The organism is Mycolicibacterium houstonense, assembly GCF_900078665.2.
Lineage (GTDB): Bacteria > Actinomycetota > Actinomycetes > Mycobacteriales > Mycobacteriaceae > Mycobacterium > Mycobacterium houstonense.
Genome location: NZ_LT546208.1, coordinates 464,446 through 520,081 on the forward strand (window position 1 = coordinate 464,446; position 55,636 = coordinate 520,081).

57 protein-coding genes and 4 pseudogenes (1 of these 61 cut by a window edge) are annotated in these 55,636 nt (G+C 67.2%); 33 read left to right on the forward strand and 28 right to left on the reverse strand.

All coding sequences use genetic code 11. The features are described 5' to 3' along the window. Positions 1 to 138: 138 nt before the first annotated feature. Together BN4332_RS30305 and BN4332_RS30310 are read right to left on the reverse strand one after the other, a co-directional pair. Positions 139 to 1,362, reverse strand: a complete 1,224-nt coding sequence (locus BN4332_RS30305; RefSeq protein ID WP_066903929.1) for a glycosyltransferase — start codon at positions 1,360 to 1,362, stop codon at positions 139 to 141. A gap of 19 nt (positions 1,363 to 1,381) precedes the next feature. Further along, positions 1,382 to 2,353: a glycosyltransferase gene (locus BN4332_RS30310; protein ID WP_066903630.1), complete on the reverse strand. Its 972-nt coding sequence runs from the start codon at positions 2,351 to 2,353 to the stop codon at positions 1,382 to 1,384. Between the two features lie 79 nt (positions 2,354 to 2,432). On the opposite strand from BN4332_RS30310, the gene BN4332_RS30315 reads away from it, so the two are divergent. The 8 genes from BN4332_RS30315 to BN4332_RS30350 all read left to right on the forward strand — a co-directional run bounded on the left by BN4332_RS30315 (position 2,433) and on the right by BN4332_RS30350 (position 7,718). After that, the gene (locus tag BN4332_RS30315) at positions 2,433 to 2,648 is read left to right on the forward strand and encodes a hypothetical protein (protein ID WP_066903632.1); all 216 of its coding nucleotides are present in this window, start codon (positions 2,433 to 2,435) and stop codon (positions 2,646 to 2,648) included. 8 nt (positions 2,649 to 2,656) lie between these two features. Continuing rightward, on the forward strand, positions 2,657 to 3,505 hold the full coding sequence (locus tag BN4332_RS30320) for an SDR family oxidoreductase (RefSeq protein ID WP_066903634.1): 849 nt from the start codon (positions 2,657 to 2,659) through the stop codon (positions 3,503 to 3,505). A 10-nt stretch (positions 3,506 to 3,515) separates the two neighbouring features. Beyond that, complete coding sequence (locus tag BN4332_RS30325; protein WP_066903636.1) at positions 3,516 to 3,980, forward strand: hypothetical protein; 465 nt, start codon at positions 3,516 to 3,518, stop codon at positions 3,978 to 3,980. Further along, positions 3,980 to 5,209, forward strand: a complete 1,230-nt coding sequence (locus tag BN4332_RS30330) for an Nramp family divalent metal transporter (RefSeq protein WP_066903638.1) — start codon at positions 3,980 to 3,982, stop codon at positions 5,207 to 5,209. Before BN4332_RS30325 ends, BN4332_RS30330 begins: the two co-directional genes overlap by 1 nt. Next, complete coding sequence (locus BN4332_RS30335; RefSeq protein WP_066903640.1) at positions 5,206 to 5,571, forward strand: hypothetical protein; 366 nt, start codon at positions 5,206 to 5,208, stop codon at positions 5,569 to 5,571. The genes BN4332_RS30330 and BN4332_RS30335 overlap by 4 nt, the downstream gene beginning before the upstream one ends. Continuing rightward, complete coding sequence (locus tag BN4332_RS30340) at positions 5,558 to 5,896, forward strand: hypothetical protein (protein ID WP_066903931.1); 339 nt, start codon at positions 5,558 to 5,560, stop codon at positions 5,894 to 5,896. Before BN4332_RS30335 ends, BN4332_RS30340 begins: the two co-directional genes overlap by 14 nt. Before the next feature lie 240 nt (positions 5,897 to 6,136). Continuing rightward, the gene (locus tag BN4332_RS30345) at positions 6,137 to 6,628 is read left to right on the forward strand and encodes a DUF4383 domain-containing protein (protein ID WP_066903642.1); all 492 of its coding nucleotides are present in this window, start codon (positions 6,137 to 6,139) and stop codon (positions 6,626 to 6,628) included. Positions 6,629 to 6,698: 70 nt separating this feature from the next. Continuing rightward, a complete protein-coding gene (locus tag BN4332_RS30350; protein WP_066903644.1) occupies positions 6,699 to 7,718 on the forward strand; it encodes an iron-containing redox enzyme family protein in 1,020 nt (339 codons plus the stop codon). Here the strand turns inward: BN4332_RS30350 and BN4332_RS30355 are convergent. Both BN4332_RS30355 and BN4332_RS30360 read right to left on the reverse strand, forming a co-directional pair. After that, a complete protein-coding gene (locus tag BN4332_RS30355) occupies positions 7,698 to 7,892 on the reverse strand; it encodes a CDGSH iron-sulfur domain-containing protein (protein WP_066903646.1) in 195 nt (64 codons plus the stop codon). The genes BN4332_RS30350 and BN4332_RS30355 overlap by 21 nt on opposite strands. After that, positions 7,889 to 8,566, reverse strand: coding sequence for a HemK2/MTQ2 family protein methyltransferase (locus tag BN4332_RS30360; RefSeq protein ID WP_066903648.1), 678 nt, complete (start codon positions 8,564 to 8,566; stop codon positions 7,889 to 7,891). The genes BN4332_RS30355 and BN4332_RS30360 overlap by 4 nt, the downstream gene beginning before the upstream one ends. A gap of 182 nt (positions 8,567 to 8,748) precedes the next feature. Between BN4332_RS30360 and mbp1 the strand changes: the two genes are divergently transcribed. Further along, the gene (mbp1, locus tag BN4332_RS30365) at positions 8,749 to 8,991 is read left to right on the forward strand and encodes a microaggregate-binding protein 1 (protein WP_029107199.1); all 243 of its coding nucleotides are present in this window, start codon (positions 8,749 to 8,751) and stop codon (positions 8,989 to 8,991) included. 72 nt (positions 8,992 to 9,063) lie between these two features. On the opposite strand, the gene usfY is transcribed toward mbp1, so the two are convergent. From usfY to BN4332_RS30385, 4 genes are read right to left on the reverse strand one after another with little or no spacing between them, the layout of a single operon-like run. Continuing rightward, positions 9,064 to 9,372, reverse strand: coding sequence for a protein UsfY (gene usfY / locus BN4332_RS30370; RefSeq protein WP_066903650.1), 309 nt, complete (start codon positions 9,370 to 9,372; stop codon positions 9,064 to 9,066). 11 nt (positions 9,373 to 9,383) lie between these two features. Further along, positions 9,384 to 10,001, reverse strand: a complete 618-nt coding sequence (locus tag BN4332_RS30375; RefSeq protein ID WP_066903652.1) for a flavodoxin family protein — start codon at positions 9,999 to 10,001, stop codon at positions 9,384 to 9,386. Continuing rightward, positions 9,998 to 10,231 carry a metallothionein gene (locus BN4332_RS30380; RefSeq protein ID WP_066903654.1) on the reverse strand — a complete coding sequence of 78 codons (234 nt, stop codon included), beginning with the start codon at positions 10,229 to 10,231 and terminating at the stop codon, positions 9,998 to 10,000. Before BN4332_RS30380 ends, BN4332_RS30375 begins: the two co-directional genes overlap by 4 nt. Positions 10,232 to 10,287: 56 nt before the next feature. Continuing rightward, positions 10,288 to 10,974: a PAS and ANTAR domain-containing protein gene (locus BN4332_RS30385; RefSeq protein WP_066903656.1), complete on the reverse strand. Its 687-nt coding sequence runs from the start codon at positions 10,972 to 10,974 to the stop codon at positions 10,288 to 10,290. A 287-nt stretch (positions 10,975 to 11,261) separates the two neighbouring features. On the opposite strand from BN4332_RS30385, the pseudogene BN4332_RS30390 reads away from it, so the two are divergent. After that, positions 11,262 to 11,564, forward strand: a pseudogene (locus BN4332_RS30390) (restriction endonuclease); the annotation flags it as partial. A gap of 48 nt (positions 11,565 to 11,612) precedes the next feature. On the opposite strand, the pseudogene BN4332_RS30395 reads toward BN4332_RS30390, so the two are convergent. Then, positions 11,613 to 11,741, reverse strand: a pseudogene (locus BN4332_RS30395) (AsnC family transcriptional regulator); the annotation flags it as partial. Between the two features lie 33 nt (positions 11,742 to 11,774). Here BN4332_RS30395 and amaB point away from each other — a divergent pair. Both amaB and BN4332_RS30405 read left to right on the forward strand, forming a co-directional pair. Next, positions 11,775 to 13,325, forward strand: a complete 1,551-nt coding sequence (gene amaB, locus BN4332_RS30400) for an L-piperidine-6-carboxylate dehydrogenase (protein ID WP_066903933.1) — start codon at positions 11,775 to 11,777, stop codon at positions 13,323 to 13,325. 35 nt (positions 13,326 to 13,360) lie between these two features. Further along, a complete protein-coding gene (locus BN4332_RS30405; RefSeq protein ID WP_066903658.1) occupies positions 13,361 to 14,164 on the forward strand; it encodes an SDR family oxidoreductase in 804 nt (267 codons plus the stop codon). Here BN4332_RS30405 and BN4332_RS30410 read toward each other — a convergent pair. Together BN4332_RS30410 and BN4332_RS30415 are read right to left on the reverse strand one after the other, a co-directional pair. Beyond that, positions 14,144 to 15,595: a lipase maturation factor family protein gene (locus tag BN4332_RS30410; protein ID WP_066903660.1), complete on the reverse strand. Its 1,452-nt coding sequence runs from the start codon at positions 15,593 to 15,595 to the stop codon at positions 14,144 to 14,146. The two genes, BN4332_RS30405 and BN4332_RS30410, sit on opposite strands and share 21 nt — an antisense overlap. Positions 15,596 to 15,674: 79 nt before the next feature. After that, positions 15,675 to 17,063: a cytochrome P450 gene (locus BN4332_RS30415; RefSeq protein ID WP_066903662.1), complete on the reverse strand. Its 1,389-nt coding sequence runs from the start codon at positions 17,061 to 17,063 to the stop codon at positions 15,675 to 15,677. Positions 17,064 to 17,165: 102 nt separating this feature from the next. On the opposite strand from BN4332_RS30415, the gene BN4332_RS30420 reads away from it, so the two are divergent. Together BN4332_RS30420 and BN4332_RS30425 are read left to right on the forward strand one after the other, a co-directional pair. Next, entirely contained in the window at positions 17,166 to 17,819 is a 654-nt protein-coding gene (locus BN4332_RS30420; protein WP_066903664.1) for a TetR/AcrR family transcriptional regulator, read from the forward strand. A gap of 43 nt (positions 17,820 to 17,862) precedes the next feature. Next, the gene (locus BN4332_RS30425) at positions 17,863 to 22,359 is read left to right on the forward strand and encodes an ATP-dependent helicase (protein WP_066903666.1); all 4,497 of its coding nucleotides are present in this window, start codon (positions 17,863 to 17,865) and stop codon (positions 22,357 to 22,359) included. 6 nt (positions 22,360 to 22,365) lie between these two features. On the opposite strand, the gene BN4332_RS30430 is transcribed toward BN4332_RS30425, so the two are convergent. Next, positions 22,366 to 22,905, reverse strand: coding sequence for a TrmH family RNA methyltransferase (locus BN4332_RS30430; protein WP_066903668.1), 540 nt, complete (start codon positions 22,903 to 22,905; stop codon positions 22,366 to 22,368). 103 nt (positions 22,906 to 23,008) lie between these two features. Here BN4332_RS30430 and nei2 point away from each other — a divergent pair, with 103 nt between their 5' ends. The 3 genes from nei2 (at position 23,009) to BN4332_RS30445 (ending at position 26,027) form a co-directional block, all read left to right on the forward strand. Continuing rightward, positions 23,009 to 23,761 (forward strand): endonuclease VIII Nei2, encoded by a 753-nt coding sequence (gene nei2, locus BN4332_RS30435; RefSeq protein ID WP_066903670.1) that lies wholly within the window; start codon positions 23,009 to 23,011, stop codon positions 23,759 to 23,761. A gap of 135 nt (positions 23,762 to 23,896) precedes the next feature. Further along, on the forward strand, positions 23,897 to 25,414 hold the full coding sequence (locus BN4332_RS30440) for an HNH endonuclease signature motif containing protein (protein WP_066903672.1): 1,518 nt from the start codon (positions 23,897 to 23,899) through the stop codon (positions 25,412 to 25,414). 97 nt (positions 25,415 to 25,511) lie between these two features. Next, positions 25,512 to 26,027: a GNAT family N-acetyltransferase gene (locus BN4332_RS30445; RefSeq protein WP_066903674.1), complete on the forward strand. Its 516-nt coding sequence runs from the start codon at positions 25,512 to 25,514 to the stop codon at positions 26,025 to 26,027. On the opposite strand, the gene BN4332_RS30450 is transcribed toward BN4332_RS30445, so the two are convergent. Further along, positions 26,017 to 27,174 (reverse strand): fatty acid desaturase family protein, encoded by a 1,158-nt coding sequence (locus tag BN4332_RS30450; protein ID WP_066903676.1) that lies wholly within the window; start codon positions 27,172 to 27,174, stop codon positions 26,017 to 26,019. The genes BN4332_RS30445 and BN4332_RS30450 overlap by 11 nt on opposite strands. Before the next feature lie 23 nt (positions 27,175 to 27,197). After that, on the reverse strand, positions 27,198 to 28,271 hold the full coding sequence (locus BN4332_RS30455; protein WP_066903678.1) for a ferredoxin reductase: 1,074 nt from the start codon (positions 28,269 to 28,271) through the stop codon (positions 27,198 to 27,200). 71 nt (positions 28,272 to 28,342) lie between these two features. Here BN4332_RS30455 and BN4332_RS30460 point away from each other — a divergent pair, with 71 nt between their 5' ends. Together BN4332_RS30460 and BN4332_RS30465 are read left to right on the forward strand one after the other, a co-directional pair. Beyond that, positions 28,343 to 29,035, forward strand: coding sequence for a TetR family transcriptional regulator (locus BN4332_RS30460; RefSeq protein WP_066903680.1), 693 nt, complete (start codon positions 28,343 to 28,345; stop codon positions 29,033 to 29,035). A 9-nt stretch (positions 29,036 to 29,044) separates the two neighbouring features. Further along, the gene (locus BN4332_RS30465; protein WP_066903682.1) at positions 29,045 to 29,836 is read left to right on the forward strand and encodes an enoyl-CoA hydratase/isomerase family protein; all 792 of its coding nucleotides are present in this window, start codon (positions 29,045 to 29,047) and stop codon (positions 29,834 to 29,836) included. A gap of 3 nt (positions 29,837 to 29,839) precedes the next feature. Here the strand turns inward: BN4332_RS30465 and BN4332_RS30470 are convergent, their stop codons facing one another. Both BN4332_RS30470 and BN4332_RS30475 read right to left on the reverse strand, forming a co-directional pair. Then, a complete protein-coding gene (locus BN4332_RS30470; protein ID WP_066903684.1) occupies positions 29,840 to 30,448 on the reverse strand; it encodes a hypothetical protein in 609 nt (202 codons plus the stop codon). Beyond that, entirely contained in the window at positions 30,445 to 31,215 is a 771-nt protein-coding gene (locus tag BN4332_RS30475) for an SDR family NAD(P)-dependent oxidoreductase (protein ID WP_066903686.1), read from the reverse strand. The genes BN4332_RS30470 and BN4332_RS30475 overlap by 4 nt, the downstream gene beginning before the upstream one ends. A gap of 130 nt (positions 31,216 to 31,345) precedes the next feature. Here BN4332_RS30475 and BN4332_RS30480 point away from each other — a divergent pair, with 130 nt between their 5' ends. Continuing rightward, positions 31,346 to 31,933, forward strand: coding sequence for an Rv1733c family protein (locus BN4332_RS30480; RefSeq protein WP_066903688.1), 588 nt, complete (start codon positions 31,346 to 31,348; stop codon positions 31,931 to 31,933). A gap of 1 nt (position 31,934) precedes the next feature. Here the strand turns inward: BN4332_RS30480 and BN4332_RS30485 are convergent, their stop codons facing one another. Genes BN4332_RS30485 through BN4332_RS30495 form a run of 3 tightly spaced genes read right to left on the reverse strand, consistent with a single transcriptional unit; the run spans position 31,935 to position 35,988 of the window. After that, positions 31,935 to 32,789, reverse strand: coding sequence for a pseudouridine synthase (locus BN4332_RS30485; protein WP_074133239.1), 855 nt, complete (start codon positions 32,787 to 32,789; stop codon positions 31,935 to 31,937). Then, a complete protein-coding gene (locus BN4332_RS30490; RefSeq protein WP_066903692.1) occupies positions 32,786 to 34,531 on the reverse strand; it encodes a glycerol-3-phosphate dehydrogenase/oxidase in 1,746 nt (581 codons plus the stop codon). Before BN4332_RS30490 ends, BN4332_RS30485 begins: the two co-directional genes overlap by 4 nt. 41 nt (positions 34,532 to 34,572) lie before the next feature. Continuing rightward, the gene (locus tag BN4332_RS30495) at positions 34,573 to 35,988 is read right to left on the reverse strand and encodes an NAD(P)H-quinone dehydrogenase (RefSeq protein WP_066903694.1); all 1,416 of its coding nucleotides are present in this window, start codon (positions 35,986 to 35,988) and stop codon (positions 34,573 to 34,575) included. A gap of 41 nt (positions 35,989 to 36,029) precedes the next feature. Between BN4332_RS30495 and BN4332_RS30500 the strand changes: the two genes are divergently transcribed. From BN4332_RS30500 to BN4332_RS30515, 4 genes are all read left to right on the forward strand, one after another. Continuing rightward, positions 36,030 to 36,497: a gamma-glutamylcyclotransferase family protein gene (locus BN4332_RS30500; protein WP_066903696.1), complete on the forward strand. Its 468-nt coding sequence runs from the start codon at positions 36,030 to 36,032 to the stop codon at positions 36,495 to 36,497. 9 nt (positions 36,498 to 36,506) lie between these two features. Further along, positions 36,507 to 37,349: a hypothetical protein gene (locus BN4332_RS30505; protein WP_066903698.1), complete on the forward strand. Its 843-nt coding sequence runs from the start codon at positions 36,507 to 36,509 to the stop codon at positions 37,347 to 37,349. Further along, positions 37,342 to 37,803, forward strand: a complete 462-nt coding sequence (locus tag BN4332_RS30510) for a hypothetical protein (RefSeq protein WP_160110959.1) — start codon at positions 37,342 to 37,344, stop codon at positions 37,801 to 37,803. The genes BN4332_RS30505 and BN4332_RS30510 overlap by 8 nt, the downstream gene beginning before the upstream one ends. A 145-nt stretch (positions 37,804 to 37,948) precedes the next feature. Further along, on the forward strand, positions 37,949 to 39,337 hold the full coding sequence (locus BN4332_RS30515; protein WP_160110960.1) for a 9-bladed beta-propeller domain-containing protein: 1,389 nt from the start codon (positions 37,949 to 37,951) through the stop codon (positions 39,335 to 39,337). Positions 39,338 to 39,342: 5 nt separating this feature from the next. On the opposite strand, the gene BN4332_RS33425 is transcribed toward BN4332_RS30515, so the two are convergent. The 4 genes from BN4332_RS33425 to BN4332_RS30530 form a co-directional block, all read right to left on the reverse strand. Next, entirely contained in the window at positions 39,343 to 39,504 is a 162-nt protein-coding gene (locus tag BN4332_RS33425; RefSeq protein WP_160110961.1) for a hypothetical protein, read from the reverse strand. 166 nt (positions 39,505 to 39,670) lie between these two features. Next, positions 39,671 to 39,907, reverse strand: a complete 237-nt coding sequence (locus tag BN4332_RS33430; protein ID WP_160110962.1) for a hypothetical protein — start codon at positions 39,905 to 39,907, stop codon at positions 39,671 to 39,673. A 162-nt stretch (positions 39,908 to 40,069) separates the two neighbouring features. Beyond that, the gene (locus BN4332_RS30525; protein ID WP_066903706.1) at positions 40,070 to 41,236 is read right to left on the reverse strand and encodes a M20 family metallopeptidase; all 1,167 of its coding nucleotides are present in this window, start codon (positions 41,234 to 41,236) and stop codon (positions 40,070 to 40,072) included. Further along, positions 41,233 to 42,417, reverse strand: a complete 1,185-nt coding sequence (locus BN4332_RS30530) for a M20 family metallopeptidase (protein ID WP_066903708.1) — start codon at positions 42,415 to 42,417, stop codon at positions 41,233 to 41,235. The genes BN4332_RS30525 and BN4332_RS30530 overlap by 4 nt, the downstream gene beginning before the upstream one ends. 47 nt (positions 42,418 to 42,464) lie before the next feature. Between BN4332_RS30530 and BN4332_RS30535 the strand changes: the two genes are divergently transcribed. After that, on the forward strand, positions 42,465 to 43,247 hold the full coding sequence (locus BN4332_RS30535; RefSeq protein ID WP_066903710.1) for a purine-nucleoside phosphorylase: 783 nt from the start codon (positions 42,465 to 42,467) through the stop codon (positions 43,245 to 43,247). Here the strand turns inward: BN4332_RS30535 and BN4332_RS30540 are convergent. Beyond that, positions 43,244 to 43,789, reverse strand: coding sequence for a TetR/AcrR family transcriptional regulator (locus tag BN4332_RS30540; protein WP_066903712.1), 546 nt, complete (start codon positions 43,787 to 43,789; stop codon positions 43,244 to 43,246). The genes BN4332_RS30535 and BN4332_RS30540 overlap by 4 nt on opposite strands. A gap of 99 nt (positions 43,790 to 43,888) precedes the next feature. Between BN4332_RS30540 and BN4332_RS30545 the strand changes: the two are divergent. Together BN4332_RS30545 and BN4332_RS30550 are read left to right on the forward strand one after the other, a co-directional pair. After that, positions 43,889 to 44,563, forward strand: a pseudogene (locus BN4332_RS30545) (FAD-dependent oxidoreductase); the annotation flags it as partial. Between the two features lie 164 nt (positions 44,564 to 44,727). Further along, positions 44,728 to 45,213, forward strand: a complete 486-nt coding sequence (locus BN4332_RS30550; RefSeq protein WP_235654336.1) for a hypothetical protein — start codon at positions 44,728 to 44,730, stop codon at positions 45,211 to 45,213. On the opposite strand, the gene BN4332_RS30555 is transcribed toward BN4332_RS30550, so the two are convergent. Then, positions 45,165 to 46,268 (reverse strand): AbrB family protein, encoded by a 1,104-nt coding sequence (locus tag BN4332_RS30555; RefSeq protein ID WP_066903714.1) that lies wholly within the window; start codon positions 46,266 to 46,268, stop codon positions 45,165 to 45,167. The two genes, BN4332_RS30550 and BN4332_RS30555, sit on opposite strands and share 49 nt — an antisense overlap. A 108-nt stretch (positions 46,269 to 46,376) precedes the next feature. Between BN4332_RS30555 and BN4332_RS30560 the strand changes: the two genes are divergently transcribed. From BN4332_RS30560 to BN4332_RS30575, 4 genes and pseudogenes are all read left to right on the forward strand, one after another. Continuing rightward, on the forward strand, positions 46,377 to 46,823 hold the full coding sequence (locus BN4332_RS30560) for a MarR family winged helix-turn-helix transcriptional regulator (RefSeq protein ID WP_235654337.1): 447 nt from the start codon (positions 46,377 to 46,379) through the stop codon (positions 46,821 to 46,823). Continuing rightward, positions 46,820 to 48,436, forward strand: coding sequence for a phospho-sugar mutase (locus tag BN4332_RS30565; RefSeq protein ID WP_066903718.1), 1,617 nt, complete (start codon positions 46,820 to 46,822; stop codon positions 48,434 to 48,436). Before BN4332_RS30560 ends, BN4332_RS30565 begins: the two co-directional genes overlap by 4 nt. 10 nt (positions 48,437 to 48,446) lie before the next feature. Continuing rightward, a pseudogene (locus BN4332_RS30570) lies at positions 48,447 to 48,725 on the forward strand (hypothetical protein); the annotation flags it as partial. Between the two features lie 562 nt (positions 48,726 to 49,287). Then, a complete protein-coding gene (locus BN4332_RS30575) occupies positions 49,288 to 50,259 on the forward strand; it encodes an IS481 family transposase (RefSeq protein WP_066903722.1) in 972 nt (323 codons plus the stop codon). Positions 50,260 to 50,495: 236 nt separating this feature from the next. Here the strand turns inward: BN4332_RS30575 and BN4332_RS30580 are convergent, their stop codons facing one another. Continuing rightward, the gene (locus BN4332_RS30580) at positions 50,496 to 51,587 is read right to left on the reverse strand and encodes a DUF6670 family protein (RefSeq protein ID WP_160110963.1); all 1,092 of its coding nucleotides are present in this window, start codon (positions 51,585 to 51,587) and stop codon (positions 50,496 to 50,498) included. A 205-nt stretch (positions 51,588 to 51,792) separates the two neighbouring features. Between BN4332_RS30580 and BN4332_RS30585 the strand changes: the two genes are divergently transcribed. Together BN4332_RS30585 and BN4332_RS30590 are read left to right on the forward strand one after the other, a co-directional pair. Then, positions 51,793 to 52,680 (forward strand): metal-dependent hydrolase, encoded by an 888-nt coding sequence (locus tag BN4332_RS30585; protein ID WP_066903726.1) that lies wholly within the window; start codon positions 51,793 to 51,795, stop codon positions 52,678 to 52,680. Next, the gene (locus tag BN4332_RS30590) at positions 52,677 to 53,819 is read left to right on the forward strand and encodes a PDR/VanB family oxidoreductase (protein WP_066903728.1); all 1,143 of its coding nucleotides are present in this window, start codon (positions 52,677 to 52,679) and stop codon (positions 53,817 to 53,819) included. The genes BN4332_RS30585 and BN4332_RS30590 overlap by 4 nt, the downstream gene beginning before the upstream one ends. A 39-nt stretch (positions 53,820 to 53,858) precedes the next feature. Here the strand turns inward: BN4332_RS30590 and BN4332_RS30595 are convergent, their stop codons facing one another. Both BN4332_RS30595 and BN4332_RS30600 read right to left on the reverse strand, forming a co-directional pair. Then, on the reverse strand, positions 53,859 to 54,509 hold the full coding sequence (locus BN4332_RS30595) for a TetR/AcrR family transcriptional regulator (protein WP_160110964.1): 651 nt from the start codon (positions 54,507 to 54,509) through the stop codon (positions 53,859 to 53,861). A 756-nt stretch (positions 54,510 to 55,265) separates the two neighbouring features. Further along, on the reverse strand, positions 55,266 to 55,636 hold the final stretch of the coding sequence (locus BN4332_RS30600; RefSeq protein WP_160110965.1) for an efflux RND transporter periplasmic adaptor subunit. It continues 5,311 nt past the right edge of the window; only the last 371 of its 5,682 coding nucleotides appear in the window; its start codon lies beyond the right edge, outside the window; its stop codon occupies positions 55,266 to 55,268.

The following is a 55,636-nucleotide window of genomic DNA, read 5'->3' on the forward strand; positions in this document are numbered from 1 at the left end:
GCGGGCCGCCGCCGAAGCCGCCGTGCGGCTGCCATCGGTGCTGGCCAATCGTCGGCGGCTGCCCGCCGCGGTGGAGCAGGACCTGGCGATCCTGGAGCGCGGTGAGCGGTACCTGGCGGATGGTCATCGCTGAGTCCTTCAGCCCGACGACGCGGTGGTCGTCTGCGGCGGCAGGTATGCCGACGGTTCGAGGCGGTCGTAGACGCGCAGCGTGTCCGCCGCGATGCGGTCCCATGAATAACGCGACCGGGCCCGGTCGCGTCCGGCGGCGCCGAGGCTCTGCCGGTGAAAGTCATCGCGCAGCAGGGCGTTGAGGGCGTCGGCCAGCAGGTCGGGCCGCTTCGGCGGAACCAGCCGTCCGGTGACGTCGTCCACCACGGTGTCCAACATTCCGCCGACGGCCGAGGCCACCACCGGGATCCCGCAGGCCATCGCCTCCAGCGGCACGATGCCGAACGGTTCGTACCACGGTGTGCACGCCACCACGTCCGCTGAGCGCAGCACGGCGGGCATGTCCGCACGATCCACGGAACCGCACAGGCGTACCCGGTCCGCGACGCCGATCTCCTCCGCCAGCCGGCGTAGTCGGCAGGCCTCACTGTCACGTGCCAGCTCAGCCCTCGGCGGCCCGCCCACGATCACCAGCTCGGTGTCGGGGATCGTGGCCAGTGCCTGGATCGCCAGATCGAAACCCTTGCGCGGGACGAACCTTCCCACGCTCACGATGCGATGCGGGGCCCGGCGGCGCCTGCGGGGGCCGTCCGGGGTGAACAGGTCCAGGTCGACGCCGCATGGCACCACCGAGGTCCGTGATCGCGACCGTCCCAGCCGCATCAGCTCGAAGACCTCGTCGGTGCAGGTGGCGGCGACCCAGGTGGCGCCCCGGGCCACCATGGTTTCCAGCTTGAGCCGCTCGGGCGGGCTGGTGTCATCGGCCCCCTGATGCCGGCGCTTGACCACCCCCAGCGCGTGAAAGGTCTGCACGGCAGGCAGATTGAGGTGCCGGGCCGCCAACTGGGTGGCCACGCCGGACATCCAGAAATGGGCGTGCACGACGTCGGGACGGTCCGCGGTCCAGCTGGCGTCCAAGAAGCGGGCGAACTCGCCCATGTGCTGCAGCAGTTCGTCTTTCGGGATGCGTTCGGGCGGTCCGGCCGGCACGTGCACCACCGTGTAGCCGTCGGGCGTCTCGACCCGGGCAGGCAGGTCCGGGTCGTCGCGGCGGGTATAGACGGTGATCTGGTGACCTCGCCGGCTCAGTGCCGCAGACAGGGCGGCCACGTGGACGTTCTGTCCGCCCGCGTCGGCGCCGCCGAGCGCTGCCAGTGGGCTGGCATGCTCGGAAACCATCGCGATCTTCATACAGTCCTCCTCGGCGAACTCACGCACACCAGTCGGCGATGGCTCGGTCCCAGTCGCGCAGGAACCGGTCCAGGCCGAAGTGAGCGAGTGCGTACTCCCGCGCGGCCTTGCCCGCCACGGTGGCGGCCGACAAGTCGGCCATGAATCCCTCCAGCGCATACGCCAGCGTCTTGACGTCCGCGCTGACCACGCCGGCGTCGGCGTGGACCACCAGGGGAGCTTCGGTCGATCCCACCGCGACGATCGGCATTCCCAGAAACATCGCCTCGATGAGCGACAGGCCCAGCGAGGTCCAGCGAGCGGTGTGCAGGTACACGCGCCGCCGGGCGATCTGGTGCATCAGCCGGGCATGTGACACGTCGCCCTTGCCGCGCACGCTGCCCCGGTACTCATGACCGTTGAGCTCGAGGGTGTCGATACCCCAGACGTCGATCGGCACCTCTCGGCTCAGTTCGGTCAGCAGATCGGCACCGACGGTTCGCCACCGCCGCAGTGGTTCGTTGATCATCGTGGCCGCCGCCGCGACATCGCCGGTGTACAGATAGCCCGGGTCGGCGATCCCGTGGCCGATGACGCGAGTGGGCGCGGCACCGTTGTCCCACATCAACCGGTTGAAGTCGGTGACGTGGATCAAGAGGATGTCGCTGCGGTTCGCCAGCGGGTGTGCGCTGTCGGCCGCATAGGGCCGTGGAGCGTTGTGCTCGACGTAGATCGCGGGGACGTCGGCGCCCGGGCGTCTGCCGAGCCATTGTTCGGTGAGGTCGATCTCCTCGGGCCGTTGCAGCACGACGAGGTCGACATCCTGCTCGCGTAGTTTGGAAACTGGAACCTCTTGCACCCCAGGCCAATTGCGCCCGCAACGGCCGCGCCCGTCGGCATCCCGACCCTCGTTGACCGGCGTCAGATAGCGATGCCGGCCGGACACGAACGACTCCATCCAGGAGCCGTGCACATGCCACGCCAGGACCGATCGGGGTGAAGCGTGATTCATGGGGGCGGAAGTACCCGGGCAACGGTCACTTAAACACTCGAAGAGTTTGATCAAAGGGGCACCGGGTACCCCCGGCGATATGACCCGCGAAGACGTGCCCGACGAGGTGCCCGAAGCCGATGCCCTCGAGCAGCAACGTGAGCACAGCGAACCGGTTCCTGATGCCGAGGTGGCCGTCACAGATGTCGACGGCCCGCCGTTGGAGGCCACCGATCCGGACTGGCAGGAACAACGTGAGGTGGTCACCGACGACTCCGGGTTCGACGAATTCGATCGCGAAGACCGGGAAGATTAGGGGCAACCATGCAGCCTGGTGAGGACACCGTCATCAGCTATCCCGGCCACACATCGGACATGCCGGGGAAACCGCGCGACGAGATGGCCGACTATGTGGGCCGGGGTCTCCTCGACGGCAAGCGGGCGTTGGTCACCGGCGGCGATTCCGGGATCGGCCGAGCGGTGGCGATCGCGTTCGCCAAAGAGGGCGCCGACGTCGCCATCGCCTACCTGGAAGAACACGACGACGCCATGCACACCGCGTCGCTGGTGGAGCAGACTGGCCGGCGCTGCCTGCGCCTGCCCGGTGACCTGGCCGACGCCGACCAGTGCCGGGCTGCGGTGACGCGGGCTGCCGGGGCGCTGGGCGGAATCGACGTGCTGGTGAACAACGTCGCCTACCAGTCGCCGACCGAGAAGTTCACCGACATCACCGACGAACAATGGCGGCACACCTTCGCCGTCAACATCGACAGTTTCTTCCATGTGACCAAGGCGGCGCTGGCTCATCTGCCCGACGGCGGTGCCATCATCAACACGGCCTCGATCAACGGCCTTCGGGGCAACAAGACCCTGATGGACTATTCGGCCACCAAGGGTGCCGTGATCGCCTTGACCTACTCGCTGGCGCAGTCCCTGGCCGACCGGCAGATCCGGGTCAACTGCGTCGCGCCGGGGCCGGTGTGGACCCCGCTGATACCCGCCACCATGGATTCCGAACGTGTCGAATCCTTCGGCGAGCACACACCTTTCGGCCGTCCCGCACAACCCGACGAGATCGCCCCCTCGTACGTGTTCTTCGCCGCCAACCAGCTCTCGTCGTACTACAGCGGTGAGGTCCTCGCTCCGTTGGGCGGCGAAACGCTGCCCGGGTGAGGGGACAGCCGTGGCGCGACACGAAGAGAGACCGCGACGAATACGGGCGGCACTGAGTGCCGCCCTGCTGATCGCCGCGCTGGCGCTGTTACTGACGCAGTGCCCGGCCAACCGTGACGGCATGCCCGGTCAGCTCGCGAAGGCCATGGAGGAAACGGTGGCCGCCGCACGCAGCGGCGCGTACGCGCTCGACTTGCGGATCCGTGACCGCACCACACCGCAAGTTGTCAGTGTCCAAATCGCCGACGCCCGCGAGGAAGTGGTCAAGGCCTACGAGGGCATCGCCGATCTGAAGGCGGACGATCCGGTTGACCTGAATCGGCAGCGGATGCTCACCGAAGCCATGACGCACGTGGCCGGCCAGCTCGGCAGCGCCTCGGCCCGGGTCCGCGAGATCACCGCCGCACCTGACCTGGCGGAGCTGCGCGATCAACTGAGGGCATCGGCCGATGCCCTGGAAGCCGGATACCGCTGATGAAGAGATTCTTCGCGGTAGCGCTGGGAATCCTGACCGCCATCGGCGGTTTCCTCGATATCGGCGATCTGGTCACCAACGCCGTCGTCGGCTCCCGGTTCGGACTGGCGCTGGCGTGGGTCGTCGTGGTCGGAGTGATCGGCATCTGTTTGTTCGCCCAGATGGCGGGACGGGTGGCGGCGGTCAGTGGTCGCGCCACCTTCGAGATCATCCGGGAACGATTGGGCCCGCGCACCGCAGCGGCAAATCTGTCCGCCTCGTTTCTGATCAACCTGATGACTCTGACCGCCGAGATCGGTGGTGTGGCACTGGCACTGCAACTGGCCACCGATGTCAGCCGGATGATGTGGATCCCCGTGGCGGCGGTGGCGGTATGGCTGGTGATCTGGCGGGTCAAGTTCTCGGTCATGGAGAACACGGCCGGGGTATTGGGTCTGTGCCTCATCGTGTTCGCTGTCGCGGTCTTTGCGCTGCAACCGGATTGGGGCGGGCTGGCCCACCAGGCGGCGCAGCCGGTGATACCGGAGACGGAGTCGTCGGCGACCTACTGGTACTACGCGATCGCCCTGTTCGGCGCCGCCATGACCCCGTACGAGGTGTTCTTCTTCTCCTCGGGCGCCGTGGAAGAACATTGGAAGACAAAAGATCTCGGGGTGTCGCGACTCAATGTGCTGATCGGCTTCCCGCTCGGCGGCTTCCTGTCGGTGGCCATCGCCGCGTGCGCCACGCTGGTGCTGCTTCCCGGCCAGATCGAGGTGACCTCACTGTCACACGTGGTGATGCCCGTCGCCGAGGCCGGCGGCAAACTGGCACTGGCGTTCGCGATCATCGGCATCGTGGCGGCCACATTCGGAGCCGCACTGGAGACGACACTGTCCAGTGGCTATACCCTGGCCCAGTTCTTCGGGTGGCCGTGGGGAAAGTTCCGCCGCCCGGCCGAGGCGTCACGGTTCCACGTGGTGATGTTCGTGAGCATCGTCGTCGGCGTCGCCATCCTGTTCACCGGCATCGACCCGGTGATGGTGACCGAGTACTCGGTGGTGTTCTCCGCCATCGCACTCCCCCTCACCTATCTGCCGATCCTCATCGTGGCCAACGACCCGGAATACATGGGAGACAAGACGAACGGAAGGGTGCTGAACATGTTCGGTTCGGTATATCTGGTGATCATCCTGGCCGCCTCACTGGCAGCCATACCCCTCATGATCGTGACCGGGGCGGGCCAATGACCGTCATCGACGCCCGCCTGCACCTGCTGGACCGGCAACTGCTCGACCACGAGGGCGCTCCGGTCGGCATCGTCGACGACCTCGAACTCGACGGCATCGAGGCCGACGTCGACATCGCGCCCGGTACCTCACCGCCCCGGGTAACCACGATCCTGTCCGGGCAGGTGATGATCACCCGCATCCTCGGCGGGGCGCCGCCGCGGTCGATGTTGCACGAGATCCCGTGGAAAATCGTGTCGTCGGTGGGTGTCACGGTGCAGCTGACGGGTTCCCGCGCCCCATCGGACGCCGATTGGATCGAGCACTGGCTGCGCGATCATGTCATCGCCCGCATCCCGGGAGGCCGTCATGCAGCTGAGTAATCTCCTCGGGTTGCGCGTCCTGGACGCCGGTCATCACCCGGTCGGAACGGTGGTCGACGTGCGGCTCACGATGGCCGGCGACCGCACGGATCATCCCCGCGCACCCGAGCTGGTGGGCCTGGTGGTCAGTCCGCGGACCCGGTCGTCCTACCTCGGCTTCGAACGCACCGGTATCAACGCCCCCGCCATAATCGCCCGCATCGCCGCCTGGCGGCATCGCGGTACTTTCCTTGCCGCCTGGGATGATGTGGCCAGGATCAGCTCCGACCACATCACGCTGCGGGCCGGTTACGGTCGACAGCCGGCAGGCCTGCACGCTCGGTGACGGGGTCGTCCTCTACGAGATGCCACACCAGTTCGGCGACCGCCTGCTCGACGAGCGCACTCCGATGCTGCGACTGGATCATCTCGGCGACCTGTCCGAAGACGGCGTCGGGGCCGCCGGCCTGTGCAGATGATGTTGTTGTCATGGCTCACCTCGGTGTCCGAGACGAGCACTGACTACCCGGGAAATACCCAGGGCAAACGAGGTATGGAATCGCCTGCGGAAGGGAATCCCCAGGACATGGGCACACCGAATCCACGAACCCCAGGGCGCGTCGGACAGTGGACGCCGCTACAGATCAGTGCGATGGTCGTCGCGAGCCTGTTCCTCGTCGTCGGCATCTTGGGGTTCATCCCCGGCATCACCACCGACTACGACCAGCTGAGCTGGGCCGGGCACCACTCCGGTGCCATGCTGCTCGGCCTGTTCAACGTGTCGGTGCTGCACAACCTGGTGCACCTGGCGTTCGGCGTGGTCGGGCTGCTGATGGCCCGCCAGTTCGGCCCGGCTCGGGCCTATCTGATCGGCGGTGGTCTGATCTACGGCGTCCTGTGGCTCTATGGGATGGTGATCGACAGGGAGAGTTCGGCCAACTTCATCCCGGTCAACACCGCGGACAACTGGCTGCATCTCGCCCTGGCCCTGGTCATGGTGGGGTTGGGTCTGCTGCTCGGCAGGGCGGCGACGGCCTCCAGCGGAGCGGGCACCGGTGCACCGGGCACCATCGAGTGATCGCTTACTCCCGCAATCACAGTGCGACAGGCGGTTTCACGAACGACCAGGATGGGAATACCGGTCGGCAATGACCGCCGTACCAGCCGCCACCCAGCCCAGGCTCCCGCACGCGCAGGGGCCGATCTCGGCAGCGGTCATCGAACGACTCGGTGACCGCGCCCCACACAACCACCTCGAACCGGTCTGGGTACCGCTGCGCGACGCCGACCCGCTCGGCCTGGATGTCCAACTCGCCCTGTACATCTGCTACGAACTGCACTACCGGGGGTTCGCCGGCGTCGATCAGGATTGGGAGTGGAACGCGGGGCTGTTGCATCTGCGCTCGCAGTTCGAACGGATCTTTCTGGCCGCGGTTCGCCGCGAGGTCGGACCCATCGACCCGGAAGACACCGCGGAGGGCGAGATGGCCCGGCTCTCGGTCGAGCCGGTCGACGGCACCGGCCCGTCGCACCACCTGCGGGACAAGGGCACCTGGCCCCAGATGCGGGAGTACTTCGTCCACCGGTCGCTCTACCACCTCAAGGAAGGCGATCCCCATGCCTGGCTGATTCCCCGGCTGGGCGGGCAGGCGAAGGCCTCGTTCGTGGCGGTCGAGTTCGACGAGTACGGCGCCGGGCGGGCCGCTCAGATCCACCAGCAGCTGTTCGCCGATCTGATGTCGGCGGCCGGATTGGACAACCGGTATCTGGGCTACCTGGGCAACGTGCCTGCCGAGACCCTCGCGCTGGTGAACCTGATGTCGATGTTCGGCCTGCACCGCAGCCTGCGCGGGGCGGCGGCCGGCCACTTCGCGGCCACCGAGATCACCTCTTCCCCCGGCTCCCAACGCATGGTGACCGCGTTGCAGCGGCTGGGCGCGCCCGAGGCGTGTGTCCGGTTCTACCGGGAGCACGTCGAGGCGGACGCGGTACACGAACAGGTGGTGCGCCACGACGTGGTCGGCGATCTGGTCAGGCGTGAGCCGGAACTGGAACCCGACCTGGTGTTCGGGATGCGAGCGTTCGGCGCCATGGAGGACCGGTTGGCCGGCCACCTTATGGAATGCTGGCTGAGCGAACGCAGTTCGCTATGCCGACCGCTTCCGTGACCGCCGGTGGCTGGTGTCGCACAACGGGTACGTCTTGGATCGACGGCACGTACAGATCGCCACCATGAACCGGTCCGATTCCACCGTGGTCCCATCGGGAAGTTCGATCCGGACCGGACCCTCGATCATGATCGGCCCGTTCTCGACCACCCGGACCACCCGCTGCTCGGTCATCGCCGGTCCGCCCGGATGACCACCAGTTGCTCATCGGTCCGGCCCTCGGCCAGCAGCCCGGCGCGCCGCAGCCAGCCGGCCTGCGAGCGCAGCACCGGGCCGAACGGAATCCGTTGGGTGGCGCACACGTCCGCATCGAGGCCGCCCTCGCGCAGCATCGTCAGCGATTGCTCGATACCGGCGAACTCGGACTGCACGAGGAACAGGCTGCCGCCCTCGGCCAGGATGGTGCCGGCCGACGCGCACAGGGGGTCGAGGACCAGGCGCCCGTCCGGCCCACCGTCCCACGAGGCCATCGGACCGGCCGACGGGATCGCATCGGCCTCGGTGTCCGGTCCGACCGGGACGTAGGGCGGATTGCACACCACGATGTCGAACGGATCGTGTTCGAGCGCTTGCACCCAGGAGCCCAGCCTGGCCTCGACCTCGACCTGCGCGGCGAGCGCGTTGGCCTGTGTGCAGCGCACCGCGCTCGGGGAAATATCAAGCGCCAGGACCGAACTCGCGCCCAGGTGGGCGGCGGCGACGGCGACGACGCCGCTGCCGGCACACAGATCGACGACCTGACGTCCGGCCACCACGTCGCTGCGCCGGAGCGCATCGATCAGCAGCCACGAGTCGTGCTGTGGTCGGTAAACACCCTCGGCGCCAACGGCAATGGTCTCGACGGCCATCTCGCTCCCTTCGCGGAAAGTACCCCTATTCGGTACCCAACCGGGCGTTCCGCAAACTCTTTTCGCCGGTGTAGCCGGATTCGTCACGTCACGTTTAGTACGGCCGGATCCGGGAAATCCCCCGGGGTGCGTGGAGAAGCCGCGTAGAACAACCAATCCACTCAAGTAGCGGAAAGGTAAGCATGACCGAGAAGAACTCAGGACCTGAAGAAGGCATCAAGGGCGTCGTCGAGGACGTCAAGGGCAAAGCCAAGGAAGCCGTCGGTACCGTGACCGGCCGCGAGGACCTCGTACGCGAGGGCAAAGCCCAGCAGGACAAGGCCGACGCCCAGCAGGACGCAGCCAAGAAGGAGGCCGAAGCCGAATCGGCCCGGGCAGGAGCCAAGGCCGCCGAGAAGCGCGAACAGGCGAGCCAGCGACCGTAGTCGGCATCCGGTCCGGACCTGATTGAAGAGATGGCCCAGCCCACGGTGGCTGGGCCATCTCGCGTCACAAGGTCAGCTGTTGGGCGTCTGCCTGATCACGTCGGGATGCTCCGCATACCAACGGTCTTCCATCCGCCGCACCCGCATATGGGCGATCGCCAACCAGAGCCCGCCGCCCAGAATCCCGACGGCAGCCAGGATGGCGAGTATCACGCCGACGCCGGAGTTGCCTGTGGCGAACGCGAACAGGCACGCCACGAACAACACCACGCCCACGCCGATCAGAGCCAGGGCGGGCATGTTGCGGTTGTCCTTCATCGTCTCGCCGGCATGTGGCCGGGTGGTCCTGGTGTGGTCGACCGGATCCTCAGGTCCCTTCATCGCTATTCCTTTCACTCGTAACGCGGGTACTGGCCGACCTTGAGCAGCCCGGCCAGGTGAGCCGCATTGCGCGCCGCCGCGGCGGTGGCTTCGGCGACGGGGTCCGGCACCTCATCGAGATCCTGATAGTCGGTGCCCTGCATCGCCTCACCGTTCCAGTACGTGCAACCTTGGGCCGGGATGGTGTAGCCGATGTCGTTGAGCGCCTGGAAGACATCGGCCACGGTCTTGTGCGCGCCGTCCTCGTTTCCGACGACCGAGACCAGTGCCACCTTGCCGGCCACAATGGGGCGACCGGCGTCGTCGGTGTGCGACAGCTCGGCGTCGAGCCGCTCCAGTACGCGCTGCGCGATGCTCGACGGGTGGCCGAGCCATACCGGTGTCGACATCAGCAGGATGTCGGCGTCGAGGACTTTTCTGCGGATCTCGGGCCACTGGTCACCGTTGCCCATGTCGACCTCGACGCCTGGCTCGATGACGAAATCAGCGCACCGCAGCGACTCGGTTTCGACGCCGAGCACGTGGAGGTTCTCGCGGACCTGCTCGGCGATCAACTCGCTGCTGGACTTGGCCGGCGAGCGTTTGAGGCTGCAGACCAGTGCCAGCGCCGTCAGGGTCGGTGCGGTCATCGGCGATCGACGAGGTCGGCGTGTCCCGACTCACGGGCGCAGTGCGCACAGCAGTACATCGTCTGTGCGGCCTCGACGCCGTGGCCGAGGATCCGGCACCCGCAGTGGGCGCACTCGGGGGCGATCCGGACGGCCGCACATTCCACGCTGTCGAACGTCTCGGTATGCCCATCCCAGCTCACCGTGAATGCCTTGTCGTAGTCGTTCCCGCACGTGGCACACGTCGCCATTGCCCAACTCCCAGTTCGCTTCGGATCAGCGGGAGTCTTCCCTGAATGGGCGGGGGTTAAACCTCGGTGCCGACCCGCAGGTGGGCGGTCAGCAGCAACCGGTCGAACACCACGCGGTTGGGCAGGATCTCGGTGTAGTCGAGTTCGAGGAAATCCTTCGCCAGCTGCTCGGCCAGCAGGCGAAGCTTCGTGTTGGTCTCCTGCGACCGCCATTTCAGCAGCTCGAACGCCGCGTCTGCCTTGATCCGGTAGATCAGCATCAGCATGCCCTTGGCCTGCTCGATCACACCTCGGGCCTCGGCGATCTCGGCCACCGCCTCGGTGACGGTCTGCTCGTGTACCTGTGCGATCGACGGTGAGACATCGACGTAGAAACCGTGCGTCCCGATGACGGCGCCGGTGTTGTCGAACAGCTGGTCTCCGACCACGACGACGTGGTGAACCTCGCCCGCCGTGTCGATGATGCGGTGGCGCGTGCTGAACGCGCCCGAGGTCCGCTTGATCTCCTCGAGGGTGGCGGCCACCTGCCCGTAGTCCTCGGGATGCTTGTGGGACAGCACGAGTTCGGTCGTCGGATGCGCGGTGCCCGGCTCATATCCGTGCATCCGCTCCACCTGTGGCGACCATTCCCAGCGCTCGTCGGTGAAGTAGAACCGGAACCAGCCGACGCGCTGCGGCTCACCGCCGGCAAGCGCATGCTCGATCGGCGATTCGGTGGTACCCGCAGCGGGATCAGTCGTCACTGCTTGAGCCTAGCCCTCCTGTCTGGCAAGGGCGCTGTGGATTGTCACACCGGGTATGTCACAACCGCTCTCTAGCATTCGGGGCCGTGAGACGGCTTCGGATCAAGCTGTACGCCGCGGCCGGGGTGGCGGCGGCGGTCGCGGCGCACCTGGCCGGGGTGGAGACCGCATGGAGTGTGGTGATCGGCGGCGCCGTGCCGCTGACGTTGGCGGCGACTCCGCGCTTTGTGCTGGGCGCGCTCCGGGGTGCCCGGACCCCCAGTGCCCGTGAGCAGGCCGCCACGGTGATGACCGGGCTGGAGTTCGAGGACTACGTGGCCCGGGCCGCCCGCAGGTGCGGGTTGCCGGTGATCATGACGCCGCTCACCGGGGACTGGGGGGTGGACCTGATCGTCGGACACCGGCCGAACCGCATTGCCGTGCAATGCAAACGGCTGTCACGTCCGGTCGGCGCCGGCGCCGTACAGGAGGTCGTTGCCGGGGCGCCGATGCAGGACTGCGCCAAGACCATGGTGGTCACCAACAACGAATTCACGCCGGCCGCACGCAAACTGGCCGCGCTTCACGGCTGCGAACTGGTGGGCGGGGCCGATCTACCCAGGCTCAGGTCGATCCTGCGTCGGGTCGCCTCCCNGAGCCTGCACCGCCGACACCGACAATCCGGCCGCCGCCGCCAGATGCGCCAGCGTGGCCCGGCCGTCGGCGGCCAGCGCGCGAACCAGAATCCGGTCGGTGTCGTCCAGCACGTACTCGTCGGCTTCACCCATGGCCCGCACTGTAGCCAATCAGAAAGGCGCACAATGACCACCACCGAACGCACCGACCTCCCCACCGCCGAGGAACTGCGCCGACGGGTGCGGCAAGCCCTGACGGCCATCGGCGCCGACGCCGAGCTCGGTGAGCCGACCGCTCCGGGTAGTGGCCTGCACGCCAGCACCCCGATCAGCGGGGACGTCCTGTTCACCCTGCCCGAGGACAGTGCCGATCGAGTCGACGCTGCGATTGCCGATGCCGCACAAGCCTTCTCGTCCTGGCGCACCACCCCGGCACCGGTGCGCGGGGCCCTGGTGGCCCGCCTGGGCGAGCTGCTCGTCGAACACAAGGCCGATCTGGCCACCCTGGTGACGGTGGAGGCCGGCAAGATCACCTCCGAGGCACTGGGCGAAGTGCAGGAGATGATCGACATCTGCCAGTTCGCCGTCGGGCTCTCACGCCAGTTGTACGGCCGCACCATCGCCTCCGAGCGGTCCGGGCACCGGCTGATGGAAACGTGGCACCCGCTCGGCGTGGTCGGCGTGATCACCGCGTTCAACTTCCCGGTCGCGGTGTGGTCGTGGAACACCGCGATCGCCCTGGTGTGCGGCGACACCGTGGTGTGGAAGCCGTCCGAGCTGACCCCGCTGACCGCGATCGCCTGCCAGGCGCTGATCGAACGTGCCGCCGCCGACGTGGGTGCGCCGGAAGCAGTGGCCCGGCTCATCCTGGGTGGACGCGAACTGGGCGAACAGCTGGTCGACGACCCGCGGGTGGCCCTGGTCAGCGCCACCGGCTCGGTGCGCATGGGCCAGCAGGTCGGACCTCGGGTGGCGGCCAGGTTCGGCAAGGTGCTCCTCGAACTCGGCGGCAACAACGCCGCGATCGTGACGCCGTCGGCCGATCTGGATCTGGCGGTGCGGGCCATCGTGTTCTCGGCGGCGGGTACCGCCGGGCAGCGCTGCACGACGCTGCGGCGGTTGATCGTGCACTCGTCGGTCGCCGACGACGTGGTGGCCCGGGTGGTCTCGGCCTACCAGAGCCTGCCCATCGGTGATCCGAGCGTCGAGGGAACTCTGGTCGGGCCGCTCATCCACACCCGCGCCTATCGCGACATGGTCGGGGCGTTGGAGCAGGCCCGTGCCGACGGCGGCGAGGTGTTGGGCGGTGAAAGGCACGACCTGGGTGATGAGGGTGCGTTCTACGTCGCTCCCGCGGTGGTGCGGATGCCGGAACAGACCGCGGTCGTGCACACCGAGACCTTCGCACCGATCCTCTACGTCATGACCTACGACGAGCTGGACGAGGCCATCGCGCTGAACAACGCGGTGCCGCAGGGCCTTTCGTCGGCGATCTTCACGACCGACGTGCGGGAGGCCGAGCGGTTCATGGCCGCCGACGGATCCGACTGCGGTATCGCGAACGTCAACATCGGCACCTCGGGCGCCGAGATCGGCGGCGCGTTCGGCGGGGAGAAGCACACCGGCGGCGGCCGCGAATCGGGCTCGGATGCCTGGAAGGCCTACATGCGCCGCGCCACCAACACCGTCAACTACTCGTCGGAGCTGCCGCTGGCCCAGGGCGTGCATTTCGGGTAGTCGCGCCGGGACCGGCCGCAGGGTACGCAAGACGCATGCAGATTGAGAACTCGGTCGCGGTCATCACCGGCGCCGGATCAGGAATCGGCCGCGCGCTCGCCGAGTCGTTCGCCGCGGCCGGGGCCCGGGTGGTGGCCGCCGACCTGGACGCGGAGTCCGCCGATGTGACCGCAGAGCAGATCCGTGCGGGCGGTGGTCAGGCGATCGGAGTCAGAGCCGACGCGTCGTCGAGCTCCGACATCGAGGCGCTGACCGCCACGGAGTTCGGGCCGGTTGACATCTATGTCGCCAACGCGGGCATCATCGGCGCGCCCGGACTGGGCACCGACGAGACCTGGGACAGCATTCTCGACGTCAATCTGCGTGCGCACGTCCGGGCCGCGCAGCTGCTTGTCCCACAATGGTTGTCGCGAGGTCACGGCTACTTCGTATCGGTCGCCTCGGCAGCCGGTCTGCTGTCACAGATCGGCGCTGCCGGTTACGCCGTCACGAAGCACGCCGCGGTCGGATTCGCCGAATGGCTGGCCATCACCTACGGCGACGACGGCATCGGGGTCAGCTGCGTGTGTCCCTTGGGCGTGGAGACCCCGTTGCTCGAGGCGGTGCGCGCGTCGACCGATCCCGATTCCGCGGCCGGGGCGGCGTCGATCGTGCAGTCCGGCGAGGTGATCAGTGCGGCACAGGTGGCCGCTACTACCGTCGAGGCCGTGCGGTCGGACCGGTTTCTGGTGCTACCGCACCCGCAGGTCCTCGACATGTACCGGCACAAGGGCTCCGATTACGACCGATGGATCGCCGGGATGCGCCGCTACCAGCGGTCACTGCGCGCCGGCCGATGACCGTCCCGCCGACGGCAGGGTCTGCGGCGGCACGTACACGCCGAGCGAGATCCGGTGCCACCAGACATGGTCCCGCCGCAGCTCGGCCCAGGTGCTGAACTCGTACCGGTACAGCGTGGCCCGCACGTAACGCGGTGGTTCATCGGGGAATGGATTGTGCCGCAGTAGCTTCAGGGTGGCCCGGTCGTTCTCCAGCAGCCGGGTCAGCAGCATGCGCAGCCAGCCGTGGGCGTAGGCCGGGGAGATGGCCGCAAACCACATCAGCCAGTCCAGCCGCAAGTGATACGGCGCGAACTGCCGGGGCCATCTGCGCACATCGCCGGGTTTGCCCTTGAACTCGTACTCCTTCCAGACCGTGTGCTCCCCCAGTCGCGCGTCCGAAGTGCCCTCCAGCACCACCTCGTCGCGGGTGCGGCCGACGGTGCCGAACGCGCCGTAGGAGTTCACCAGGTGATAGCGGTTGTAGGAGGCGTTCATCCGCTGCCGTTTCGAGAACAGGTTGCGCGCCGGCCAGTAACTCATGGCCGCCACCGCGACGCCGAACGCGATCACCACGACGGCGAACCAGACTGGCGTCTGGCCGAAGTGGTGCTCGGGGATCGGGAACAGCATGGCCGCCGCGGAATCCGACACCGCACTGAAGGCCAGCACGATGGTGATCCAGTTGAGCCAGGCGAAGTTGCCGGAGGCCACTAGCCAGAGCTGGGTAACGATCACGATCACCGCGGCCCCGCTGGCCACCGGTTGGGGGGCGAACAATGCGAACGGCACGATCAGTTGGGCAAAGTGGTTGCCGGCCACCTCGATTCGGTGCAACGGCCTGGGCAGGTGGTGGAAGAACCAGCTGAGCGGCCCTGGCATGGGTTGGGTCTCGTGGTGGTAGTACAGGCAGGTGAGATTGCGCCAGCACGGGTCGCCGCGCAGTTTGATCAGCCCGGCGCCGAACTCGACGCGGAACACCAGCCAGCGGGCCAGCCACAGCACCAGCAGCGGCGGGCCGACGTCGTCGTTTCCCAGGAAGATGGCGAGGAACCCGGCTTCCAGCAACAGCGATTCCCAGCCGAACGAGTACCACGTCTGCCCGACGTTGACGATCGACAGATACAGCATCCACACCAGCAGCCAGATCAGCATCGAGGCCCACAACGGCACCAGGTCTCCGAAACCGGCGAGCAGGGCCGCCGAGAGCACCGTCCCGGCCAGGCACACCGCGGCGAAGAACCGGTCCGAGTAGTGGAACTGGAACAAGCTCGGGGCTTCGCGGAACGAATTGGCCGCCAGAAAACGCGGAATGGGAAGAAGCCCCCGCACACCGAGGAGGCCGCGGAACTGACGGGCCGCGGCGATGAAGGCGATCAGGTAGATCGCGGCGGTCCCCCGCTGCAACACCTGTCTGGCCAGCCAGTATTCGGGTGCGATGAACCATTCCATACGCGGACCTCGAACGATGCGGGTCTATCCACGATGACGGTACCCCGATTCGGCGCTTTTCACGCCCGCTATGGCCCGGCTAGCGTCGCCGCAGCGTCAGCCGGAACCCGGACGGCATCATCGTCAGGCGCTCCTGGATCTGCAGCGTGTACTCCGGATCGGCGATCAGGTCGTAGCGGCGCACCAGGACCGCCAACATCAGTACCGCCTCGTGCAGCGCGAACTGCCTACCGATGCAGGATCTTTCGCCGGTGCCGAACGGCTTGTACAGGCCAGCGGGGCGGGCCCGCATCTGCTCCGGGGTGAACCGGTCCGGGTCGAATGCCTCCGGGTCGGGCCCCCACCGCGGGTCGCGGTGCAGCGTGGAGGTCAACGCCAATGCCCAGTCGCCCTTGCGCATCGGGTGAATTCCGGCCAGCACGGTGTCCTCGCGCGCTGCGCGGTAGTAGGCGGGCACCGTCGGCTGCAACCGCAGCGACTCGTCGAGAACCCGCCGGACATAGCGCAGTTTGGCGATCTTCTCGAACTCGGGCCGGGGTTCGTCGCCCCACACCTCGTCCACCTCGGCGCGGGCCCTGGCGAACACCTCGGGATGCCGCGACAGGAAATACAGCGCGAACGACAATGCGCCCGAGGTGGTTTCATGCCCGGCGATGAGGAAGTTGATCAGCTGGTAGCGGATGTTGGCGGCATCGAGATCAGACTCGAGCATGATCTGCAGCAGGTCGTCCTGACCGCCCGATGGCTGTGCGCGCCGCATCGCGACGATGTCGTCGGCCAGCGCGTGCAGGTACTGCGCGTCGCGGCGGACCCGGCGCTCGTAGCGCCGGTAGATGAACGCGGGCAAGAAGGTTTCGCGCAGCACCCCGAGGCGGTCCGACGCCAGGAGCGCTGACACCATGTGCGCGACGAACGGATGCAGCGCGTCGCGCTGGAAGCACCCGAACGAATAGCCGGCCGCGCACCGCCCGATGGTCTCCAAGGTGACCCTGGTGGCGTCGGCCGAGACGTCGACGGCCTCGCCGGCCTCGGCACGCTGATCCCATCGGTCCGTCAGCTCTCCCGCGACGTCGAACATCACGGCGTGATAGCGGCGCATGGCGGCCTGACTGAACGCCGGCATCAGCAGCTCATGGGCCTTGAGCCAGTTCGGTTCGTCGTTGTAGGCGGTGAACAGCCCGTCGCCGCCGACGATCCGGAGCGCCTCGATGTCGGGGCCGACGTGCTTGCAGAATCGGGACTCGTCATTGAGGTCGGCGACCGCGTCGGCCCCGGCGGCCACCACGTACCGGGCCCCAAGGAACCGGAACTCGCAGATGGGCCCCAACTCGGCCATGCCCATCGCGTTCTGCATCGAGGAATCCGGCTGCAGGCTGAGGACATCCCCGAGCAGTGGGACGCGACGCGGCGGGTGGGGCAGTTTCGGGTACCGCTGCCCGGACGAGGTTCGTGCGCCCACGACGGTCATGTCACCAGGATTCCGGCACTGTTATACATGTGTCAAGTAAGGATCCGGCGCGGCGCCGCCAGGCTTCGCCGAGATGACGATCCGCCACGTTAGGCTGCAGGCGTGGGTGCCGAGTCGAGACGCCGGCTCTCCCCCGCCGACAGACGCAACGAGCTGCTGGCGCTGGGAGCCGAGGTGTTCGGCCAGCGGCCGTACGACGAGGTCCGCATCGACGAGATCGCCGAGCGCGCCGGGGTCTCGCGGGCCCTGATGTATCACTACTTCCCCGACAAGCGGGCCTTCTTCGCCGCTGTCGTCCGCGCCGAGGGCGAGCGGCTGTTCGAGGCCACCAGCACCCCGCCCGAACCGGGTCAGAGCCTGTTCGGCCAGCTACGCGCCGGAGTGCTGGCCTACCTGCGTTACGACGAGGAACACCCGCACGGCGCGTGGGCGGCGTACATGGGGATGGGGCGCACCGACCCGGTGCTGCGCGGGGTCGACGACATCGACAACGACCGCCAAGCCGACCGGATCATGAGCCGGATCGCCGAGGCGGTCTCCGAGCCGCTGGACGCCAAGGTCGAGCGCGATCTGCGGGCCACCGTCTACGGCTGGCTGGCCCTGACCTTCGAGATGTGCCGGCAACGGCTCAAGGACCCGTCGATCGACGCGGGGTTCGTCGCCGATTCGTGCGCGCACGCCCTGCTCGACGCGGTCGGGCGGGTGCCGGGGCTGCCGTCCGAGCTGGTTCGCGCGGCTGCGCCGGAGTCCCGGTAGCACACAGCGCCGACTTGTCGGTGCCTCGCGGCAGGATGGCTAGATGACCACCACACCGGCCGATCCGCTGGCCCGGTTCAGCGCGCTGACCCGGGAGTGGTTCACGGCTGCCTTCCCGGCACCGACGGCCGCGCAGGCCCAGGCCTGGTCGGCCATCGCCGAGGGGCACAACACGCTGGTCATCGCGCCGACCGGGTCAGGCAAGACGCTGGCCGCGTTCCTATGGGCCATCGACGAGCTCGCCCAGCTCCCGCCCGATCCCCGCTCCGGCACGACGGTGCTCTACGTCTCGCCGCTCAAGGCGCTGGCCGTCGACGTCGAACGCAACCTGCGCACCCCGTTGACCGGGATCACCCGGGTCGCCGAGCGCCACGGGGTGCCGGCTCCGTCCATCAGCGTCGGTGTGCGCTCCGGTGACACCCCGCCCAACCAGCGTCGCGCGATGTTGAGCAAGCCACCCGACATCCTGATCACCACGCCCGAGTCGCTGTTTTTGATGCTCACCTCGGCGGCGCGCGAGACGCTGGCCACGGTGCGGACGGTGATCGTCGACGAGGTCCATGCCGTCGCCGCCACCAAACGCGGTGCGCACCTGGCCCTTTCGCTGGAGCGGCTCGACCAGATCCTGGACCGGCCGGCCCAGCGGATCGGGCTCTCGGCCACCGTGCGGCCTCCGGAAGAGGTGGCCCGATTCCTGTCCGGGCAGGCCCCCACCACCATCGTCGCGCCGCCGGCCGGGAAAACCTTCGACCTGTCGGTGCAGGTTCCGGTGCCGGACATGGCCAACCTCGACAACAACAGCATCTGGCCCGATGTCGAGGAGCGCATCGTCGACCTGATCGAGGCGCACCGGTCCTCGATCGTGTTCGCCAACTCCCGCCGGCTCGCCGAGCGCCTGACCTCCCGCCTCAACGAGATCCATGCCGAGCGTTCCGGCATCGAGCTGTCACTCGATCACAACCCGGAGGTCGGCGGCGGTGCACCGGCCCAGCTCATGGCCAGCGGCCAGGCCAACGGCGCGCCGACGCTGCTGGCCCGGGCGCACCACGGTTCGGTCAGCAAGGAACAGCGCGCCCAGGTCGAGGACGATCTCAAATCCGGCCGCCTGCGTGCCGTGGTCGCCACCTCCAGCCTGGAGCTCGGCATCGACATGGGCGCGGTCGATCTGGTGATCCAGGTGGAGTCACCCCCGTCGGTGGCCAGTGGGCTGCAGCGCATCGGGCGGGCCGGGCATCAGGTCGGCGAGATCTCGCAGGGCGTGCTGTTCCCCAAGCACCGCACCGACCTGATCGGCTGCGCGGTGACGGTGCAGCGCATGCGCTCCGGTGACATCGAGACCATGCACGTGCCCGCCAACCCGCTCGACGTGCTGGCCCAGCACACCGTGGCGGTGGCGGCCCTGGAACCGGTCAACGCCGACGCCTGGTTCGACGCGGTGCGGCGCAGCGCCCCGTTCGCCACGCTGCCGCGCAGCGCGTTCGAGGCGACGCTGGACCTGTTGTCCGGCAAGTACCCGTCCACCGAGTTCGCCGAGCTCCGGCCGCGACTGGTGTATGACCGCGACACCGGAACGCTGACCGGACGCCCCGGAGCGCAACGCCTGGCCGTCACCTCCGGCGGGGCGATCCCCGACCGGGGCCTGTTCACCGTCTACCTGGCCACGGACTCCGAAAAGCCGTCGCGGGTGGGCGAACTCGACGAGGAGATGGTCTACGAATCCCGCCCCGGCGATGTCATCTCACTGGGCGCCACCAGCTGGCGGATCACCGAGATCACCCATGACCGGGTGCTCGTCATCCCGGCTCCGGGACAACCCGCCCGGCTGCCGTTCTGGCGCGGTGACAGCGTGGGCCGCCCCGCCGAGCTCGGCGCCGCGGTCGGCGCGTTCACCGGGGAGCTGGCCACCCTCGGTCGCGCCCAGTTCGACCAGCGCTGCCAGGCAATGGGTTTCGCCGGTTTCGCGACCGACAACCTGTACCGGCTGCTGCACGATCAGCGCGAGGCCACCGGCGTGGTGCCCAGCGACAGCACGTTCGTGGTGGAGCGCTTCCGTGACGAGCTGGGCGACTGGCGGGTGATCCTGCACTCCCCGTACGGGCTGCGGGTGCACGGGCCGCTGGCCCTGGCCGTGGGCCGCCGGCTACAGGAGCGCTACGGCATCGACGAGAAGCCCACCGCCTCCGACGACGGCATCATCGTGCGGTTGCCCGACACCGGCGAGAACCCGCCGGGCGCCGACCTTTTCGTGTTCGACGCCGACGAGATCGAACCGATCGTGACCGCTGAGGTGGGCGGGTCGGCGTTGTTCGCGTCGCGATTCCGCGAATGCGCTGCCCGGGCCCTGCTGCTGCCGCGTAGACACCCCGGCAAGCGTTCGCCGCTGTGGCATCAACGACAGCGCGCCTCGCAACTCCTCGACATCGCCCGCAAGTACCCGGACTTCCCGATCATCCTGGAAACGGTGCGCGAATGCCTGCAGGACGTCTACGACGTCCCGGCCCTGACCGAGCTGATGCGCCGGGTGGCACAACGCCGGCTGCGGGTGGTCGAGGTGGAAACCGCTACCCCGTCGCCGTTCGCGGCCTCGCTGCTGTTCGGCTATGTCGGCGCGTTCATGTACGAGGGCGACAGCCCACTGGCCGAACGGCGGGCCGCCGCGCTGGCGCTGGACACCGTGCTGCTGTCTGAACTCCTGGGCCGGGTGGAGCTCCGCGAGCTGCTGGACCCGGCGGTCGTGGCGGCCACGTCGGCACAGTTGCAGCACCTCACCGAGGAGCGCGCGGCCCGCGACGCCGAGGCAGTGACCGACCTGCTGCGGATGCTCGGCCCGCTCACCGAGGCCGAGATCGCCGCACGCGCGACCACCGACGCCATCGGTGGCTGGCTCGACGGGTTGCAGGCCGCCAAACGCGCCCTGCCGGTGACCTATGCCGGGCGGACGTGGTGGGCCGCCGTGGAAGACATCGGGTTGTTGCGCGACGGCGTCGGCGCACCCGTGCCGGTCGGGGTGCCCGCGGCGTTCACCGAATCCGTCGACGATCCGCTCGGCGACCTGATCGGCCGCTACGCCCGCACCCATGGGCCGTTCACCACCACCGAGGTGGCTGCCCGCTTCGGGCTCGGTCTGCGGGTGACGGCAGATGTGCTGGGCCGCATGGCCGTCGACGGCCGGTTGGTGCGCGGAGAATTCGTTGATGATCGGTCTGGCGACCAGTGGTGTGACGCCGAGGTGCTGCGGATCCTGCGCCGTCGTTCGCTGGCGGCGCTGCGCGCCCAGGTCGAGCCGGTCAGCACGGCCGCCTACGGTCGCTTCCTGCCGTCCTGGCAGCACGTGGGTTCCACGCACAGTTCGGGGATCGACGGGTTGGCCGCCGTGGTCGAGCAACTGTCCGGGGTGCTGATCCCCGCGTCGGCGCTGGAATCGCTGGTGCTCGGACAGCGAGTGCGTGGTTATCAGCCGTCCATGCTCGATGAGCTGCTGGCCTCCGGGGAGGTCATGTGGTCGGGGGCCGGGCAGATCGGCGGCAGTGACGGCTGGGTGGCGCTCCATCTGGCCGAGACCGCACCCCTGACCCTGCCCGCACCGGCCGAGATCGAGTTCACCGATACCCACCGCGCGATCATGGAGACGCTGGGTCACGGCGGCGCGTACTTCTTCCGGCAACTCACCGATCAGGCCCCCGAGTCCGAGCTGAAAACCGCGCTGTGGGAACTGATCTGGGCCGGATGGGTCACCGGTGACACCTTCGCTCCGGTACGGGCCATGCTGTCGGGACCGCGGCGGTCCGGTACCCNGCCGCGGCTCAGCCGCTACAGCGTCGCCCGCCCGCACAGCCGCGCGGCCGATCCGATGGTGTCCGGCCGGTGGTCGGCGCTGCCTGCCGCAGAGCTCGATTCGACGGTGCGGGCTCATTTCCAGGCGGAGTTGCTGCTGAACCGGCACGGGGTGCTCACCAAGGGCGCAGCGGCCGCCGAAGGGGTGCCGGGCGGGTTCGCCACGCTGTACAAGGTGCTGAGCGCGTTCGAGGATGCCGGCCGCTGCCAGCGCGGGTATTTCGTCGAATCGCTGGGCGGCGCACAGTTCGCGGCGGCCTCGACCGTCGACCGGTTGCGGTCCTACCTCGACGGCGTCGATCCGCACCGGCCCGAGTACCACGCCGTCGTCCTTGCGGCCACCGATCCGGCCAATCCGTACGGGGCCGCCCTGGCCTGGCCCTCCTCGGCCGAATCCGACACCGCGCATCGCCCCGGCCGCAAGGCCGGTGCCCTGGTCGCCCTGGTAGACGGACAATTGGTGTGGTTCCTGGAGCGCGGCGGACGCTCGCTGCTCAGTTTCACCGCTGACGCCGAGACCCAGCGGGTGGCCGCGGGAGCGCTGGCCGACCTGGTGAGCACCGGACGTATGCCTGCCCTCCTGGTGGAGCGGATCAACGGCGTGGCGGTGCTCGATCCCGGGGTCGACGAGGACCGCGCCACCGTGCAGGACGCGCTGATCGGCGCGGGCTTCTCCCGCACCCCACGTGGGCTGCGGCTGAGGTAGACGGCCTCACAGGAGGCCCGCCACCTTGTACAGCACGAGCGATCCCGCGACAGCGACGTTGAGGCTGTGGCCGGTGCCCACCATCGGAATCTCCACGGCAAGATCGAGCCGCTCCATCGCGTCGGACGGTATGCCGCTGCCCTCGTTGCCCAGAACCACCACCGTGCGGGCGCGGGCCGCGGACAGGTCCGCCAGCCGGATCGACTCGTCGGTGAGTTCGACGCCGACGATGTGAGCCGATCGCTCCCGCTGCTTGTCCAGCCATCCGATGACGTCGCGATAGATCCAGTGAACGCAGGATCTGTGCCGCAGGGTATTTCCTTTGCGGAGAGCCTCAGGCACCCACGGCAGCCGGGGTACGGCCATACATGCGCCCACGGCGTCGCACGTACGGAGCAGCGTGCCGAGATTCACTCCGTGCTTCGGCCACAGCGGGGCGACGATGATGTGGTTCCAGCATTGGTGACGGCCCGAGCGCCGCTGCCGGTGGATCTCTTTACGGGTGCGAATGCGAGGCGCCGGATGCGGCGCCTCCGCGCCGCTCACTGGAGGGCGGGAACGCCCTTCCCGCTGAGTCGATGATCGATCACGGACCCGATTATGCCATCGCGCGACCGCCACCGTTCCCCCCAACTGGTTCAATGGCACCATGCCCGAGGGCGACACCGTCTTTCACACCGCCACGGCACTGCGCGCCGCGCTGGTGGGAAAAACGCTGACGCGCTGCGATATTCGGGTTCCCCGCTACGCCACGGTCGATCTGACCGGGCAGGTGGTCGATGAGGTGCTCAGCCGGGGTAAGCATCTGTTCATCCGGGTTGGCCCGGCCAGCATTCACTCCCACCTGAAGATGGAGGGCAGTTGGCGGATCGGCTGGCCCAAGGGTGCGGCGCATCGCATCCGCATCGTGCTCGAGACTGCCGACAGCCGGGCCACTGGCATCGATCTGGGCGTACTGGAAGTCCTGGACCGGGAGAATGACGTCGCCGCCGTGGCGCACCTCGGTCCGGATCTCCTCGGGCCGGACTGGGATCCGCGCACCGCGGCCGCCAATCTGACCGCCGAACCGGACCGTGCCCTGGCACCCGCCCTACTCGATCAGCGGGTGATGGCCGGGGTCGGCAATGTCTATTGCAACGAACTGTGTTTCGTGTTCGGCCGCTTACCGACGTCTCCGGTGAGCTCGCTGGCCGATCCGTTGCGCGTCGTGCAACGTGCGCGGGACATGCTCTGGCTCAACAGGTCCCGCTGGAACCGCACCACCACCGGAGATACCCGCCCCGGCCGGCAGCTGTGGGTGTACGGCCGCGCCGGTGAACCGTGCCGCCGGTGCGGGACGTTGATCCAGACTGACTCGGCCGGCGAGCGGGTGACGTACTGGTGCCCGGTGTGCCAAACCTGATGTCGCGGTGCAGAAGCGGGATCATTCACGGCTGACGGGGGCAGGAATTTTCGTCCGCCCCGACCGTGGCCGCAGCCCTCCACAAACCTGCGACTCTTCCACAAAATGTCAGTGGAGCGGGGTAATATCGAACACATGTTCGAGATTGATTCCGCTGCGGAGCTGATCGACCAGATCAGTGCGGCCGCCCGCGCCGAATCGGTGGCCATCGCCGCCCGACTGGCCGCCATCGGAGCACTGGACTCCCTGCGCGAACACGAACTGATCGATTCGATCTTGTGGCGCACCGATCCGTTCGAAGAGGTGGCCGCCGAAATCTCAGCAGCAATGCGGATCAGTAGGGGCCGCGCCGGCACCCAGATACACCACGCCCGAGTACTGCGCGACAAACTGCCCCAAGTCGCGGCCCGGTTCGCCGTCGGCGACATCGACTACCGGGTGATACGGATGATCATCACCCGCACCGGGATCGTCGATTCGTCGGTGTGGGCCGGGTTGGATACCGAACTGGCCGCCCGCGCCCACCGCTGGATGCGACTGTCCGAACGGCAGTTACGTGATCGGGTCGATCAGTGGGTCGCCAAACTCGACCCCAACGGGCAACGGGTCCCACCCGACCTCACCGAAGAACGGTTCGTCCAGATCGAACCGGGCAGCCCCGGCAAATCCACCATCTGGGCCAACATCGACGCCGCCGACGCGGTGGCGCTCGATCAACGATTGGATGCCCTGGCCGCCACGGTGTGCGACCACGATCCGCGCACCCGCGAACAACGGCGCGCGGACGCGATCGGTCCGCTGGCCAGGTTGCAAGCCCACCTGTCGTGCCGGTGCGGTCGTGACGACTGCCCCGCCGCACAACAGCGGGCCGCTGCTGATGCGGCGATGCTTCACCTGCTCGCCGAGCAGGCCACCGTCGACGGCACCTCGAACGCTCCCGGATATCTGCTGGGGTATGGCATCGTGCCCGCCGAGACGGTGCGGGATCTGGCCGCCCACGCCAAGATCAAGCCGCTGCGCGTACCCAACGCACAGGCCCAATCCACCGAACCGGCTGGGCCGACCGAACCTGCCGGGCCGACCGAACCGACTGGGCCGACTGGGCCTGTCGGGCCCACCGAACCGGACGCCGAGCCCGGGTACCGCCCGTCGGTCGCCTTGTCGGAGTTCATCCGTTGGCGTGACCTGACATGCCGATTCCCCGGCTGCAACGCCCCCGCGGCGCGCTGCGATGTTGACCACACCACACCCTGGCCGCAAGGGCCCACCCACCCGTCCAACACCAAGCTCTACTGCCGCGTCCACCACCTGATCAAAACGTTCTGCCCCGGCTGGACCGACCGCCAATACCCCGACGGCACCGTCGAAATCACCACACCCACCGGCCACACCTACACCACCGAACCCCACGGCGCCGCACTGTTTCCCGACTTGGCCGGCCCGACCGGGGACCTCACCCATCCCGAACCACCCGCGCACGGGCCGAACCGCGGCGCGAAGATGCCCAAACGCACACGGACCCGCGAACAAGACCAACAAGACCGCATCGCCGAAGAACGCCGCCTACGCGCCGAACTCAACAACGACCTCGCACACGAACGCGCCTACCAAGCCTGGCTCGCCGAAGAATACGGACCACCACCACCCTTCTGAACGGTTGGGTAACGCGCGATTACCCGCCGCGAGTCACGGGTAGCACCTGGGCAACCTCCTGCGCCACCCGCCGGTGCCCCTCGCCTAGGGTGAGAACATGACCAACGCTGTCGTCCGCCCTACGTCATCGGATGACCTGGACGCGATCAGCACCATCTATGCCCACCACGTCGAGACCGGCGTCGCCACCTTCGAGCTGACTCCGCCGGATCGCGCCGAGTGGGATCGTCGGCTGGCGACGGCCCGTGAACGGGAATTGCCCTTCCTCACAGCGGTACTCGACGGAGTGATCGTCGGCTACGCGTACTGTGCGCCCTGGAAGTTGCGGCCGGCGTATCGGCACACCGTCGAGAACTCGATCTACCTGGCACCGCAGTCAGCCGGTTACGGGATCGGAACCCTGCTGCTGCAAGGACTGCTGGCCGGCTGCACGGCGGCGGGCATCCGTGAGGTCATCGCCGTGGTGGTCGACACCGACGATGCGGCGGCTTCCCTTGCCCTGCACCGCAAGCACGGCTTCGTCGAGGCCGGGCGACTGCGCGCGGTCGGGTACAAACACGGACGATGGCTGGACACGGTGCTGTTGCAGTGCAGCCTGCCGGTCAGCAGTTGACGAGTTCAGGCTCACAGATCGGCTGCGAAACTGGTTCCGGCGCCGGCTCGTTCACCACGGTCTCCTTCTCCACCGGCTCGGGATCCTTGGGCTTGCCGCCCCATGGAAAGGCAAGTCGCACGATCTTGCGCACCACCGAAGCGAACTGCTTGTGGATCGGGCCGGTGTTGTACGGCAGACCGTAGCGCTGGCAGATCTCCTTGACCTCACCCGAGATCTCGGCGTAACGGTGCGCCGGGATATCCGGGAACAGGTGGTGTTCGATCTGGAACGACAGATTGCCGCTGAAGATGTGGAACCACTTGCCGCCGGACAGGTTCGCCGAACCGAGCAGCTGGCGGTAGTACCACTGACCGCGCGTCTCGTTCTGGGTCTCCTCGATGGTGAACTCGTGAGTGCCCTCCGGGAAATGACCGCAGAAGATGATGGTGTAGGACCAGACGTTACGCATCAGGTTCGCGGTCATGTTGCCCGCGAACACGAATGGCGCGAACGGCCCGGCCAGCAACGGGAACGCCACATAGTCCTTAACGGTCTGCTTGCGGACCTTGGCCCACATCTCGCGCAGCATGTCCTTCTTGTCCCGCAGCTTGATCTCACCGGAGCGGATGCGCTCGGTCTCCAGCTCGTGCAGGGCCACGCCGTACTGGAAGAACACCATCAACAGGAAGGCGTACAAGGGATTACCCAGGTAGTACGGCGTCCACTTCTGGTCCTCGCTCATCCGGAGGATGCCGTAGCCGATGTCGCGGTCCATGTCGACGATGTTGGTGTAGGTGTGGTGCATGTAGTTGTGCGAGTGCCGCCACTGGTTGGACGGGCAGGCCGAGTCCCATTCGAAGTTCTGGCCGCGCAATGCCGGATCGCCCATCCAGTCGTACTGGCCGTGCATGACGTTGTGGCCGATCTCCATGTTGTCGAGGATCTTCGACAGCCCGAGCATCACAGTGCCGACCGGCCAGGCCGGCGGAAGGAACAGCAGTGCGCGCCCACCGACCTCAAGCTTGCGCTGCATCTTGATGATGTCGCGGATGTAGGTGGCGTCGCGTTCGCCGAGATCGGCGATCGCCTTCTCGCGGATGACGTCAAGCTCGCGGCCGAACTCTTCGAACTGTTCGGGGGTCAGGGTGTAGGTCTTGTCGGACATGGCACGTCCTTTCGTCAGAGACTTCAGAGGTCGATGGCGACGTCACCGACGGGGGCGGTGACGCAGATCTGGATTTCTTCGCAATCGGCGGCGGAGACCGCGCCCGTGATCAGATTGCGCACCGCGCCACGGGTCTTGAACCGGGTGCAGCTGTGGCAGATACCCATGCGGCATCCGCTCTCGGGATTGAGGCCGGCGGCCTCGGCCTGCGCGAGCAGGGTCTGCCCGTCGTCGGTGGCCTCGATGCCACTGGCCGTGAACGCGATCGTTCCGCCGGTCGCTTCGGCCGGGACGCCGAACACCGGCGGTACGAAGCTCTCCGACCGGGCATCCGGGCAGAGTTCGCGCACGGCGTCGACGAGGGCCGGCGGCCCGCAGACGAACACCGCGTCGGGAGCGACACCGGGGAACGCGGCCTCAAGATGCGCCGGGCCGAAGTAGCCGTCGAGATCGCCGGCCGCCCCGTCTCGGGTGTAGCCGTGCAGCACCCGCACCCCCCGCATGGCCGCCAGTTCGGTGCGGTAACAGGCCTCCTCGGCGCCGCGCGCGTAATGCAGGAACGCGATCTCGCCGGTGAACGCCTGTGCACGCAAGGTGCGGAGCATGGACAGCACCGGCGTGATGCCGCTGCCACCGGAGACGAACAGGATGCGCCGCGGCAGCACCTCGGGCAGGACGAAATCGCCGCCGACGGAGTCGAGGCCGAGCACCATTCCCGGGTACGCGTGGTCGCACAGGTAGGTCGAGACCAGGCCACCGTCGTGGCGGCCGATGGTCAACTCGATCGAACCGGACCCCTCGGCGCTGGCGGGCGAATAACACCGGGTGCGACGTCGGCCGTTGATCTCGACGGAAAGGTTGATGTGCTGGCCGGCCCGGAACCCGGTGAACGCGTCGTTGGGTTCCAGGGTCAGGGTGACGCTGCGCGACGTCTGCCGCCGCACTGCCACCACCTTGGCGCGGGCATCGCCGCGGGTCCAGGTCGGTTCGACCAGCTCGGTGTACCGGTCTATCCCGTGGGGGCCGGTCAGCAGGTTCGCGAGCGCACTCATCCGCGGTGCGGCTAGCACTCGCTTCGTCAATGTTTGAGTGAACATGTGTACACAGTGCGCGTGCACACCCGACTCTGTCAACGACAAAATTGCTGCAAGTGGTAGGGTTCACATCAGTGAACAGACGTACGCCCAATTCACGAACATCCACGTCACGAACACGAAAGCCGGAGTCGGCATCGCGTTCGCGCGAGACGCTGTCCCGGGAAGAACGCAAAGAGGCCACCCGCCGCGCCATCATCACCGCGGCCCTCACGCTCCTGGAGGACCGCAGCTTCAGCGCGCTGTCGCTACGCGAGGTGACCCGGGAGGCGGGCATCGTGCCCGCAGCCTTCTACCGGCACTTCGACTCGATGGACGCCCTCGGCCTGGTGCTCATCGACGAGTCGTTCCGCTCCCTGCGTGACATGCTGCGCGGCGCCAGGGTCGGCAAGCTCGACCCGCACCACGTCATCGAATCCTCGGCCGAGATCCTGATCGGCAGCTTCAACGACCGACGCGAACACTGGCGGTTCATCGCCCGCGAACGGTCCAGCGGAGTATCGGTGCTGCGCTACGCCATTCGCACCGAGATCCGGCTGATCACCTCCGAACTCGCGATCGACCTGGCCCGCTTCCCCGCGCTCAAGGACTGGAGCAGCGAGGATCTCAACATCCTGGCCAACCTGTTCGTGAACGCGATGATCTCGATCGCGGAGAACCTCGAAGACGCAGGAGACGCGCAATCCGTCGCGGCCATCCACCGCACCGCGGTCAAGCAACTACGGATGATCGCCGTTGGCGTCAACGGGTGGCACAGCAGCGGCTAGGGTCCGCTCATGTCCCTCGCAGAACCGCTCGATCTCGCCTACCCGCGACCCGACATCGCCGTCATCACGCTCAACCGGCCCGACAAACTCAACGCGCTGTCCTTCGAACTGGTCGAGGCGCTCCATGCCACGCTCGACGCGATCGCGGCCAACAACGAGTGCCGGGTCGTCGTGCTCACCGGCGCCGGACGCGGCTTCTGTTCCGGCCTGGATCTGAGCGACCCGAACCCGCCCGAGGCCGGTGGTGGCACGGAGTTTCCCCGCTCGGGGATGCGCTGGCAGGAGCGGATCGCCAACCTGACCGTCAAACTGCACCGGCTGCGCCAGCCCGTCATCGCCGCGGTGAACGGCGCCGCCTACGGCGGTGGCTTCGCCCTGGCCGCCGCCAGCGACATCCGCATCGCCGGCCCGTCGGCGAAGTTCTGCACCCAGTTCATCAAGCTGGGCATCGGCGGCTGCGACATCGGGGTGAGCTACACGCTGCCGCGGATCATCGGGGCGGGACCGGCGTTCGACCTGATCCTGACCGCGCGTGCGGTCGACGCGACCGAGGCACTGCGGCTCGGCCTGGTCACCCGCGTGGTCGACGACACCGCCGATCTGGTCGGCGCGGCACTCGAGGTCGCCGAGACGCTTTGCGGCTACGGCAAATTCGGCCTGGAATCCACCAAGCAGGTGCTGTGGGCCAACCTCGATGCCGGTTGCCTGGAGACGGCACTGCACGTCGAGAACCGCAGCCAGATCCTGTCGGTCGGCACCGGGAGTCTGAGCGGGTCCGATCGGTTCACCAAGCACAGGTGAGCGTCACAGCATCTTCCCGTTGATCGGCACGAGGGCCAGGAAGCCGACCGCGAGCAGCCAAGCCAGCATGACGGTGATGAAGATGCCACCCGCGATCCGAAACCGCCGAGGCGAAGTGAACGGCAACGTGAGAACGACCATAGCCGCCATGAGGCCGAGTCCACCCAGAAGCGACTTGGCCGCCAGGAACGATCCCACCAGTCCGGCTGCCACAGCGAACGGGATGACCCACCGGTAGTACTCACGCGGTATGCCGAACGGCAACATCGCTCCGTCGGCCGGGAGCACCAGATCGGGCCGATAGTGCGCCAGCCAGCGCCCGATCTGCCCGGTGGGCCAATCCTTCTCGAACTCATGCGGGTAGATCGCGTCGGCACCCGGCGCGCAGATGGCCCACGCATTGAAGACGACTCGCAAGGACCCGCTCATATTGACCATGGCGATGCCGGTGATATCGCGCCACCCGAGCTGCACCGTCTTCCCGCGACGTTCGAACGTGATCCCCGCCGGCGACATCGTCAGAATCTGACGCCGGCCGCGCCACACGCGTGTGCTGTCCGCGCCCTGCAGCACGAGCGGCACGGTGAAGTCGTCGTACACCGGAGCAGTCATCGCGGAGTGCCGCCACCGTCGACGATGACCACCTGCCCGGTCATGTAGCTGCCGGCGTCCGAACACATCAGCAGGGCCGCGCCGACCATCTCGTCCGGGGTGGCCAGCCGCTTCATCAACGTCCCGCCCTTCATGAGCTCGATGGCCTCCTGCGGGTTGTTGCGCATCATGTCGGTGTCGACGGGTCCGGGCGCCAGCGCGTTCACCCGGATGCCCAGCGGGGCGAACTCGGCGGCCATCGACCGGGTGACGGACATGAGCGCGGCCTTGCCCGAGGCATAGATGGACAGCGCGGGGGCGAAGTTGAACGCGCCGACCGACACCAGGTTCAGCACCGCGGCCTTGGAGCTGGCCTTCAGATGCGGCAGGGCGTGCTGCACCAGGAACACCGGCCCGCGCAGGTTCACCTCGTAGGACTTGGCCCAGGCCTCCGGCGTCATCTGCCCCAATGGCTGCGCCAGCGCGTTGGCGGCGTTGTTCACCACCACGTCGACCCCGCCGAATTCGGCAACAGTGCGCTCCACCAGCGCACCGAGATCGTCGATATTGCCGCTGTGTGTGGGCACCCCGATCGCCTGTCCCCCGAGCTCGCGCAGATGCTCGGCCGCCCGGTCGCAGGCGTCGGCCTTGCGGCTGGCAACAACCACCCGGGCGCCGGCGAGCGTAAAGCCCTCGGCGAGAGCCAAACCGATGCCACGGGTGCCGCCGGTCACGATCACCGTCCGGTCGGTCATGTCGAACAGATGGTCAAAAGTCTCACGATTCACCCCGTCAGTAGATCACCCACCCCTCACCGGCCATGTGAGGTTCGCCTCGCGAACCCGGTCCGAGCTGGATTACCTCGCCATCGCAGTGCCAGCATGGAGACGTGGCCGTGATACGAGGGATACGGGCTGCATGAGGAGCAGTCGGCGTCGGTGGTGGGTGCTGCGTGCGCTCGGCCGCAACCCGCTCGTCCGCGGCGCCGACCGGCTCGAAGCCTGGGCCGTGATCCTCGCCGCGGTGGTCGCCGTTTGCGTGATCCCGCAGGCGATCGATGTCGGGCAGAACACCTACGACACCGTGGTCCGCACCGCCGAGACCCAGGCGCAGACCCGCACCCAGGTGGAAGCCACCGTCGTCGCCGACACCACCCCGACGCCGATGACGGAGGACCGCTCCTCCATCGTCGACATCACCTGGACGGCCAACGGCTCGTCGCACACGGGTTCGGTGCAGTCCAGTCGCTTGTACGAGGTCGGCGACACGATCCCGATCTGGGTCGATCAGACCGGACGTCGCGTGCCCGCCCCCATCTCGGCCGACAGCGCCGCAAGCTATGCCGCCGCCGCCGCGGTGGCGGCATGGCTGGGCGCGGCAGTGCTGTGCGGCCTGGTCCTCGTCGCGATCCGCGCGGTGCTGGACCGCCGCCGGGCCCGCAGCTGGTCAGCCGAACTGCGGGTGCTTCTAGACCGTGGCGACGGCCGCACCAAATGGCACCACTGAGTCAGCCCAGTCTCCGTGCGCTGACGAACACCCGATCACGGCCGCTGATCGGGTCGGTGAACTCCAAGCGGTGCGCCAGCAGTTGCAGCGGGTGCTCGAAATCGTGGGGTGCGACATCGATAACCCTGGGATACAAGGAATCACCGATGATCGGCAGGCCGATCGAGGCCATGTGCACCCGCAGCTGATGCGTCTGCCCGGTGTGAGGCGTGAGCCGGTACAGCCCACCCCCGATCTCCTCGATGTAGGTCTCGGCGTTGGGTGCACCGGGCTCCTCGAACGCCTGTAACCGCCCGCGGTGCTTGACGATCCGGCTGCGCAAGGTGGTCGGCAACGCCACCGTGGCGGAGCCCGCCGCACGCGCCAGATACGTCTTACGCACGCCGCGCTCGGCGAACAACCGCTGATACCGTCCCCGGATCTCGGGACGCACGGTGAACAACAGCACGCCTGCGGTCAGCCGGTCCAGCCGGTGCGCGGGGCTCAACTCAGGCAGATCCAGGGCGCGACGCAACCGCACCAGTGCGGTCTGCACCACGTGACCGCCGCGCGGCATGGTGGCGAGGAAATGCGGCTTGTCGGCGACGACGATGTCGTCGTCGCGGTACAGAACCGGGATGTCGAACGGCACCTCCACCTCGTCGGCCAGGTCGCGGTAGAAGTACACGTGCGCACCCGCGGGCAGCGTCGTCGTCGCGTCGACAACCGCGCCGTCGGGCAGGACGACCTCTCCGGCAAGCACTTTCGCACCGATACCGAACCGGCGCTCCAGCTCGTCGTATACCCTGCCGCCCAACAACCGCAGCCGGGCCGGGCCCAGGCCGTCCCGCACCGGCAGCGGTGGGCGTTGTCTCAATTCAGCGGCACGGGTTCGAGGATCTCGGCGCGGGCCTCGGGCGCGGCCTGGCGTAACGCGTCGGCGGACTCGTCGTCGGGCTGGGTCTGCGAAAGCACCTCGGCCTCCACCCGGGCGAGATAGGTGGCGACCTCACGGTCGACATCCGCTGCGGTCCACCCCAGTACCGGCGCCACCACTTCGGCGACCTCGCGGGCGCAATCGACTCCGCGGTGCGGATATTCGATCGCGATCCGCATCCGGCGGGCCAGGATGTCCTCGAGATGCAGGGCCCCCTCGGCCGCCGCGGCATAGTAGGCCTCGACCTTGAGGTACACCGGCGCATCGGTGATCGGAGCGAGCAGATCCGGCTTGTCCTCTGCCATCTTGAGCACCTCACCGATCAACGAGCCGTAACGGTCCAGCAGGTGCCGCACCCGGTAGGGATGCAACCCGTAATGCTTTCCGACGAACTCGGTTTGATTGATCAACGCGAAGTACCCGTCGGCCCCCATCAACGGAACCTTCTCGGTGATCGACGGGGCGACCCGGGCCGGGATGAACTCGGCGGCGGCGTCGATCGCGTCAGCGGCCATCACCCGGTAGGTGGTGTACTTGCCGCCGGCAATCGCCACCAGGCCGGGCGAGGGCACCGCGACGGCGTGCTCGCGCGACAGCTTGGAGGTCTCCTCGCTCTCACCGGCCAGCAGCGGGCGCAACCCGGCGTAGACCCCGTCAATGTCGTCGTGGGTCAGCGGCGTGGCCAGCACGGTATTGACGTGGCCGAGGATGTAATCGATGTCGGCCTTGGTCGCGGCGGGGTGCGCGAGGTCCAGATTCCAGTCCGTGTCGGTGGTGCCGATGATCCAATGCGTGCCCCACGGGATCACGAACAGCACCGATTTCTCGGTGCGCAAGATGATCGCCACTTCGCTGACGATGCGGTCGCGCGGCACCACGATGTGCACGCCCTTGGACGCGCGGACCCGGAATCGGCCGCGCTCCTTGGACAGTGCCTGGATCTCGTCGGTCCAAACCCCGGTGGCGTTGACCACGACGTGCCCACGCACGTCGGTGATGGCGCCGTCCTCGGAATCGCGCAGCGTGACACCCACCACACGATCGCCTTCGCGCAGCAACGCCACCACCTGGCTCGACGAGCGCACCACCGCGCCGTAGTGTGCCGCGGTGCGCGCCACCGTCATGGTGTGCCTGGCGTCGTCGACCACGGTGTCGTAGTAACGGATCCCGCCGATCAGCGAGCTGCGCTTCAGCCCGGGAGCCAGCCGCAGCGCCCCGGCCTTGGTCAGATGCTTTTGCGCGGGAACGGATTTCGCGCCACCGAGCTGGTCATAGAGGAAGATGCCGGCCGCGATGTACGGCCGTTCCCACCACCGGTTGGTCAGCGGGAACAGGAACGGCAGCGGCTTGACCAGATGGGGAGCGAGCGTGGTCAGGCTCAGTTCACGCTCGTACAGGGCTTCGCGCACCAGCCCGAACTCCAACTGCTCGAGGTAGCGCAGGCCGCCGTGGAACATCTTCGAGCTGCGGCTGGACGTGCCGGAGGCGAAGTCACGAGCCTCCACCAGGGCGACCTTGAGGCCGCGCGTCGCCGCGTCGAGCGCCGCGCCGGCTCCCACGACGCCACCGCCGATCACCACCACGTCGAATTGTTCACTGCCGAGTCGTTGCCAGGCTTGCGCCCTTTGCTGCGGACCGAGGAAGGTTTGCCCGTCGCCCGGTGCTGAGATCGGGTCAGTCACGTTCCCAGGCTACGTGGACGACGTGGGATCTGCCGGATTCTCTAGTCCAGGTCGTCGTGTTTCATCAGCTGACGCGCCGCTTCGGTGATCGATCCGGACAGCGACGGGTACACCGAGAAGGTCTGGGCCAGCTCGTCGACCGGGATGCCGTTCTGCACGGCCAGCGCGATCGGCAGGATGAGCTCCGAGGCGATCGGCGCCACCACCACGCCGCCGATCACCACACCGGTGGCCGGTCGGCAGAAGATCTTGACGAAGCCGCGGCGCAGGCTGGACATCTTGGCCCGGGCGTTGGTGTTGAGCGGCAGCGTCAGGGTGCGGGCCGGCACGGATCCGTCATCGATCTTGGCCTGCGGCACCCCGACGGCGGCGATCTCGGGGCGGGTGAACACGGCCGCCGCCACGGTCCGCACCCTGATCGGCGCGACCGCCTCGCCCAGCGCGTGATACATCGCGATGCGTCCCTGCATCGCTGCCACCGAGGCCAGCGGCAGCAGGCCGGTGCAGTCGCCCGCCGCGTAGATACCCGGCACCGAGGTCCGCGACACGCGGTCGACCTTGAGGTAGTTGCCCGGCCCGAGTTCGATGCCCACGCGTTCCAGACCAAGGCCACTCGTGTTCGGAACCGAGCCAACCGTCATCAGAGCGTGGCTGGCGTCGACGGTGCGGCCGTCGGCCATGGTGACGCGCACCCCCGTGTCGGTCCGGGTCACCGACTCGGCGCGAGCGTTCTTCACCAGCGTCACACCGCGTTCGGAGAACACCTCCTCCAGCACCGCGGCCGCGTCGGAATCCTCGTGCGGCAGGATCTGGTCGCGGCTGGCGACCACCGTCACCGTCACGCCGAGTTCGGTGTAGGCATTGACGAACTCGGCACCGGTCACACCGGAACCGACCACCACGAGATGCTCGGGCAGGGCGTCGAGGTCGTAGAGCTGGCGCCAGTTGAGGATGCGCTCGCCGTCGGGTACCGCGTTGGGCAACACGCGCGGGCTGGCACCTGTGGCGATCAACACCACATCGGCAGTGAGCTGGTCGACCGTGCCGTCGGGGCAGGTTACCTTGACCCGGTGCTGGGCCATGCCGGGGACGTCGTCGATCAGCTCGCCGCGGCCGGCGACCAGGTCGATCCCCTCACTGCGCATGCGCTGCGCGATGTCGCCGGATTGCGCGGTGGCCAGGGTCTTCACCCGCTCGTTGATCTGCGGCAGCGAGATCTTGGACTGCTCGAAGTCCAGCGAATACCCCAGGTTGGGGGCACGCCGCAGCTCCGTGCGCACGCCGGTGGAGGCGATGAACGTCTTGGACGGCACACAATCCCACAACACGCACGCACCGCCGATGCCGTCACTGTCGACGACGGTGACGTGCGCGACCTCTGGGCCGCGAGCGGCGGCGACCAGGGCCGCCTCATAGCCGGCGGGTCCGCCGCCGATGATCACGATGCGGGTAGCCACGGGACTAACCTAACGAACTTCGCCGATTAAGCTGTCTTACCGTGCCGCTGTACGCCGCGTATGGATCGAATATGCACCCGGAGCAAATGCTCGAGCGGGCTCCGCACTCGCCGATGGCGGGTACCGGGTGGTTGCACGGCTGGCGCTTGACGTTCGGCGGTGAGGACATCGGCTGGGAAGGCGCGCTCGCCACCGTCGTCGAAGACCCCCTGTCCAAGGTGTTCGTCGTGCTCTACGACATGACACCGGCCGATGAGCATTCGCTGGACCGGTGGGAGGGCTCCGAGCTCGGGTTCCACAAGAAGATCCGCTGCCGGGTGGACCGGTTGTCCTCGGACACCACCACCGACCCCGTCCTGGCCTGGCTGTATGTGGTCGACGCGTGGGAGGGCGGCCTGCCCTCGGCCCGCTATCTCGGGGTGATGGCCGACGCCGCGGAGATCGCCGGCGCGCCAGAGGAGTATGTGCACGATCTGCGCACCCGCCCCGCGCGCAATATCGGCCCGTAGTCTTGGGCCATGGCGGGGGGCGGCTTCGGCGACGGCGAAAGTCGCGGGTGGGTTGAACGTGCAGTGCGGCTCCTGCTCGATCCGCCGCCCGAGCGATGGTCGCGACTCCACGTCGAGCACGGCCCGCAACACTCCACCGTCGCGGTCATCCATATCGATGGTTCACCACCGCAAGCCCTGCCGGTGCCGGCAGCGGCAGCCGACGCGCTCGGCGAGTACCTGCGAGCCACCGGGGCCGATCCGCGCACGGTGAAGGTGATCATCGACTGCCTCCCCGATGGCACGCTGTCGGCAACAACCGCGCCGATACCCGCTGCCGGTCCACACATCCCGGCGTCGCAGAGCCAGGTCGCAAAGCCGCCAAGGTCCTGGCCGCGGCGGCTGCTCATGGCCACCTCCGCGCTAGGCGTGGTAGCCGCGGCGATCCTGTTCGCCACCGGGTGGCGATGGCTGACACCGCGCGACGCTGACATCGACCTTTTGCCTGCGCCGCCACCACGCCAGCAACAGGCTTTCGCCGTGCTCGACGAGTGGTTTCGAGTCCTGCGGGCCCGCGACATGCCTCGGGCTCAAGAGTTGAGCTGCCCTTCCCCGACCGGGGCGGTGCTCAACGACCTGCAGGCCCTGCAGGGCAACTACCTGGGTGGCATCGACTATCCGGAGGCGATCGTCGACTTCCGTGACGAGGGTGACCAGGTGGTAGCCAAGGTGCTGCTGCGAACCAAGCCGATCACCGACGAACAGAAGAAGTTTGTTCAAGACAACCAGGGCCTCACCGGTTCGGGGTTGTCGCACCGCTGGATGGTGCTGGTCGACGACGGCAACGAGTTGAAAGTGTGCGGCAGTGGATGAGCAGCGACGAATCCCATTGTGGGCGTGGGGTTGTGCGGCTGCCGCATCAGTGATGCTGGCGATCATCGCTGCTGCCGGATATGACCACGGGCCGACCATTCGGGCAATCCCGGCCAGCGAGGCGATGTCGGATGATCAGGCACGCGAAGTGGCGGAGAAGACCGCGCTGGTGTGGGCGCGGGAACGCAACGCCGGCCATGCCACCAACCTGCGAGAGTTGACGTGCCCGGATCCACCCGACACCTGGGTCAGCCACCAACTGCGCCGTGCCGAAGCGGGCGCTGACATGCCGCAGTGGGATGTTGTCGCTCTGACCGGGTTCACCCGAGGACGTTCGGGGTGGACGATCAATGCGCTCGGCAAGGACAACGGCGGCATGTTCACCTTCGACATCGGCGACGACGGGCGGCTGCGGGCCTGCGCGTGGGGATCCGTGCCGTTACCGCACAACTAGGTAAGCGGGGGGCTTGGTGACGAATTCGGGATGGTCGCCGGAAGGCGGGTTTCGGTGGGTAGATCCGCCAGGTAGCTCACCCCTGGGTGGGCCGGCACTCTCGCCGCAACTGCCGGCAGGCAAGAGCCGTCGAAGGTGGCTCGTGGTGGGTGTCCTCGCCGCGGTCTGTGTGCTGGTGGCCGGCGGAGTGCTGGTGTGGCGCACCATGCTCGCGCCCTCGGCGCGCGTCGACGCGACGATCGGCACCCCGAAAGACCTCCTGATTTCGATTCCTCTCGACCGCCAACCGGTCGCCGGGTGGCGGCTGTCGGGCGCTGACATCGGCCTCCCTTCGGGGGTGGAGGTGGGCCGACTGTTCATGAGTACCGGCAACAAGGCCTACTTCGTCGCCGGCCGCACCGACGAGCACGGCGAGTCACCGGTGAGCTGGGTGTACGGCGTGGACACCAGCACCGGCAAGCTCCTGTTCACCCCGATCGAGATGGTCGGGTTCCGCAGCGGCATTCCGTTGGGCGACTGCTACGGCAACGGCCCGGGCGTCGCTGTGTGCATCACCGGTGGTGACGAAGACCCGAGCCGCAACCTTCCGCAGCTGGTCTGGGTGATCGATCTCGAACATGGCGGGGTGACCTTCACCGGTCCGACAGACCTCGATGTCCAAGGAGGCGTCCGCGACGGGTTCTACCCAGTGCACGGGATTGGCAACTACCGCGGCGAAACCCGGCTGGTCGCACTGCGCGACGGGGAAGGCGTTTGGGGTGTCGGGCCGAAGGCCGAGCGGACCTGGTTCGTGCCTGGCGGCGGCGACATCTTCAATCCCGGCTACCTGGTTCCCTCCGACATTCCGGCGCCCACGATCGCCATGCAAAACCCCACCCCGGACAACATGAACGCTCCGTACCGAGTGTTCTCGGTCGTCGATGGCACCGACCTCACACCGACGCCGCCCAAGGACGCCGAGATCCGCAAATCCCTGGTCTACAACGGCGGCTTCGCGTACAGCTACCGCGAACCCGGAAAGCATGACGGGCTGTTGTTCTACAACACCACCGGTGAACTCGTCGCCCGCTACACCGACGACAACCACGACATGACCTCGATCGAGCAGGCGGTGATGCCGATGGCCCGCTTGCGCGCCGATCCCGCTCAGTGGCTGATCTTTTCGGCAGCAGGTGACTTGGTGCAGGAGATTCCCGCTCCCGAAGCGGGCGTGGGTTTCCGGGTGATCGGCACCGACTTCTTCCTCAACCAGGCCGGCACCGACGATCGCTGGCAGAAATGGGACCTACTGACCGGCGAGTCCGGTCCGATCTGTCAGATGAACCTCACGTTCGAGTACATCGGTTCCGACGGATCGACCGTCCTTGTGGGCGGCGGCCTGAACTCCCACACCTGGGTACGGGCCGTCGACCCCGCAACCTGCAGCACGCGATGGGACATCACCAGCGACGTCAAACACACCATCGTGAAAGCCGGAACGGGGCTAATCCAGACCACACCAACCGAGATCACCCAGCTCGTCGCGCCCAGCTGAGGTTGCTACTCGTCGATGGGCGGCAGGCCTGGAGTCCACTGCGTCAGAAGATCATTCGCCGCCGCGGCCCGGTTGAAGACGGCATCGTCGGAACGGGTGGTGCCGGCCGGCTGGATCCCGCCGACACCAACCTTGGTGTGGTAGTCGAAGAATGCGAAGTTCGCCATCTTCTAACCGAAGGCCTTCTCGAACCGATCGCCCCAACGCCGGACTCGCCGCCGCTCGGCGCCCGCGGCGTGATATTAGCCGACACCGAGTCACGCCAGCAGGTCTGCGCGTTCGGCGGCCATTCGGTTCAATGCGACAGTGCGGTCCTTGGTGCGCCGGTCGAGTTCACCGAGGATCCGTGGTCACGCGCTGCGAAATCGGTGCAGAAGTTGTCGAACCACACGTCGAAAACCCTTGTGAAAGAGCCGAGTTCGACGAGCTGTCCAAGTCTTGCTCGATGTCGCCGAGCGCCTCGATCCGGTCGGTGAGGTGTTCGACATGCCGTTGGTCCGCGTCGGCGCGGGCCTGCTGGGCGAGGTAGTCGTACTCGGCGGACTGCCGCTTAGCGGTTTCCCGAGCCATGTTGTCGTCGTGCGAGCCTTGAGGTGCGCCCAGATCTTGGTCAGAGAGAACGATTCCGGCCCGGACGGCGGACTCCTCGGCGTGCAGTTGCGCAGCCTTGAGTCGTGTTTGAGCGATTCGGCCTCCCGCAACGCCGCAGGGCAACGAGTGACGCCAAAATGGTCAGGCAGAGGCGGCGACGATGTTGACCATCGTGCGCACGCCGACGCCGAGGGCACGCTCGTCGATGTCGAAGGTGGGCTGGTGCAGGTCGAGCTGTGGGCCTTGCCCGCTCCACACCCCGAGGCGACCCATCGCGCCGGGTACGTCTTCCAGGTACCACGAGAAATCCTCGCCGCCACCGGACTGGTGGGTGTCGGCCAGCACGTCGGGACCGACGGCCTCGATGGCGTGGGTGAGGATGCGGGTGGACACCTCTTCGTTGACGACGGGCGGCACTCCGCGACGGTAGTTGAGGCTGTGCTCGATGTTCAGCGGTGACAGCAGGGCCGTAACCGTTTCTTCCACAATCGATTCCAGCGTCAGCCAGGTGTCGCGGCTGGCCGTGCGGATCGTCCCGGCCAGGGTGCCGATCTGCGGGATGGCATTGGCGGCCACACCGGCGTTGACCGCGCCCCACACCATGACGGTGTCGTGGCGCGGGTCGATACGACGCGACAACACGCCTGGCAGGCCGGTGATCAGGCTGCCCAGCCCGTACACCAGGTCTCCGGTCAGGTGGGGGCGGGAGGTGTGCCCACCCGGGGAGTGCAGGGTGATCTCGATCGAATCGGCCGCCGACGTGATGGGCCCGGGCTTGGTGGCCACCCGGCCCACCGCCAACCGAGGGTCGCAGTGCAGGGCGAAGATTCGGCTCACACCGGTCAGCACCCCGGCGTTGATGGCGTCGATCGCCCCGCCGGGCATCAGCTCCTCGGCCGCCTGGAAGAGCAGCCGGACCCCGACCGGAAGCTCCGGCACCGACGACAACGCCATGGCCGCGCCCAGCAGCACCGCGGTGTGCGCGTCGTGTCCGCAGGCATGCGCGACGTTGGGCACGGTCGAGGCGTAGGGCGCGCCGGTTCGATCGGCCATCGGCAGCGCGTCCATGTCGGCACGCAGCGCGATCCGTGGACCGTCCTCGGGCCCGAAGTCACAGGTCAATCCGGTGCCACCGGGCAGCACCTTGGGATTCAGGCCGGCGTCGGCCAGGTGATTGGCCACGAACTCGGTGGTGGCGAACTCCTGGCGGCCCAGCTCCGGGTGGGCGTGCAGGTGCCGGCGCCACGACACCATCTCGTCGTAGTTGGCCGACAGCCAGCGGGCAGCGGCGTGCGACAGCACACTCATGAAGCCTGCCTCTGCTGCAGCGCGGCCAGCACCCGATCCCGCTGGGCAGGCGTCTGGGCCAGCTGAACCACGGTGCGGGCCAACATGATTGCGCCGTCGATCACGGCCTGGTCGGCACTCGGACCGACCGCTGCCGCGGTGAATGCCGGCTGGTGGATCGCCGCGCCGCCTGAGTCGATACCGATCACCGGATGGATGCCAGGCATCACCTGACTGATGTTGCCCATATCGGTACTGCCCAACGGCACACTTGCCTCCACGTTCTCCGGCAACGGATTACGGCCCAGGCGCAGCATCTCGGCGCGAATGGTTTCCGAGAGCCACGGGTCGGGGGCCAGTTCGGCGTAGGCCGGGGCGATCTCGCTGACCCGATGCTCGCAGCCGGTCGCCAGCGCGCCGGCCGAGAAGCAGCCGGCCATGCGGTCTTCCAGCTCACGCAACGCGGGCATGTCGGTGGCCCGCATGGTGTAACGCATCTCGGCCCGGCCCGGGATGACATTGGTGGCCTGCCCGCCATGCGTGACGATGCCGTGCACCATCTGGCCCGGCATGAGTTGCTGACGCAGCAGACCGATGGCCACCTGCGCGACGGTGACCGCGTCGCCCGCATTCACGCCAAGGTACGGCGCGACGGCGGCATGCGACTCGCGGCCGGTGTAATCGACCGTCACCTCCGACAGCGCCAGTGAGCGCGCGGCGGCGATGTCCACCGGCCCGGGATGCAGCATGACCGTCGCCGCGATGTCGTCGAACACTCCGGCGTTGAGCAGCAACACCTTTCCACCGCCGAGTTCCTCGGCCGGGGTGCCGACGAGCACCACGGTCAGGCCGAGCTCATCGGCCACATCGGCCAGGGCCAGGGCGGTGCCGACGGCCGAGGCCGCGATGATGTTGTGCCCGCAGGCGTGACCGATCTCGGGCAGGGCGTCGTACTCGGCGCAGATCCCGATGACGAGCGGACCGCTGCCATAAGAAGCCCGGAACGCGGTGTCCAGGCCACCCGCCGCCGGGGTGACCTCGAATCCGTACTCGGCCACCAGCGCCTGCGTCTTGGCGCAGCTGCGGTGCTCGACGAAGGCGAGCTCGGGCTCGGCGTGAATCGAGTGGGAGAGCTCGACGAGATCGCCACGACGCCGGTTGATGGCGTCTTCGACGCTCAGCGAGGCGGTGGCGGATGGCATCCTCGCAGTATCTCACTGCGTGTTTTCGATGATTAAGCTCGCCTATCGTGACCGATCCTCAGGCAGCCGCGGCCGCCATCACCGAGCGCACCCGAGTCCAGAAGCACGACGTCGCGGTGGTGCTGGGCTCGGGTTGGGCACCCGCGGTGGCCGAGCTGGGCGATGCGGTGGCGACGGTGCCGATGGCCGAGATCCCGGGACTCACCCCGCCGATCGCGGCCGGGCACGGCGGGCAGCTGTATTCGGTACAGATCGGTGACCACCGCGTGCTGGTACTGGCCGGACGTATCCACGCCTATGAGGGCCACGACCTGCAGCATGTGGTGCATCCGGTCCGCACCGCGGCGGCCACGGGTGTCTCGACGGTCGTGCTCACCAACGCCGCCGGCGGGCTGCGGGCCGAGTATCAGGTCGGCCAGCCGGTGCTGATCAGCGACCACCTCAACCTCACGGCACGGTCTCCGCTGGTCGGGGCGCAATTCGTGGATCTGGTCGACGCCTACTCCCCCCGGCTGCGGACCCTGGCCCGTGAGATCGAGCCGTCCCTGGCCGAGGGTGTCTATGCCGGCCTGCCCGGCCCGCACTACGAGACCCCGGCCGAGATCCGGATGCTGCGCACCCTGGGCGCCGACCTGGTCGGCATGTCGACGGTGCACGAGACGATCGCCGCCCGGGCCGCGGGCCTGGAGGTGCTGGGCATCTCGATGGTGACCAACCTGGCCGCGGGGATGACGGGCGAGCCGCTCAGCCATGCCGAAGTGCTCGAGGCCGGGCGGCAATCCGCCACCCGGATGGGCGCACTGCTGCGTGCGGTGATCGAGCGGATCTAGCCGACCAGATACCGCTGCAGCGTCGGCCCGATCCAGTCGACCACCTGCTCCCGCGGCATGCCGACCAGCGGCGGGAATTCCAGCACATAGCGGCACAACGCCATCCCCAGCACCTGCGACGCGGCGAGGCTGGCCCGCACCGGGGTGTCGGGGGCGTGGCCCGTCGTCTCGGCGATCACCGGAGCGAGTTGCCCGGCGAAGATCGTGCGCATCCGTTCGGCGACGGCCTCGTTGGTCACGCCGGCCCGCAACAGGATCAACAGCGCTTCGTCGCGCTCCCAGCGGTCGAGGAAGTGCGCCGCCAGGGCCGCACCTATCTGTTCGCGGGGCACCCGGGTGAGGTCCGGTAGTTCCAGATCGAATTCGGCAGCCGCGGCGAACAGCCGTTCCTTGTTCCCGTAGTAGCGCATCACCATCGCCGGGTCGATGCCGGCATCGGCCGCGATGGCCCGGATGGTCGCCCGCTCGTACCCGTCGGCGGCGAATCGCTCCCTGGCCGCGGCAAGGATTACGGACTTGGTCTCGGCTGCCGGTCGGCGCATGTCGACCAGTGTAGGTCAACACCTGTTGACATCCGCGCCGGATGCGCCTAACTTGTTGTCAACAGTTGTTGACCAACGCTTGTTGACAAAGGAGCTGAGATGCAAACGTCCACGACAGATGTGTTGATCGTCGGAGCCGGACCGGTCGGCCTGACCGCGGCCATCGTGCTCACCCAGCACGGCCATCGCGTCACCCTGGTGGACAACCAGGCCGAGGGCGCCAACACCTCCCGGGCCGCGGTGATCCACCCACACACCCTGGAATTGCTGGAGCCCTACGGCGTCGTCGTCGAACTCGTGGCCCGCGGCGTGCACACCCCGACCTTCACCATCCGGGACCGCGACGACCTGTTGATCGCGGTCCCGTTCAGCGAGCTGCCCACCCGCTACCCGTACACGCTGATGATCTCGCAGGCCGACACCGAGGCATTCCTGCTCGACCGGCTTGAGGAGCTGGGCGGCAAGGTGATCCGCCCGGTCACCGTGACCGCGATCCGCCAGGACACCGATCACGCGATCGCCACCTTCGCCGACGGTCAGCAGATCCGGGCCCGCTATCTGGTCGGCGCGGACGGCATGCACAGCACGGTCCGCGACCAGACGGGGATCGCGTTCAGCGGCGGCACGTACGGCGAGTCGTTCACCCTGGCCGACGTCCGCCTGTCCGGCGGGGTCCCGACCGACGAGGTGATCCTGTACTTCTCGCCGGCCGGGCTCGTCGTCGTCGCTCCGCTGCCCGACGGGATGTACCGCATCGTCGCCACCGTGAGCGAGNCGGCCGGCGCCAGCTGGCCACCCGGCTCGCCGGGTGGGTGCGGCAGCTGGCACAGCGTGAGGACGTGGTGGAAGCCGCGGTGTTCCGTGGCGCGCTACGCCCGCCCGGTGAAGGGTCTGCGCTGTTGGCCCGCGCCGGTGTCCGGCCCGCCCGCCATGACCTCGTGGTGCTGATCCGCACCACCGGCGTCGACGCCATCGACAACGTGCGAGCGGACAACGCCTACCGCGCCATCGTTGCCGAGATCGACCGTCGCGCAGGGCATTCCTACCGCATGGCGGCCGGCAACGCGGCCCGCATCGCCGACGTCGAGCACCGCGGCGACCGCTGGTTCCTGTTCAATTACTTTCACTGCGATTCAGCTGAAACCGTTTACGCCACCTGGGAATACACGGCGGGATGGTTCCAGCGTCACACCGCACTGCCGGATTCGACGCTGCTGGCCCCGAGGCCCGGTGAGCCGGCCGATTACAGCGTGGTCAACCACGCGAGTTGGCCAACCCTACGGGCGTTCCTGCCGAGCCTGCTGTTCCGTCGCACATTCCGCTCGTTCGTGCTGGCCAATTTCAAGGCCAACGACGTCGCCGCACAGCCGATCATCTACCGCCTGGTCGCGGCGGCAACCGGGACATCGCGCGCCCGATCCTGACGTCCGCCCCGTCGGCCCAGGCGCGCCATGCCGCGGGCCATCAGCGGTGCGGCGAACAACATCAGCAGGACCCGGAGTACCTGGGCGGCGATGATGAAGGTGACGTTGGAGCCGGTTTCCACCGCGGTGGCCAGCACCGCGTAGACACCGCCGGGGCTGGTGGCCAGGTAACCCTCGAGCTGGGTCATCCCGGTGACGTTGGCCAGCACCACGCCGAGGCCGGCGGTGGCCGCACCGAGTACGACGATCAAGGTCAGCGCCAAGGGCAGGATCCGGCCGATGGCGCGCAGCGATTCGCGGGTGAAGGCGATGCCGGCCTGCCAGCCGATCACCATGTAGGCGACCTGTACCAACAACACCGGCACGGTCAATCCGACGGAGAGGCCGGTGAGTTGCAGGACCACGGTCAGGGCCAGCGGGCCCAGCAGTCCGGCGCCCGGCAACCGGGCCAAGCGCCCGCCGATGACACCGACGGCGACGATGCCGGTCAGCATGGCCAGGCTCAGATACCAAGGTGCCGAATCGCTTTCGCCGACCGCGGCCGGATGTGATCGGTCGGCGTGGAATACCAGGGTCACCACCAGTGGAATGGTCGCGGTGACGAGTGCGACTCGCAGGTACTGGATGACGGAGACGACGCGGTCGTCGCCGCCCAGCTCACGGGCGATGGCGACCAGGCCGGAGGCACCACCGGCCACCAGCGCCAGCGATCCGGTCAGCGGGCTGACGTCACGATGTAGGCCGAGCAATCCCCCGGCCAGCACGCTGAGTAGCAACGTGCCCACGGTGATCACCAGCACGATCAGCCAGTGCGAGCCGAGGGCGTCGACCGCGTCCCGATGGACCATGGTGCCGATGTAGACGCCGAGCACCCCCTGGGCGATCACGCCCGCGGGGTGCGGCATGCGCTCCGGGGCGAGCGACGCCAGGGCCAGGGCGATGCCGACCGCGAGCCCGGCGAACAACGCGGCGGAGGGGACGCCGACGAGGTCGAGCGGCACGGTGACGGCGGTGGTCGCGACGACGAGCAGTAACCACCGCAGCATCCGTGTCATCCCAGCCGAACCTCCTGCCCAATATGATAAGTAAAACCTTGGCAATTGTCGCCCTGGATTACGCACGAAAGCCGATAATCGATGTAGATGCCAAGGTATAACTTGGTCATGGCAGCAACATCGGCAACAGAACTCCGCGAGTCGATCATGGCGGTGGCCCGCCAGATGCGACGGCACCGTCCGGATCACGGCCTGACGTTGAGCCAGCTCGAACTGCTGGGCGAGGCCAGCCGCAGTGGCTCTACCACCCCGGCCGAGATGGGCGCACGGCTGCACGTCCGGGCCCAGTCGCTCACCGACAGCATCAACGAGTTGGTCCGGCGCGGCCTGATCGCCCGTCGTCCCGACGACAAGGACCGCCGGCGTCAGCTCATCGAGATCACCGCCGAGGGGACGGAGTTGTTGCAGGCCGACCGAGCCGAACGGGACGCCTGGCTGCACGCCACGATGCGGGAGAACCTGACCGATCTGGAGTTCGATCTGCTGATGCTGGTGGCACCGGTCCTGCGCAAGCTGGCGTACTCCGACGCCGCTGCGGGCACACTTGGATCATGACCTCCATCGCGACCGCTGCCTCCGATTGGATCGCGCATGACCCCGACCCGCAGACCGCGGCCGAATTGGCCGCCTGCAGTGCCGATGAGCTCGACCGCAGATTCAGCCATCCCCTGACCTTCGGTACCGCCGGTTTGCGCGGGCCGTTACGTGGTGGACCGGACGCGATGAACCTGGCCGTCGTCATGCGCACCACGTGGGCCGTGGCCCAGGTGCTCAAGGAGCGAGGACTGGGCGGCTCACATGTCGTGGTGGGCCGCGACGCCCGTCACCAGTCCGACGAGTTCGCGCTGGCCGCCGCCGAAGTGCTGGCCGGTCAGGGATTCGACGTGCTGCTCATGCTGGCCGCCGTCCCGACCCCGGTGATCGCCTACGCCGTACGGCATCTGCCCACCGCGGCCGGGATCCAGATCACCGCGTCGCACAATCCGCCGACGGACAACGGCTACAAGGTCTTTCTCGAGGGCGGGATGCAGATCGTCCCGCCGGCCGACCGCGAGATCGAGGCCGCGATGGCCCGGGCCCCACATGCCGACGAGATACCCCGGGCTGCAGTCGAAATGGGTGGCCTGCGACAGATCCACGGCTATATGGAACGGGCCGCCCGGGTACGCCGCAGCACCGGCTCGGTGCGGGTGGCACTCACCCCATTGCACGGCGTCGGCGGCGAATATGCCCTCGATGCAATGGCCCTGGCCGGATTGGACGACGTGCACGTGGTCGAGGAGCAGTTCAATCCGGATCCCGATTTCCCGACCGTGAGCTTCCCCAACCCCGAAGAGCCCGGGGCGGTCGATGCGCTGCTGGCCCTGGCCGACAACGTCGACGCCGAGATCGCGATCGCGCTGGATCCCGACGCCGACCGATGCGCGGTCGGGGTTCCGGGCCCGGATGGTTGGCGCATGCTCACCGGCGACGAAACCGGTTGGCTGTTCGGCGATTACATCCTGTCCCAGCTCGAGCCGGGTCCGGTCAGCGAGGCCGCACTGGTGGCCAGCACCGTGGTGTCCTCCCGGATGCTGGCCGAGATCGCCGCGGCGCACGGCGCCCAGCACGCCGAAACCCTCACGGGCTTCAAGTGGTTGGCCCGCGCCCAGAGCCCCGGCAACACCCTGGTCTACGCCTACGAAGAGGCGATCGGGCATTGTGTGGACCCGGCCGCGGTGCGCGACAAGGACGGCATCAGCGCCGCAATCCTGGCCTGCGACCTGGTGGCCGCGCTCCGCGATCAGGGCCGCACCCTGCTCGACGCCCTCGACGATCTGGCCAAGACGCACGGAGTACACGTCACCGGCGCGGTCAGTCGCCGTGTCGATGACGCCGAGGCAGCGATGAGCCGGCTGCGCGAGGCCCCGCCGACCGAACTGGCCGGCATCGCCGTCGCCGTCGAGGACCTGCTCGATCGAAACGGAAATCAACGCACCGATGCGCTGATCTTCACCGGAAGCGATTCCGGAACCTCGGTCCGAGTGGTGGCGCGCCCGTCGGGGACCGAACCGAAACTCAAGTCGTACACCGAGGTTCGTTGCGCGCCCACCGACGACCTGGCCACCGCGCGGGCCCATGCCCAGAAACTGAGCCAGGAACTCGCCGACGCCGCGGCGCGCTGGTAACCGCCGCGCGATGCCCGACTGGACGTACCAACCGCTGCGCCCCGTCGCCTCCGCGGTAATCGGGGAACGTCGGACCCGGCGCTGGGCGCTGCGATTCCTGGCGACGCTGGTCGAAGCCGGTGGCCACCGCTGGATCCCGCGGGTTTTCGACCATTCCCCGGTGCCCGCCGATTGGGTGGGCCGGTTCGGTGCGGTCGTCCCGCCGTCCGTAGCGCGCGACGCCGTGCTGGTCCTGCCGGTCCAGGGCGCCGGCGTCATCGAGATCGCGCCGGTGATCGCCGACGATGTCGAAACGCCAACTTCAGGAGGAAGCCACTACATGCTGTCCTTCTCAACCAGTTGCGAGCGTCAGGCACAGTCCGGGGAAGCGAATACCAACGCACTTGCATTGCAAGGTAATTAGCCAGAATAGGTCCCTGCGCCATCGGCTCTTCCGGATGGCAGGACGTGATGACCCATATGAAATGTTCGCGGACCTGACGAGGACTCAGGTGGCGCCGTGCGGCCGTCCAAGTTCACGAACGGACCGACCACGAATCAGTGCGACACCCACGAAATACGCGGACTCCAAGGTTACTGACATTGAAACGTTTGCTAACACGAGCGCCCGTTCGGGCGTCTCCAACGTGGGCGGCGAGCCAAGAACACCAATCTTACTGTCTATCAGTGGATTTGTTCTTCAAATGAGTACGTGCTAGGTCTCGCAGCATCCACCTAGCCGACAGAACTGGGGTCGACGGCACCACCTAGCTGTAACGACCTGAGAGGTTGTTGACGGCGTGCCTGCTTGAAATATGGGAGGACCTCCTGACGGAGTGGATGTGTCTGGCATTCACCCGTAGGAGGTCCTCGTGTCTCACGCTAACGCTCGAACCAACGTCTTCGCTCGTCGCTTGATCGTTGAGCGTGTCGCTGCTGGTTGGCCGCCCGCGCATGTCGCTGAACAACTGGGCATTTCGAGAGCGACGGTCTATAAGTGGCTGCGTCGATACGAAAGCGGCGGCGATGCGGCCCTGGTCGATCGCAGCTCGCGTCCGATCCGGATGCCCAACCGCACCAGTGCGCGGGTCGAGCAGAAGGTGCTCACCGCTCGGCGGCGCCGCAAGCGCGGTGCTGTCGTGCTGGCCGCCGAACTCGGTCTGAATCCGTCCACCGTTGGACGGATCCTGGCCCGTCACCAGGTGCCGCATCTGGCGGCGATCGACCCGATCACCGGAGAGTCGGTGCGCTCCACGCGGCGCCGCCCCAATCGCTACGAACACCGCACGCCGGGCTCATTGGTCCACGTCGACGTCAAGAAGCTGGGCCGAATCCCCAAAGGCGGCGGGTGGCGGCTGCATGGCCGTGACGCCGCAGTGTCAGTGGCCAACCGGCACAAGAAGATCAAGATTGGCTACGACTACGTCCACACCGCTATCGACGACCACACCCGACTGGCCTACAGCGAAGTGCTCGCCGACGAGAAGGACCCGACCTGCGCGGGGTTCCCGCACCGAGCAGTGGCCTGGTTTTCAGCCCACGGCGTGCGGGTGCGACGGCTGCTGACCGACAACGCCTTGGTCTACCGCCGCGGCACCGACTGGGGCTGGGTGTGCACGGCCTGGGGGCTCAAACGTCGATTCATCAAACCGGGCCGCCCGTGGACCAACGGCAAAGCAGAACGCTTCAACCGGACGCTGCTCACCGAATGGGCCTACGCCCGCCCCTGGACCTCAAACAGCGTGCGCACCCGAGAACTTGACCGATTCCTGCACCGCTACAACACTCAACGAGGCCACTCCGCTCTGGGCGGACAACCACCCATCAGCCGGCTCGCCGCCTGACAACAACCTCTCAGGTCACAACACCTAGCCGATAGAACTCGGGTCGACGGCAAGGACTTACCTTCCGTAAGTACAGGTTTTTCACTCGGCCGCCGCCCGCCTGCGCACCACGGCGCTGCAGCCCATGTGACAACGCGATCTCCAAACCCCATCCGGGCCCTTTTCCGGTTCACGATTAAGCGGCCACGTAGCAACGATCTTTGGCGTTCCCTGGTATCGCGGCAGGGATATGTAGCTCAGCCCTTCCGCACGTCGACGTACTCGGAATATCCTCGGGTTGAATAGGTTTCGTCACCCTGCCGTACCTCGGCGGAGTAGCCACTGATGTATCCGCGACCGACACCGTAGCGCGGTGGACAGTCGTAGGTTCCGGTGACGGTCAGTTTTTCGCGCACACCGAAGCGGAAGCGTTGCGGGAGAATCATGCGGTGCCCACCGGCGTCGGTTAGGGGTTCGTCCTCATATTGCTCCACGTAGTAGAAGACGGTGTCGCCGGTGACATCGTTAACTCGCCAATCGCCTTCGCCGTTTCTGCTACGGACCAGCACGATGTCACCGACCGGTTCCCTCAGCAGGCCGACCCGGCAGAACAACAACTGCGAATCGTCGCGCAGCTGCACGACGTGATAGGTGAAGAAGTCCATCGGCAGCTTCATCGCGGTCGGCAGCGACTTGTCACACACGCTGTAGGGCCCCACACTGCGTGCGTACTCGACATTACCCAAACCGGATATGTCGCAACGTGATTGGCCGGATTCGACCCACCCATTGTAGTCGCCGAGCAGGCTGAGGTGGTCATACAGCATGCCTTTGACGAACCACGTCGCGCGCGCGAAGAAAGAGAAGTCGAGATGGGCCGACATACCGGGGATGTCGATGCCGACAGAGATATGCGGAAATCGCCCATAGATGTGCAGCTCAGGCCCGAATCGTAGGTCCTCGCCGTTGGCTCGCAGGACACAGTCTTTCGACATCGACATGGCCCGGTAGAACTCGGCCCCCTCGGCGGCGGTCGAGATACAGACCGTTGCGGTGTCGCGTGGGCTGGTGGTGACCACTTCATCGATCTCGAAGGCGCGATGTCCGGGCATTCCGGCCATGATCATCACACTGAGATAGCGGTGAGGTTCGGGCAGATCGGGAATCATGACACCGTAGTGGGTCCAGCCGTATCGCCGGGCCCCGACGAATGGCCTCAAATCGAACGCCGGGTCGAACGGCAGCCCGGACGCCGCCGCGCCGCGCTCAGCGTAGCCGGACACAATCTTTCGCACCGCTTCGATCGCGCCGCTGCGAGCGCGGTCAGCCAGGCCCATCAGCTCGCCCAAACCACGTCAGTCAGCCGCAAACCGCAGCCGGCACCGAGGCGGAGCCTCCAACGACGAAGCCACAACGGTTTGCAACGCCAACCAAGCATGGGTCTGAAACTCCTATCGGGTGATCGCTCCACGCATTCCTGCTCCTTGACACTGTCACATTCCGCTGTGACAGTGTCAAGGAGCCGATGTGTGCCGAACGAACAAGGAGCATCAGATGGGCAGCATGCCATCCGTGCAGGAACCAAGCGACATCGATGTGCGCCCGAGGAACGTCGAATTTGATCTGAGCAGGACCTCGTTGCATTGGATTCCGGGCGAGCCTGTCGCTTCCGACGTCCTCAGCGCGCTGCACATCATCGTCCCCGAGGGAGAGCGCTGGTTCTGTCGGGCATTCACCGAGGCGCTGCCGCATGTGAAAGACGAGAAGCTGGCGCGGGATATGCGCGGTTTCATCGGGCAAGAGGCCATCCACGCTGATACTCATGACCGCGCAGTCAGCGAGTTCCTGGAGGAACACGGCGTCGACACGGGTCCGTTTCTGCGCCAAGTCGAGTTCTTGTTCCGACGAATGCTCGCGCCGCGTAAACGCAAGTCGGCGCGGCTACGTCGCAACGATCTTATTGAGCGGCTATGGCTGATCGCGGCCATCGAGCACTACACGGCCGTCCTCGGAGATTTCGCCCTCAACTCGAACTGGACCGCTTATGGTGCCGACCCTGCCATGACCGACCTCATGCGCTGGCACGGCGCCGAGGAAATGGAGCATCGCAGCGTGGCCCACGATGTCGCGACCTATTTCGACGATAGTTACCTGCATCGTTGTCGTGCGATGTTGGGCGTGGCAGTGGGCTTGTTCGTGATTGTAATGCGGGGTGCGTATTTCATTTTGCGCGAGGATCCGCACATCAACCACGGCCTGCTACGGATCTGGAGAGAGGCACTCAGCGCTATGCTCCGTGGTCTGCTGCCCAATGTCGGGTTCATGCTCACCACGACGCTGAGCTACTTCCGCCCCGGATTCCGCCCCGAAGAGGTCGGGTCAACCGCTCAGGCAGTGGCGTACCTGGCTGCGTCGGCCGGCGTGCGGAACGCTGGTCTATGAACACGCGTCAATCGCATTTCCTGCCGGAACACAGGCCGATCACGCAGGTACCTGCGCATGTCCGCGGTCGCTACCGCCGTGATCCGTTGCTAGTCGTCGCAAACAAATTCTCCACACTGTGGTTTGGCACGTTCCCCCGATTGAAGCGGACAACCGAAGTCGCCGATATCAATCGGACTCGCACTCTGCGGGTTGCTCGCCGCGACACCGTGGCGCATGACGAGAACGTCGTCGCTCTGACATTGACCTCGGCCTACGGCGTGGAGCTGGATCCGTGGACGCCCGGTGCGCACCTGGACCTGCTTCTGCCCTCCGGTCGAATCCGCCAGTACTCGTTGTGCGGTGACCCCGCAAATCGAGACAGTTACCGCATCGCAGTCCGCCGTGTTCCCAACGGTGGTGGCGGCTCAATCGAGGTCCACGACACTTTGGCGGTCGGGTCACTGGTACGAGTCACCGGTCCCCGCAACGGACTACCAATGTCAATACCCGGGTACGGTTCGCCTGCACGCCGATTGCGTTTCGTGGCCGGAGGCATTGGGATTACCCCTATCCTGCCCATGGTCGTTGCCGCCGAACGCCTCGGCCTGGAATGGTCCATGGTCTACACCGGACGCAGCCGTGATTCGCTTCCGTTTATCGATGACGTCGCCGCCTTCGGTGACAAAGTCACGATACGCACTGACAATGAGCACGGCCTGCCCACTACTGTCGATCTGCTGGGAGACCTTCCGGCTTCCACAAGCGTCTACTGCTGCGGGCCTACGCCGATGCTGGAACTGCTTCGCAGCGCGTTAACCGGCCGCGAGGACGTGGAACTGCACTACGAGGGGTTTTCGGCTCCACCGGTGGTCGATGGCGATCGTTTCACAGTCGTCCTGGCCCGCAGCGGCCGGTCGATCGCTGTATCCGCCCAGGAGAGCGCTCTGGCGGCCGTCTTGCGGGAGGATCCCGCAGCGACGGCGTACTCCTGCATGCAAGGATTCTGCGGCACATGCAAGGTGACGGTTCTAGCCGGTGAGGTGGACCATCGCGACAGTCTGCTCACCGCGGCAGAACGCGACGAGGGTGCAATCTTGACCTGCGTCTCGCGTGCCGCGGATCGCACTGGTCACGGCAAACTGGTCCTCGACCTGTGACTGTGCTTCCGATCTCACTGGTCAAACTGCGGAGTTGTCTCAGATAAGGCTGCCGATGCTACGCATAAGCTGCTCCACGTCGTAGTCCTTTAGAGCTGAGGGTTGCAGTCCGTCGCGCCAGATTAACGCGGTGCCGTGCACGATGCTCCAACACATCAACGCGACCACCTCGGGGGGTTCGTCGGCCCGCCAGCCCTGCAGTTGCGCATCCCTGATCGCCGAGGTCAGCACGACCCAGGTGGCTTCGCGTTCCTGGACTAGCTCGGGATCTTGCGAGTCCACAAGTTCTGGACGGCCGAGAAGCGACAGCAGCGCGCGATTGTTGTCCGCAAAAACCACATAGCTGACCCCGATCTCAATCACGACATCCTTGGCGTCTGCGACCCTGGCACGGGCCGCTTCCGCGGCCGCGGAAATGTGGTCGCGCAACAGCCGGATCGCACAAACCGCGAGCGCAGTAAGTAATCCGACGCGGCTGCCGAACACATGCGTGGGGGTTTGGTGTGACACGCCGACTTTGCGGGCAATCGAACGTAGACTCAGCCCATCTAAGCCCGACTCGGCGATCTCGAGCACCGCCGCTTCCAACAGACGGTCGGCCAGAGTTGCCTCATCGGCCGCTGCTGCGTCGACTCTCTCTGACGCCGGCATTCCGTCCTCCTGCATGTCAACGGTGATCTCAATGGCCAAGCCAAGGAGACCAACCATACAAGCAGCGGCCAAGTAGTGGACTCGACATCAGAACGCCGGCGCACGGGACAGGCCAGGTCTTCAACTTCGACGAAGCAGGCGAAGAAATCGTGGCGTTTTGCTGAAGGAGCGCCAACGTTGATGGGCCGAGGCCCCCATCCGGCGGTATCCGGTCACTCCTGCGGACCTCGTACGGTGCTGTGGTGCAATCGCGCTCGCTGCAAGACGGACCTTCACTTGTCCTCGCGCATAAGAAGACTCGCCACGGCATTGTGCGATTGCCGGTGGATCTGACCCTGGCAGCCGTTATCAAAAGTCGGAGTGATCGGCACGATGCTTGGTCATAGCGCGACGGTCAGATCCAATCTCGCGCGGACGATTGCGGCAGCGAACTTGTCTCGGCCAGCACAGATTTCGTCTCGTCTTCGGGTCTGTGCCGCGTGTATAACGACCGCCAATGGCAGCATGGCCGCGTGCGGGAAGGCTGAACCGGTCGACGTCCGCAATCCTGGACGCCTGGCCGCAAAGCCCTTAATCTCCAGCTGAATACCTGGTTCATGGGCCCGGATTTCTAGGTCGCCGCGGCGCCACCCCGGAACTACCTGCTCACTTTTTCGACCGGAGCCGACACGCCCACCTGGCAGCGCGACAGGTCCGTTTCACAAATGAGCACGCAGACAATGGGATTGACCACAATCCATGTTGCTGTGACGGCGGCGAGATGTACTCGGAGCACACCTCGCCGCCGCCTCTCCTCTAGCTGCCGCTGGACGAGGCCTTTGAGGGCTTGCTGTCGTTGGCTCGACCCGGCTTGGTCACCGACTTGGCGCCGTTCTTGGCCGCATTGTCGGGTTTTCCCGCGCCGCCGATGTGTCTGGCGGAGCCAGCCTGATCTGTGCCGTGTGACTTGCTGGCCGTGGCAGGCGATGAGCTGGGTCCGTTGTCGACCGCACTGCGGTTTGCGGGCCCGCGTGCACCGCCGTTGCTCTTGCCTGCCGTCGGGTCGGCTGGCTTTCCGTTGCCTGCCGTCGGGTCGCCGGTTTTGCTCGTGGCCGAGTCGGCAGGACTGCTGTTGGCCTGGTCGCCGACGGCGCCATCAGTCGCAACAGTTTCCTGGCCGATCGCTC

Coding starts and splice junctions, on each gene's coding strand:
- BN4332_RS30445 (WP_066903674.1), top strand. CDS start 25,512: ATGACCAACGCTGTCGTCCGCCCTACGTCATCGGATGACCTGGACGCG.
- BN4332_RS30540 (WP_066903712.1), bottom strand. CDS start 43,789: ATGCGCCGACCGGCAGCCGAGACCAAGTCCGTAATCCTTGCCGCGGCC.
- BN4332_RS30465 (WP_066903682.1), top strand. CDS start 29,045: ATGTCCCTCGCAGAACCGCTCGATCTCGCCTACCCGCGACCCGACATC.
- BN4332_RS30380 (WP_066903654.1), bottom strand. CDS start 10,231: ATGGCGACGTGTGCCACGTGCGGGAACGACTACGACAAGGCATTCACG.
- BN4332_RS30565 (WP_066903718.1), top strand. CDS start 46,820: ATGACCTCCATCGCGACCGCTGCCTCCGATTGGATCGCGCATGACCCC.
- mbp1 (WP_029107199.1), top strand. CDS start 8,749: ATGACCGAGAAGAACTCAGGACCTGAAGAAGGCATCAAGGGCGTCGTC.
- BN4332_RS30470 (WP_066903684.1), bottom strand. CDS start 30,448: ATGACTGCTCCGGTGTACGACGACTTCACCGTGCCGCTCGTGCTGCAG.
- BN4332_RS30340 (WP_066903931.1), top strand. CDS start 5,558: ATGCAGCTGAGTAATCTCCTCGGGTTGCGCGTCCTGGACGCCGGTCAT.
- usfY (WP_066903650.1), bottom strand. CDS start 9,372: ATGAAGGGACCTGAGGATCCGGTCGACCACACCAGGACCACCCGGCCA.
- BN4332_RS30530 (WP_066903708.1), bottom strand. CDS start 42,417: ATGCCATCCGCCACCGCCTCGCTGAGCGTCGAAGACGCCATCAACCGG.
- BN4332_RS30305 (WP_066903929.1), bottom strand. CDS start 1,362: ATGAAGATCGCGATGGTTTCCGAGCATGCCAGCCCACTGGCAGCGCTC.
- BN4332_RS30480 (WP_066903688.1), top strand. CDS start 31,346: ATGAGGAGCAGTCGGCGTCGGTGGTGGGTGCTGCGTGCGCTCGGCCGC.
- BN4332_RS30410 (WP_066903660.1), bottom strand. CDS start 15,595: ATGGAATGGTTCATCGCACCCGAATACTGGCTGGCCAGACAGGTGTTG.
- nei2 (WP_066903670.1), top strand. CDS start 23,009: ATGCCCGAGGGCGACACCGTCTTTCACACCGCCACGGCACTGCGCGCC.
- BN4332_RS30525 (WP_066903706.1), bottom strand. CDS start 41,236: ATGAGTGTGCTGTCGCACGCCGCTGCCCGCTGGCTGTCGGCCAACTAC.
- BN4332_RS30505 (WP_066903698.1), top strand. CDS start 36,507: ATGGCGGGGGGCGGCTTCGGCGACGGCGAAAGTCGCGGGTGGGTTGAA.
- BN4332_RS33425 (WP_160110961.1), bottom strand. CDS start 39,504: ATGGCGAACTTCGCATTCTTCGACTACCACACCAAGGTTGGTGTCGGC.
- BN4332_RS33430 (WP_160110962.1), bottom strand. CDS start 39,907: ATGGCTCGGGAAACCGCTAAGCGGCAGTCCGCCGAGTACGACTACCTC.
- BN4332_RS30350 (WP_066903644.1), top strand. CDS start 6,699: ATGACCGCCGTACCAGCCGCCACCCAGCCCAGGCTCCCGCACGCGCAG.
- BN4332_RS30415 (WP_066903662.1), bottom strand. CDS start 17,063: ATGACCGTCGTGGGCGCACGAACCTCGTCCGGGCAGCGGTACCCGAAA.
- BN4332_RS30320 (WP_066903634.1), top strand. CDS start 2,657: ATGCAGCCTGGTGAGGACACCGTCATCAGCTATCCCGGCCACACATCG.
- BN4332_RS30315 (WP_066903632.1), top strand. CDS start 2,433: ATGACCCGCGAAGACGTGCCCGACGAGGTGCCCGAAGCCGATGCCCTC.
- BN4332_RS30355 (WP_066903646.1), bottom strand. CDS start 7,892: ATGACCGAGCAGCGGGTGGTCCGGGTGGTCGAGAACGGGCCGATCATG.
- amaB (WP_066903933.1), top strand. CDS start 11,775: ATGACCACCACCGAACGCACCGACCTCCCCACCGCCGAGGAACTGCGC.
- BN4332_RS30440 (WP_066903672.1), top strand. CDS start 23,897: ATGTTCGAGATTGATTCCGCTGCGGAGCTGATCGACCAGATCAGTGCG.
- BN4332_RS30345 (WP_066903642.1), top strand. CDS start 6,137: ATGGGCACACCGAATCCACGAACCCCAGGGCGCGTCGGACAGTGGACG.
- BN4332_RS30360 (WP_066903648.1), bottom strand. CDS start 8,566: ATGGCCGTCGAGACCATTGCCGTTGGCGCCGAGGGTGTTTACCGACCA.
- BN4332_RS30330 (WP_066903638.1), top strand. CDS start 3,980: ATGAAGAGATTCTTCGCGGTAGCGCTGGGAATCCTGACCGCCATCGGC.
- BN4332_RS30590 (WP_066903728.1), top strand. CDS start 52,677: ATGAACACGCGTCAATCGCATTTCCTGCCGGAACACAGGCCGATCACG.
- BN4332_RS30450 (WP_066903676.1), bottom strand. CDS start 27,174: ATGTCCGACAAGACCTACACCCTGACCCCCGAACAGTTCGAAGAGTTC.
- BN4332_RS30560 (WP_235654337.1), top strand. CDS start 46,377: ATGGCAGCAACATCGGCAACAGAACTCCGCGAGTCGATCATGGCGGTG.
- BN4332_RS30375 (WP_066903652.1), bottom strand. CDS start 10,001: ATGACCGCACCGACCCTGACGGCGCTGGCACTGGTCTGCAGCCTCAAA.
- BN4332_RS30455 (WP_066903678.1), bottom strand. CDS start 28,271: ATGTTCACTCAAACATTGACGAAGCGAGTGCTAGCCGCACCGCGGATG.
- BN4332_RS30405 (WP_066903658.1), top strand. CDS start 13,361: ATGCAGATTGAGAACTCGGTCGCGGTCATCACCGGCGCCGGATCAGGA.
- BN4332_RS30555 (WP_066903714.1), bottom strand. CDS start 46,268: ATGACACGGATGCTGCGGTGGTTACTGCTCGTCGTCGCGACCACCGCC.
- BN4332_RS30335 (WP_066903640.1), top strand. CDS start 5,206: ATGACCGTCATCGACGCCCGCCTGCACCTGCTGGACCGGCAACTGCTC.
- BN4332_RS30585 (WP_066903726.1), top strand. CDS start 51,793: ATGGGCAGCATGCCATCCGTGCAGGAACCAAGCGACATCGATGTGCGC.
- BN4332_RS30310 (WP_066903630.1), bottom strand. CDS start 2,353: ATGAATCACGCTTCACCCCGATCGGTCCTGGCGTGGCATGTGCACGGC.